General features: G+C 70.2%; 52 protein-coding genes (2 of these 52 running past the window's edge). 27 read left to right on the top strand and 25 right to left on the bottom strand.

Going from position 1 to position 57,671, the window contains the following annotated elements:
* The 7 genes in view from ABZT04_RS24310 to cobI are tightly spaced (at most 7 nt apart) and all read left to right on the top strand, a layout consistent with a single transcriptional unit that may run on beyond the window.
* On the top strand, positions 1-795 hold the 3' portion of the coding sequence (locus tag ABZT04_RS24310; RefSeq protein ID WP_356059069.1) for a cobalamin biosynthesis protein. Its footprint begins 147 nt before the window's first position; 795 of the gene's 942 nt are visible here — the last part of the coding sequence; the start codon falls outside the window, past its left edge; its stop codon occupies positions 793-795.
* Positions 792-2,303, top strand: coding sequence for a cobyric acid synthase (locus ABZT04_RS24305; protein WP_356059068.1), 1,512 nt, complete (start codon positions 792-794; stop codon positions 2,301-2,303). Before ABZT04_RS24310 ends, ABZT04_RS24305 begins: the two co-directional genes overlap by 4 nt.
* Positions 2,300-5,953 carry a cobaltochelatase subunit CobN gene (cobN, locus tag ABZT04_RS24300; protein WP_356059067.1) on the top strand — a complete coding sequence of 1,218 codons (3,654 nt, stop codon included), beginning with the start codon at positions 2,300-2,302 and terminating at the stop codon, positions 5,951-5,953. Before ABZT04_RS24305 ends, cobN begins: the two co-directional genes overlap by 4 nt.
* Positions 5,950-7,953, top strand: coding sequence for a putative cobaltochelatase (locus ABZT04_RS24295; protein WP_356059066.1), 2,004 nt, complete (start codon positions 5,950-5,952; stop codon positions 7,951-7,953). The genes cobN and ABZT04_RS24295 overlap by 4 nt, the downstream gene beginning before the upstream one ends.
* A complete protein-coding gene (cobO, locus tag ABZT04_RS24290; protein ID WP_030612453.1) occupies positions 7,953-8,552 on the top strand; it encodes a cob(I)yrinic acid a,c-diamide adenosyltransferase in 600 nt (199 codons plus the stop codon). Before ABZT04_RS24295 ends, cobO begins: the two co-directional genes overlap by 1 nt.
* A gap of 7 nt (positions 8,553-8,559) precedes the next feature.
* Positions 8,560-9,927, top strand: coding sequence for a cobyrinate a,c-diamide synthase (locus ABZT04_RS24285; RefSeq protein WP_356059065.1), 1,368 nt, complete (start codon positions 8,560-8,562; stop codon positions 9,925-9,927).
* Positions 9,912-10,658, top strand: coding sequence for a precorrin-2 C(20)-methyltransferase (gene cobI, locus ABZT04_RS24280; protein ID WP_356059064.1), 747 nt, complete (start codon positions 9,912-9,914; stop codon positions 10,656-10,658). Before ABZT04_RS24285 ends, cobI begins: the two co-directional genes overlap by 16 nt.
* A gap of 11 nt (positions 10,659-10,669) precedes the next feature.
* Here cobI and ABZT04_RS24275 read toward each other — a convergent pair whose 3' ends face one another.
* A complete protein-coding gene (locus tag ABZT04_RS24275; protein ID WP_356059063.1) occupies positions 10,670-11,398 on the bottom strand; it encodes a ZIP family metal transporter in 729 nt (242 codons plus the stop codon).
* 131 nt (positions 11,399-11,529) lie between these two features.
* On the opposite strand from ABZT04_RS24275, the gene cobM reads away from it, so the two are divergent.
* From cobM to cobC, 6 genes are read left to right on the top strand one after another with little or no spacing between them, the layout of a single operon-like run.
* On the top strand, positions 11,530-12,360 hold the full coding sequence (cobM, locus tag ABZT04_RS24270) for a precorrin-4 C(11)-methyltransferase (protein ID WP_356059062.1): 831 nt from the start codon (positions 11,530-11,532) through the stop codon (positions 12,358-12,360).
* Entirely contained in the window at positions 12,357-13,595 is a 1,239-nt protein-coding gene (cbiE, locus tag ABZT04_RS24265; RefSeq protein ID WP_356059061.1) for a precorrin-6y C5,15-methyltransferase (decarboxylating) subunit CbiE, read from the top strand. Before cobM ends, cbiE begins: the two co-directional genes overlap by 4 nt.
* Entirely contained in the window at positions 13,592-15,283 is a 1,692-nt protein-coding gene (gene cobJ / locus ABZT04_RS24260) for a precorrin-3B C(17)-methyltransferase (RefSeq protein WP_356059060.1), read from the top strand. Before cbiE ends, cobJ begins: the two co-directional genes overlap by 4 nt.
* The gene (locus tag ABZT04_RS24255) at positions 15,280-15,870 is read left to right on the top strand and encodes a precorrin-8X methylmutase (RefSeq protein ID WP_356059059.1); all 591 of its coding nucleotides are present in this window, start codon (positions 15,280-15,282) and stop codon (positions 15,868-15,870) included. Before cobJ ends, ABZT04_RS24255 begins: the two co-directional genes overlap by 4 nt.
* Positions 15,867-16,799: a sirohydrochlorin chelatase gene (locus tag ABZT04_RS24250; protein ID WP_356059058.1), complete on the top strand. Its 933-nt coding sequence runs from the start codon at positions 15,867-15,869 to the stop codon at positions 16,797-16,799. The genes ABZT04_RS24255 and ABZT04_RS24250 overlap by 4 nt, the downstream gene beginning before the upstream one ends.
* Positions 16,789-17,853: an Rv2231c family pyridoxal phosphate-dependent protein CobC gene (gene cobC, locus ABZT04_RS24245; protein WP_356059057.1), complete on the top strand. Its 1,065-nt coding sequence runs from the start codon at positions 16,789-16,791 to the stop codon at positions 17,851-17,853. Before ABZT04_RS24250 ends, cobC begins: the two co-directional genes overlap by 11 nt.
* 13 nt (positions 17,854-17,866) lie before the next feature.
* Here the strand turns inward: cobC and ABZT04_RS24240 are convergent, their stop codons facing one another.
* The 5 genes from ABZT04_RS24240 to ABZT04_RS24220 form a co-directional block, all read right to left on the bottom strand.
* Entirely contained in the window at positions 17,867-18,766 is a 900-nt protein-coding gene (locus tag ABZT04_RS24240; RefSeq protein WP_356059056.1) for an SCO1860 family LAETG-anchored protein, read from the bottom strand.
* A 131-nt stretch (positions 18,767-18,897) separates the two neighbouring features.
* On the bottom strand, positions 18,898-19,995 hold the full coding sequence (locus ABZT04_RS24235) for an amidohydrolase family protein (RefSeq protein WP_356059055.1): 1,098 nt from the start codon (positions 19,993-19,995) through the stop codon (positions 18,898-18,900).
* 10 nt (positions 19,996-20,005) lie between these two features.
* Complete coding sequence (locus tag ABZT04_RS24230) at positions 20,006-20,797, bottom strand: amino acid ABC transporter ATP-binding protein (protein WP_356059054.1); 792 nt, start codon at positions 20,795-20,797, stop codon at positions 20,006-20,008.
* Positions 20,794-21,621 carry an amino acid ABC transporter permease gene (locus ABZT04_RS24225; RefSeq protein ID WP_356059053.1) on the bottom strand — a complete coding sequence of 276 codons (828 nt, stop codon included), beginning with the start codon at positions 21,619-21,621 and terminating at the stop codon, positions 20,794-20,796. The genes ABZT04_RS24230 and ABZT04_RS24225 overlap by 4 nt, the downstream gene beginning before the upstream one ends.
* Positions 21,618-22,469, bottom strand: a complete 852-nt coding sequence (locus tag ABZT04_RS24220) for a transporter substrate-binding domain-containing protein (protein WP_356059052.1) — start codon at positions 22,467-22,469, stop codon at positions 21,618-21,620. Before ABZT04_RS24220 ends, ABZT04_RS24225 begins: the two co-directional genes overlap by 4 nt.
* A 205-nt stretch (positions 22,470-22,674) precedes the next feature.
* Here ABZT04_RS24220 and ABZT04_RS24215 point away from each other — a divergent pair, with 205 nt between their 5' ends.
* The 6 genes from ABZT04_RS24215 to thpD all read left to right on the top strand — a co-directional run bounded on the left by ABZT04_RS24215 (position 22,675) and on the right by thpD (position 27,732).
* Complete coding sequence (locus ABZT04_RS24215) at positions 22,675-23,775, top strand: aminotransferase class V-fold PLP-dependent enzyme (protein ID WP_356059051.1); 1,101 nt, start codon at positions 22,675-22,677, stop codon at positions 23,773-23,775.
* A gap of 38 nt (positions 23,776-23,813) precedes the next feature.
* Entirely contained in the window at positions 23,814-24,326 is a 513-nt protein-coding gene (locus ABZT04_RS24210) for a DinB family protein (protein WP_356059050.1), read from the top strand.
* Positions 24,327-24,569: 243 nt separating this feature from the next.
* Positions 24,570-25,076, top strand: a complete 507-nt coding sequence (gene ectA / locus ABZT04_RS24205) for a diaminobutyrate acetyltransferase (RefSeq protein ID WP_356059049.1) — start codon at positions 24,570-24,572, stop codon at positions 25,074-25,076.
* Between the two features lie 46 nt (positions 25,077-25,122).
* A complete protein-coding gene (ectB, locus tag ABZT04_RS24200) occupies positions 25,123-26,394 on the top strand; it encodes a diaminobutyrate--2-oxoglutarate transaminase (RefSeq protein ID WP_356059048.1) in 1,272 nt (423 codons plus the stop codon).
* A gap of 40 nt (positions 26,395-26,434) precedes the next feature.
* Entirely contained in the window at positions 26,435-26,839 is a 405-nt protein-coding gene (locus tag ABZT04_RS24195) for an ectoine synthase (RefSeq protein WP_356059047.1), read from the top strand.
* 5 nt (positions 26,840-26,844) lie between these two features.
* Entirely contained in the window at positions 26,845-27,732 is an 888-nt protein-coding gene (gene thpD, locus ABZT04_RS24190) for an ectoine hydroxylase (RefSeq protein WP_356059046.1), read from the top strand.
* 108 nt (positions 27,733-27,840) lie between these two features.
* Here thpD and ABZT04_RS24185 read toward each other — a convergent pair whose 3' ends face one another.
* The 3 genes from ABZT04_RS24185 to ABZT04_RS24175 form a co-directional block, all read right to left on the bottom strand.
* Positions 27,841-28,890, bottom strand: a complete 1,050-nt coding sequence (locus tag ABZT04_RS24185) for an aminotransferase class V-fold PLP-dependent enzyme (RefSeq protein WP_356059045.1) — start codon at positions 28,888-28,890, stop codon at positions 27,841-27,843.
* Positions 28,891-28,986: 96 nt separating this feature from the next.
* Positions 28,987-29,709 (bottom strand): DsbA family oxidoreductase, encoded by a 723-nt coding sequence (locus ABZT04_RS24180; protein WP_356059044.1) that lies wholly within the window; start codon positions 29,707-29,709, stop codon positions 28,987-28,989.
* 232 nt (positions 29,710-29,941) lie between these two features.
* Positions 29,942-30,937, bottom strand: coding sequence for a helix-turn-helix domain-containing protein (locus ABZT04_RS24175; RefSeq protein ID WP_356059043.1), 996 nt, complete (start codon positions 30,935-30,937; stop codon positions 29,942-29,944).
* Between the two features lie 70 nt (positions 30,938-31,007).
* Between ABZT04_RS24175 and ABZT04_RS24170 the strand changes: the two genes are divergently transcribed.
* Complete coding sequence (locus ABZT04_RS24170; protein WP_356059042.1) at positions 31,008-32,378, top strand: MFS transporter; 1,371 nt, start codon at positions 31,008-31,010, stop codon at positions 32,376-32,378.
* On the opposite strand, the gene ABZT04_RS24165 is transcribed toward ABZT04_RS24170, so the two are convergent.
* A complete protein-coding gene (locus ABZT04_RS24165) occupies positions 32,338-32,946 on the bottom strand; it encodes a DUF1349 domain-containing protein (RefSeq protein ID WP_356059041.1) in 609 nt (202 codons plus the stop codon). The two genes, ABZT04_RS24170 and ABZT04_RS24165, sit on opposite strands and share 41 nt — an antisense overlap.
* A 34-nt stretch (positions 32,947-32,980) precedes the next feature.
* Positions 32,981-34,510 carry an aldehyde dehydrogenase (NADP(+)) gene (locus ABZT04_RS24160; RefSeq protein WP_356059040.1) on the bottom strand — a complete coding sequence of 510 codons (1,530 nt, stop codon included), beginning with the start codon at positions 34,508-34,510 and terminating at the stop codon, positions 32,981-32,983.
* Positions 34,511-34,650: 140 nt separating this feature from the next.
* Between ABZT04_RS24160 and ABZT04_RS24155 the strand changes: the two genes are divergently transcribed.
* The 3 genes from ABZT04_RS24155 (at position 34,651) to ABZT04_RS24145 (ending at position 37,494) form a co-directional block, all read left to right on the top strand.
* The gene (locus ABZT04_RS24155; RefSeq protein WP_019067473.1) at positions 34,651-35,424 is read left to right on the top strand and encodes an IclR family transcriptional regulator; all 774 of its coding nucleotides are present in this window, start codon (positions 34,651-34,653) and stop codon (positions 35,422-35,424) included.
* A 3-nt stretch (positions 35,425-35,427) separates the two neighbouring features.
* A complete protein-coding gene (locus tag ABZT04_RS24150; protein WP_356059039.1) occupies positions 35,428-35,919 on the top strand; it encodes a GNAT family N-acetyltransferase in 492 nt (163 codons plus the stop codon).
* Positions 35,920-36,033: 114 nt separating this feature from the next.
* A complete protein-coding gene (locus tag ABZT04_RS24145) occupies positions 36,034-37,494 on the top strand; it encodes a penicillin-binding transpeptidase domain-containing protein (protein WP_356059038.1) in 1,461 nt (486 codons plus the stop codon).
* Positions 37,495-37,504: 10 nt separating this feature from the next.
* Here ABZT04_RS24145 and ABZT04_RS24140 read toward each other — a convergent pair whose 3' ends face one another.
* A complete protein-coding gene (locus tag ABZT04_RS24140; RefSeq protein ID WP_356059037.1) occupies positions 37,505-38,956 on the bottom strand; it encodes an NCS2 family permease in 1,452 nt (483 codons plus the stop codon).
* Between the two features lie 244 nt (positions 38,957-39,200).
* Here ABZT04_RS24140 and ABZT04_RS24135 point away from each other — a divergent pair, with 244 nt between their 5' ends.
* The 4 genes from ABZT04_RS24135 (at position 39,201) to ABZT04_RS24120 (ending at position 42,979) form a co-directional block, all read left to right on the top strand.
* Positions 39,201-39,767, top strand: a complete 567-nt coding sequence (locus tag ABZT04_RS24135; protein WP_355912744.1) for a SigE family RNA polymerase sigma factor — start codon at positions 39,201-39,203, stop codon at positions 39,765-39,767.
* Positions 39,764-40,621, top strand: coding sequence for a hypothetical protein (locus tag ABZT04_RS24130; RefSeq protein ID WP_356059036.1), 858 nt, complete (start codon positions 39,764-39,766; stop codon positions 40,619-40,621). Before ABZT04_RS24135 ends, ABZT04_RS24130 begins: the two co-directional genes overlap by 4 nt.
* 106 nt (positions 40,622-40,727) lie before the next feature.
* Positions 40,728-42,410 carry a rhamnogalacturonan lyase B N-terminal domain-containing protein gene (locus tag ABZT04_RS24125; RefSeq protein WP_356059035.1) on the top strand — a complete coding sequence of 561 codons (1,683 nt, stop codon included), beginning with the start codon at positions 40,728-40,730 and terminating at the stop codon, positions 42,408-42,410.
* 272 nt (positions 42,411-42,682) lie between these two features.
* Positions 42,683-42,979, top strand: a complete 297-nt coding sequence (locus ABZT04_RS24120) for a hypothetical protein (protein WP_356059034.1) — start codon at positions 42,683-42,685, stop codon at positions 42,977-42,979.
* Between the two features lie 143 nt (positions 42,980-43,122).
* Here the strand turns inward: ABZT04_RS24120 and ABZT04_RS24115 are convergent, their stop codons facing one another.
* From ABZT04_RS24115 to ABZT04_RS24055, 13 genes are all read right to left on the bottom strand, one after another.
* Complete coding sequence (locus tag ABZT04_RS24115) at positions 43,123-43,644, bottom strand: hypothetical protein (protein WP_356059033.1); 522 nt, start codon at positions 43,642-43,644, stop codon at positions 43,123-43,125.
* Between the two features lie 143 nt (positions 43,645-43,787).
* Positions 43,788-44,942 carry a right-handed parallel beta-helix repeat-containing protein gene (locus ABZT04_RS24110; protein WP_356059032.1) on the bottom strand — a complete coding sequence of 385 codons (1,155 nt, stop codon included), beginning with the start codon at positions 44,940-44,942 and terminating at the stop codon, positions 43,788-43,790.
* Positions 44,943-45,112: 170 nt separating this feature from the next.
* Positions 45,113-45,904 (bottom strand): HAD family acid phosphatase, encoded by a 792-nt coding sequence (locus ABZT04_RS24105; protein ID WP_356059031.1) that lies wholly within the window; start codon positions 45,902-45,904, stop codon positions 45,113-45,115.
* Positions 45,905-46,067: 163 nt separating this feature from the next.
* Positions 46,068-47,180 (bottom strand): chondroitinase-B domain-containing protein, encoded by a 1,113-nt coding sequence (locus tag ABZT04_RS24100; RefSeq protein ID WP_356059030.1) that lies wholly within the window; start codon positions 47,178-47,180, stop codon positions 46,068-46,070.
* Between the two features lie 52 nt (positions 47,181-47,232).
* Entirely contained in the window at positions 47,233-48,267 is a 1,035-nt protein-coding gene (locus tag ABZT04_RS24095) for a pectinesterase family protein (RefSeq protein WP_356059134.1), read from the bottom strand.
* Between the two features lie 7 nt (positions 48,268-48,274).
* Positions 48,275-49,453 carry a pectinesterase family protein gene (locus ABZT04_RS24090; RefSeq protein ID WP_356059029.1) on the bottom strand — a complete coding sequence of 393 codons (1,179 nt, stop codon included), beginning with the start codon at positions 49,451-49,453 and terminating at the stop codon, positions 48,275-48,277.
* An 87-nt stretch (positions 49,454-49,540) separates the two neighbouring features.
* Positions 49,541-50,815, bottom strand: coding sequence for a pectate lyase (locus ABZT04_RS24085; RefSeq protein ID WP_356059133.1), 1,275 nt, complete (start codon positions 50,813-50,815; stop codon positions 49,541-49,543).
* A gap of 53 nt (positions 50,816-50,868) precedes the next feature.
* The gene (locus ABZT04_RS24080) at positions 50,869-51,654 is read right to left on the bottom strand and encodes a rhamnogalacturonan acetylesterase (protein ID WP_356059028.1); all 786 of its coding nucleotides are present in this window, start codon (positions 51,652-51,654) and stop codon (positions 50,869-50,871) included.
* Between the two features lie 85 nt (positions 51,655-51,739).
* Entirely contained in the window at positions 51,740-53,077 is a 1,338-nt protein-coding gene (locus ABZT04_RS24075) for a sugar ABC transporter substrate-binding protein (protein WP_356059027.1), read from the bottom strand.
* Between the two features lie 117 nt (positions 53,078-53,194).
* On the bottom strand, positions 53,195-54,739 hold the full coding sequence (locus ABZT04_RS24070; protein ID WP_356059026.1) for a family 43 glycosylhydrolase: 1,545 nt from the start codon (positions 54,737-54,739) through the stop codon (positions 53,195-53,197).
* Positions 54,736-55,581, bottom strand: a complete 846-nt coding sequence (locus ABZT04_RS24065) for a PmoA family protein (protein ID WP_356059025.1) — start codon at positions 55,579-55,581, stop codon at positions 54,736-54,738. Before ABZT04_RS24065 ends, ABZT04_RS24070 begins: the two co-directional genes overlap by 4 nt.
* A complete protein-coding gene (locus ABZT04_RS24060; protein ID WP_356059132.1) occupies positions 55,581-56,717 on the bottom strand; it encodes a Gfo/Idh/MocA family oxidoreductase in 1,137 nt (378 codons plus the stop codon). The genes ABZT04_RS24065 and ABZT04_RS24060 overlap by 1 nt, the downstream gene beginning before the upstream one ends.
* Positions 56,718-56,847: 130 nt before the next feature.
* Positions 56,848-57,671, bottom strand: the 3' portion of a protein-coding gene (locus tag ABZT04_RS24055; RefSeq protein ID WP_355912783.1) for a carbohydrate ABC transporter permease. It continues 61 nt past the right edge of the window; the window shows 824 of its 885 coding nt (coding positions 62-885); its start codon lies off the right edge, out of view — the gene reads right to left on this strand; the stop codon is at positions 56,848-56,850.

Below are 57,671 nucleotides of genomic sequence, written 5' to 3'. Positions count from 1 at the left end.
GGGTGGGGCGCCCTGCACACCGCCGTGTGCGTCGGAGGCGCCGTCTCCCTGGCCGCCGCGGCCACTTCGGCCCTACGACCGTCCCGTACCGCCTCTGCCGCCCTCACTGCCGCCGCCACCTGGGCCGTGGTCGGCGGGACCTCGCTCGCCCGCGAGGCCGGGGCCATCGGGCGTGCACTGGAGGCCGGTGACATCGATGGTGCGCGGGCGCGCCTGCCGCACCTCTGCGGGCGGGACCCCCAGGCCCTCGACGCCGACGGGATCGCCCGGGCCGTCGTCGAGTCCGTCGCCGAGAACACCTCCGACGCGGTGGTGGGCGCCCTGGTGTGGGGCGCCGTGGGCGGGGTGCCGGGGCTCGTCGGGTTCCGGGCCGTGAACACCCTCGACGCCATGGTCGGCCACAAGTCCGCCAAGTACCGCCGCTACGGCTGGGCTTCGGCCCGCCTCGACGACGTCGTCGGCTGGCCGGGCGCCCGCCTCACCGCCGTCCTCGCGACCGTCGCGGGCGGCGACCGGCGCGGGGCTGCACGCGCCTGGCGCACCGACGCCCCCAAGCACCCGAGCCCCAACGCCGGCCCCGTGGAGGCCTCCTTCGCCGGTGCCCTCGGCGTGCGGCTGGGCGGCACGCTCTCCTACGGCGGCCGGGTCGAGCACCGGCCCGTGCTCAACGGCGCCGGGCGCGCCGTCGCCGTACCGGACATCGATCGGGCCGTACGGCTGTCCCGGCGCGTGAGTTGGCTCGCGCTCGGGGCCAGTGTCGCCGGGCGGCTGCTGCTGAAGGGACGCACGTCATGAGCGGCGGAGGACTGCTGGTCGCGGGGACCACCTCGGACGCCGGCAAGAGTGTCGTGACCGCCGGAATCTGCCGGTGGCTGGTACGGCAGGGCGTGAAGGTCGCGCCGTTCAAGGCGCAGAACATGTCCCTGAATTCGTTCGTCACCCGGGAGGGCGCCGAGATCGGGCGGGCGCAGGCCATGCAGGCCCAGGCCTGCCGCATCGAACCGACCGCACTGATGAACCCCGTGCTGCTGAAGCCGGGCGGCGACCAGAGCAGTCAGGTCGTGCTCATGGGGAAGCCGGTGGGCGAGATGAGCGCGCGCGGCTATCACGGGGGGCGGCAACAGCGGCTGCTCGGGACGGTGTTGGACTGTCTCGCGGAGTTGCGGGGCACGTATGACGCGGTGATCTGTGAGGGGGCGGGCAGCCCGGCCGAGATCAATCTGCGGCGGACCGACATCGTGAACATGGGCATCGCGCGGAACGCCGGACTGCCCGTGCTCGTCGTCGGTGACATCGACCGCGGTGGCGTCTTCGCCTCATTCTTCGGGACCGTCGCGCTGCTGTCGCCCGAGGACCAGGCACTCGTCGCCGGGTTCCTCGTCAACAAGTTCCGGGGCGATGTCAGCCTGCTGGAACCGGGGTTGGGGATGCTGCACGACCTCACCGGGCGGCGGACCTACGGCGTGCTGCCGTTCCAGCACGGGCTCGGGATCGACGAGGAGGACGGGCTGCGGATCTCGCTGCGCGGGACCGTCCGTGAGTCGAACACCGCGCCGCCGGTCGGCGAGGACGTGCTGCGGGTCGCCGTCTGCGCGATCCCGCTCATGTCCAACTTCACCGACGTGGACGCGTTGGCCGCCGAACCGGGCGTCGTGGTGCGGTTCGTGGACCGGCCCGAGGAGCTGGCCGACGCCGATCTCGTCGTCATCCCCGGGACCCGGGGCACGGTCAAGGCGCTGGAGTGGCTGCGGGAGCGGGGACTCGCGGACGCTCTGGTCCGCAGGGCGTCCGAGGAGCGCCCGATCCTCGGGATCTGCGGTGGCTTCCAGATCCTCGGCGAGCACATCGAGGACGAGGTCGAAAGCCGGCGCGGACATGTGGACGGGCTCGGAGTGCTGCCCCTGCGCGTGCGTTTCGTCGGCGAGAAGACCCTCACCCGGCCCGTCGGCGAAGCCCTCGGCGAGCGGGTCGAGGGATACGAGATCCACCACGGGGTCGCCCAACTGACCGGCGGAGAAGCCTTCTTGGACGGCTGCCGGGTCGGTCGGACCTGGGGTACGCACTGGCACGGCTCGCTGGAGTCGGACGGGTTCCGGCGGGCGTTCCTGCGCGAGGTGGCGGCCGCCGCGGGCCGCCGGTTCGTACCGGCCGCCGACACCTCGTTCGCCGCGCTGCGCGAGGAGCAGCTCGACCGGCTCGGCGACCTCATCGAACAGCACGCGGACACGGACGCGCTGTGGCGGCTCATCGAGTCCGGCGCGCCGCAAGGACTGCCTTTCATTCCACCGGGAGCGCCCGCATGAGCACAGTGTTGTTGTTGTCGACCGCCGACACGGATCTGCTGGCGGCGCGTGCCTCCGGCGCCGGGTACCGGATCGGCAACCCGAACCGGGTGGACGTCGCGGGCGAGTTGCCCGCGCTCGTCGCGGGCGCGGACATCGCCGTCGTACGACTGCTCGGCGGCAAGCGCGCCTGGGAGGACGGGCTCGCCGCGCTGAAGGCGTCCGGGATTCCGACCGTGCTGCTCGGCGGGGAGACCGTCCCCGACGCGGAGTTGATGGCCGAGTCGTCGGTACCGGCCGGTGTCGTCGCCGAGGCGCTCAGGTATCTCGTCGAGGGTGGCCCGGAGAACCTGGCCGAACTGTCCCGCTTCCTCTCCGACACGGTGCTGCTCACGGGTGAGGGCTTCGAAGCGCCGCAGAAGATGCCCGAGTACGGCGTCCACGGCGAACCCGAACTCGACACGGTCCGCCCGACGGTCGCCGTGCTCTTCTACCGCGCCCACGAACTGAGCGGCAACACCGCCTTCGTGGACACGCTGTGCACCGCGATCGAGGCGAAGGGCGCCAACGCCCTTGCCGTGTACTGCGGTTCACTGCGCGGCGCGGAATCAGGTGTGTACGAGCTCCTGTCCGGCGCGGACGCGCTGATCACCACCGTTCTCGCGGCCGGCGGCACGCATGCCTCGGAGGCATCCGCGGGCGGCGACGAGGACGCCTGGGACATCGAGGCGCTCAACATCCTCGACATCCCTGTCCTGCAAGGGCTCTGCCTCACCTCGTCGCAGGCGGCGTGGGGGGCGTCGGACGCCGCCCTCTCCCCCATGGACGCGGCGATGCAGGTAGCGATCCCCGAGTTCGACGGGCGGCTGATCACCGTCCCCTTCTCCTTCAAGGAGCAGGGTCCGGACGATGTCGCGGTCTACGTCGCCGACCCCGAGCGGGCCGCGCGGGTCGCCGGAATCGCCGTACGGCACGCGAAGTTGAGGCACAAGCCGAACGCCGAGAAGCGGCTCGCGCTCGTGTTCACCGCCTATCCGACCAAGCACTCGCGGGTCGGCAACGCGGTCGGGCTCGACACGCCCGCCTCGGCGGTACGGGTGCTGGACGCGCTGCGGGACGCCGGGTACGCGGTGGACGAACACCCGGACAACGGCGACGAGTTGATCCACCGGCTGATCGCGGCCGGTGGCCATGACGTCGAGTGGCTGACCGAGGACCAGTTGGCCGCCGCGCCCGCCCGCGTGCCGCTCGCCGACTATCAGACGTGGTTCGACAAGCTGGACCCCGAGCTGCGTCAAGGCATGCTCGACGCGTGGGGCGAGCCGCCGGGCAACCTGTACGTGGACGGCGACGACATCGTGCTCGCCTCCCTGCAGTTCGGGAACGTCGTGGTCATGATCCAGCCGCCGCGCGGCTTCGGCGAGAACCCGATCGCGATCTACCACGACCCCGACATGCCGCCGTCGCACCACTACATGGCCGCGTACCGGTGGCTGGACAACAGCTTCGGCGCCGACGCGATCGTCCATATGGGCAAGCACGGCACCATGGAATGGCTGCCGGGCAAGGGACTTGGGCTGAGCGGCGGCTGCGCGCCGGATGCCGTACTCGGTGAACTGCCCCTGATCTACCCGTTCATCGTCAACGACCCGGGCGAGGGCACCCAGGCCAAGCGGCGCGGGCACGCCACGGTCGTCGACCACCTGGTGCCGCCGATGGCGCGTGCCGACACCTACGGCGACCTGGCGAAACTGGAGCAACTCCTCGACGAGTACGCCCTCGTGTCCGACCTGGACCCGACGAAGGCACCGGCCGTGCGCGCGCAGATCTGGACGCTGGTGAAGGCGGCCGAGCTCCACCACGACCTGCATGTGGACGACCAGCCGGACGACGCGGCGTTCGACGAGTTCGTGATGCACATCGACGGCTATCTGTGCGAGATCAAGGACGTCCAGATCCGCGACGGTCTGCACATCCTCGGCGGCGGACCGGTCGGCGAGGCGCGGGTGAACCTCGTGCTGGCCGTGCTGCGCGCCTCGCAGGTGTGGGGAGGGCAGGCCAACGCGCTGCCGGGGCTGCGGGCCGCGCTGGCCGAGCATTTCGGGCTGGTCGAGAAGGAGTTGCTGGCCGAGCCGGGTGCGCCGGTGAAGGTGCCGGTGGAGCTGAGCGACCTGGTCGAGGGGCCCGCCCGTACGGCCGCCGACGCGATCGATCTGCTGGAGCAGCTCTGCCGCCGGTTCGCCGAGGGCATGGAGTCCCAGGAGTGGGAGGTCACCGCCGTCCCGGCGCTCGTGCGTGCCGTCATCGGCGCCGAACTCCCGGACGCCGTCGCGGTGTTGGAGTTCGCCTGCGAGGAGGTGGTGCCCCGGCTGGCCCGCACCACCGACGAGATCGACCACATCCTCAAGGCGCTGGACGGCGGTTACATCCCGGCGGGCCCGTCGGGCTCCCCGACCCGAGGCCTGGTCAACGTCCTGCCGACGGGCCGCAACTTCTACTCCGTCGACCCCAAGGCCATTCCGTCCAGGCTGAGTTGGGAGGTCGGGCAGTCGCTGGCGAACTCGCTGGTGCAGCGGTACCTCCAGGACAACGGCGAGTTCCCGAAGTCCGTCGGGCTCACGGTCTGGGGTACGTCGGCGATGCGCACCCAGGGCGACGACATCGCCGAGATCCTCGCGCTGCTGGGCTGCCGCCCGGTCTGGGACGACGCCTCGCGCCGGGTGACCGGCTTCGAGATCGTGCCCGTCACGGAGTTGGGCCGGCCGCGCATCGATGTCACGGTGCGCATCTCCGGCTTCTTCCGGGACGCGTTCCCGCACGTCGTCGGGCTGATCGACGACGCGGTGCGGGCGGTGGCCGAGTTGGTGGAGCCCCCCGAGTCCAACTACGTCCGCGCCCACGCCGACGAGGACACCGCCGAGCACGGCGACCGGCGCCGGGCCACGGCCCGCATCTTCGGCTCCAAGCCGGGGGCGTACGGCGCGGGTCTGCTGCCGCTGATCGACGCGCGCAACTGGCGCAGCGACGCGGATCTCGCCGAGGTGTACGCGGTGTGGGGCGGTTATGCGTATGGGCGTGGGTTGGACGGGCGGGCGGCGCGCGGGGACATGGAGACCGCGTTCAGGCGAATTGCCGTGGCCGCCAAGAACGTTGACACCCGCGAGCACGATCTCGTCGACGCCGACGACTACTTCCAGTACCACGGCGGCATGGTCGCCATGGTCCGCCACCTGACCGGCGCCTCTCCCGAGGCGTACGTCGGCGACTCCGCGACCCCCGACCAGGTCAAGACCCGCACACTCGGCGAGGAGACCCACCGTGTCTTCCGCGCCCGGGTGGTCAACCCCCGCTGGATGGCGGCGATGCGGCGCCACGGCTACAAGGGCGCCTTCGAGATGGCGGCGACCGTCGACTACCTCTTCGGCTACGACGCGACGGCCGGGGTCGTGGACGACTGGATGTACGAGAAGCTCAGCGCCGAGTACGTCTTCGACCCGGAGAACCGGGACTTCATGAAGAAGTCCAACCCGTGGGCGCTGCGCGGCATCACCGAACGGCTCCTCGAAGCCGCCGAGCGCGGCCTGTGGGCCGAGCCGGACGCGGACACGCTGGAGCGACTGCGGGCCACCTATCTGGAGCTCGAAGGCGACCTGGAGGGCGACGACCAGTGACAACTCCCTTTCCGTTCACGGCCGTTGTAGGCCAGGACGACCTGCGGCTCGCGCTGCTGCTGAACGCCGTGTCGCCGGCGGTCGGTGGTGTGCTGGTGCGCGGCGAGAAGGGCACCGCCAAGTCGACGGCCGTGCGCGCTCTTTCGGCGCTGTTGCCGGAGGTCGCCGTGGTGCCCGGGTGCCGTTTCTCCTGTGATCCCGCCGCGCCCGACCCGGCCTGCCCGGACGGGCCGCACGAGACTGGACCCGGGGCCGGGCGCCCCGCTCGTATGGTCGAGTTGCCGGTCGGCGCCTCGGAGGACCGGCTCGTCGGAGCGCTCGACATCGAGCGGGCGCTCGCCGAGGGCGTCAAGGCCTTCGAGCCGGGGCTGCTGGCCGACGCGCACCGGGGCATCCTCTACGTCGACGAGGTCAATCTTCTTCACGACCACCTCGTGGACCTCTTGTTGGACGCCGCCGCGATGGGCGCCTCCTACGTCGAACGCGAAGGCGTCTCCGTCCGGCACGCCGCCCGCTTCCTGCTCGTCGGCACCATGAACCCCGAAGAGGGCGAACTGCGACCGCAGTTGCTCGACCGGTTCGGGCTGACCGTGGAGGTCGCGGCCTCCCGGGAGCCCGACCAGCGGGTCGAGGTCGTGCGCCGACGGCTCGCCTACGACGACGATCCGGACGGTTTCACCACACGCTGGGCGGACGAGGAGTCCGCCGTACGGGCCCGGATCATCGCCGCGCGTGCGCTGTTGCCGTCCGTGCGGCTGGGCGACGGGGCGCTGCGGCAGATCGCCGCGACCTGCGCCGCCTTCGAGGTGGACGGCATGCGGGCCGACATCGTGATGGCCCGGACGGCGACCGCGCTCGCCGCGTGGGCCGGGCGGACCGACGTCCTCGCCGAGGACGTACGGCAGGCCGCGCTGCTCGCGCTGCCGCACCGCAGGCGCCGAAATCCCTTCGACGCGCCGGGACTTGACGAGAACAAACTCGACGAGACCCTGGAGGAGTTCGCGGAGCAGGAACAGGGGCCCGAGGACGACGATCCAGGGCCCGACGGTCCCGGTGGGGGTGGTGGTCAGCAGCCGCCCGAGTCGGATTCCGACGGGCCTCAGGGTGGGGACACCGGTGCGCGGCCCGAGGCCGGGGAGAGTGGCGAACCTCAGCCGTCAGGAGCCGGGGAGCAGCAACCCGTACGCGCCTCCGAGCCCTTCCGCGCCAAGGTGTTGAGCGTGCCGGGGATCGGCGAGGGTGCCGCCGGGCGGCGTTCGCGGGCGCGGACCGAGCATGGGCGGACCACCGGGGCCCGGCGTCCCCAAGGGGCGCTCACCAAGCTGCACTTGGCGGCGACCGTACAGGCGGCGGCGCCGCATCAGCGGGCCCGGGGTCGTTCCGGGCGTGGGCTGGTGGTGCGCCGGGACGATCTGCGGCAGGCGACGCGGGAAGGGCGTGAGGGCAACCTCGTGCTCTTCGTCGTGGACGCCTCCGGGTCGATGGCGGCCCGGCAGCGGATGAGCGCGGTGAAGGGGGCTGTGCTGTCGCTGCTGTTGGACGCCTATCAGCGGCGGGACAAGGTGGGGCTCGTGACGTTCCGGGGATCGGCCGCCGATGTGGCGCTGCCGCCCACCTCCTCCGTGGACGCCGCCGCCGTACGACTGGAGTCCTTGCCGACCGGTGGGCGGACGCCGCTCGCGGCCGGGCTGCTCAAGGCGCATGACGTGTTGCGGGTGGAGCGGATGCGGGATCCCGCGCGGCGGGCGCTGGTGGTCGTGGTGACCGACGGGCGGGCCACCGGTGGTCCCGAGCCGGTCGCGCTGGCCGGGCGGGCGGCGCGGTTGTTCGCGGCCGACGGGGTCGCCTCCGTGGTCGTGGACTGCGAGTCGGGGCCCGTCCGGCTGGGGTTGGCCGGACAGTTGGCCGGCGAGCTGGAGGGTACGGCGGTGACGCTGGACGAGTTGCGGGCCGACTCGATCGCCGGGCTGGTCAAGGACGTACAGAGGAGGGCCGCGTAGTGCCGCAGGGGCAGCCGAGTGTCGTACCGGACGACGGACTGACGACCCGTCAGCGTCGTAACCGGCCGTTGGTGGTCGTGCACACGGGCGTGGGCAAGGGCAAGTCCACCGCCGCCTTCGGGCTGGCGTTGCGGGCCTGGAACCAGGGGTGGCCGATCGGGGTGTTCCAGTTCGTCAAGTCGGCGAAGTGGAAGGTCGGGGAGGAGAACGCCCTTCGGGTGCTGGGGGCTTCGGGCGAGGGCGGGTCCGTCGACTGGCACAAGATGGGCGAGGGCTGGTCGTGGGTCCAGCGCGACTCCCAGATGGACAACGAGGAGAAGGCCCGCGAAGGGTGGGAGCAGGTCAAGCGGGACCTGGCCGCCGAGACGTACAAGCTGTATGTGCTCGACGAGTTCGCCTATCCGATGCACTGGGGGTGGGTGGATGTCGATGAGGTGGTGTCCGTGCTGCGGGATCGGCCGGGGACCCAGCATGTCGTGATCACCGGACGGAACGCGCCCGAGAAGCTCGTCGACTTCGCCGACCTCGTGACCGACATGTCGAAGGTCAAGCACCCGATGGACGCCGGTCAGAAGGGTCAGCGGGGTATCGAGTGGTGAAGCCGTCATGACCTCCTCGTGCTCCGTCCCCCGGCTGGTCATCGCCGCGCCGGCCTCCGGCAGCGGCAAGACCACCGTCGCCACCGGGTTGATGGCCGCGTTCGCCGCGCGGGGGCTCGCCGTGTCTCCGCACAAGGTCGGGCCGGACTACATCGACCCCGGGTATCACGCGCTCGCCACCGGGCGCGTGGGGCGGAACCTCGACGCGTATCTGTGCGGGCCGGAGTTGGTCGGTCCGCTGTTCGCGCATGGTGCGCGCGGGCGTGATCTCGCCGTCGTCGAGGGTGTGATGGGGATGTACGACGGGGCCGCGGGGGAAGGGGAGTTGGCGTCCACGGCCCATGTGGCGAAGTTGCTGCGGGCGCCGGTCGTGCTGGTCGTCGACGCGTCCTCGCAGTCACGGTCCGTCGCCGCGCTGGTGCACGGGTTCGCGTCCTGGGATCCGGAGGTCCGGGTCGGGGGCGTGATCCTCAACAAAGTGGCGTCCGATCGGCACGAGTCGCTGTTGCGGGAGGCGTTGGACGCTGCCGGGGTGCCGGTGCTCGGTGTGCTGCGGCGGGCGCCGCAGGTGGATACGCCGTCCCGGCATCTGGGGTTGGTGCCGGTTGCCGAGCGGCAGGTTGCGGCGGTGGAGGCTGTCGCGGCGATGGGTGCACAGGTCGACGCCGGGTGTGATCTTGAGGGGTTGCTTGCGCTGGCGCGCGGTGCGGGGGCGTTGTCGTGTGGGGCTTGGGATGCGGGTGAGGTCCTGGGGGTTGAGAACGCCGGGCCTCGTCCGATTGTCGCCATCGCCGGTGGCCCCGCCTTCACCTTCTCCTACGCCGAACACACCGAACTCCTCACCGCCGCCGGCGCCGAAGTCGTCGTGTTCGATCCGCTCCGTGATGAGCAACTGCCGGACAGGACAACGGGGTTGGTCATCGGGGGCGGGTTCCCGGAGGTGTACGCCGCCGAGTTGTCCGCAAACGAGCCACTACGCAAAGCCGTCGCGGCGCTCGCGGAGAGTGGCGCGCCCGTGGCCGCCGAGTGTGCCGGACTGCTGTATCTGTGCCGGGAGTTGGACGGGCGGCCGATGTGCGGGGTGCTGGATGCCACCGCGCGGATGAGTGAGCGGCTGACTCTGGGCTATCGGGATGCCGTCGCGCTGAGCGACAGTGTGCTGGCCGTGGCGGGGACGCGGATGCGTGGACACGAGTTTCATCGGACCGTCGTCGAGCCCGGCTCGGGGGCGGCTCCCGCCTGGGGGGTTCGCGCCCCTGACCGGCGGGTCGAAGGTTTCGTACAACAGGGTGTGCACGCGAGTTATCTGCACACGCACTGGGCGGCCGAGCCCGGTGTGGCCCGTCGGTTCGTGGAGAGGTGCCGGACGTCATGAGCAGCAGCAGGTTGATCGGAGTCGGGGTGGGTCCCGGGGATCCGGAGCTGGTGACCGTCAAGGGCGTCAACGCTCTTCGAGCCGCCGATGTCGTCGTCGTACCCGTGATGGACAGTGGTGAGCGGGGGCGGGCCGAGGCCACCGTGCTGCACTACGTGCCCGAGGAGAAGGTGCTGCGGGTCGTGTTTGCGCTGAACGAGCGGAGCGACCGGGCGCGGCGGGAGGCCGCCTGGGATGCCGCCGGGGCGAAGGTCGTCCAACTGCTCGGGAGTCATCGTGTCGTCGCCTTCGCGACCATCGGGGATCCGAACGTCTACTCCACCTTCACCTATCTCGCCCTGACCATCGGCGAGTTGGTGCCGGGGGTCGTCGTCGAGACGGTGCCCGGGATCACCGCGATGCAGGATCTCGCCGCGCGTTCCGGGGCCGTACTCACGGAGGGGACCGAGCCGTTGACGCTCGTGCCCGTGACCGCGGGGGCCGCGGTGCTCAAGGACGCGCTGGCCGGGCCGGGGACGGTCGTGGCGTACAAGTTCGGGCGGCAGGCGGCGGAGGTCGCCGAGGCGTTGCGGGAGACCGGGCGGATCGAGGACGCGGTGTGGGGGTCGGCGCTCGGGCTGGCCGAGGAGTCGATCCGGCCGGCCGCCGAGCTGGGCGGGGAGCCGTTGCCGTATCTGTCGACGCTGATCGCGCCCGCGCGGCGCGAGGGCGGGCGGGGCGGGAAACTGTGACGCCCGGAAAATCAGGCCGCGAGGCCGACCACCAGCCAGATGAACGCCGCTCCGGCGACCGTGCAGAGCAGGGTCGCGGGCGCGGGGTGTTCGTGGTGGGCCTCGGGGAGGATCTCGGCGGCGGCGAGGTAGAGGAGCACGCCTCCGAAGAAGCCGAGATAGCCGCCGAGCAGCGCCTCGGGGATGGTCAGGAACGCCGTCGATGCGGCGCCTGCCACCGGGGCCGCCGCGTCCGCGACCAGCATCGCGATGGCCTTGCGGCGGGCGTTGCCGTACAGGCTGGTGATCGTGTACGTGTTGAAGCCGTCCGCGAAGTCGTGGGCTACGACCGCGAGCGCGACCGCCGTGCCCATGCCGCCGCCCACCTGGAAGGCGGCGCCGATCGCCACGCCGTCCATGAAGCTGTGGCCGACCATCGCGGCGGCCGCCGTGAGGCCCACCTCGGGCGCCCGGCCGTTGCTCTCCTCGGCTCCGTGCGAGGCCTGGCGGGCGGCGAGCAGACGTTCGACCAGATGGGCCACGAGGAAACCGGCCACGAAGAGCAGCAGGGCGGCCGGTACGCCGAAGACCTCGCGGCCCGCCGCGCGCAGCGCCTCCGGCAGCAGGTCGAGGCCGACCACACCCAGCATCAGGCCGCCGGCCAGGCCCAGGACGAGATGGCGGCGGTCGGTCACGCGCTGTGCCGTCCAGCCGCCGGCCAGCGTCATCAGGAACGCGCCGAGCGCGACGAAGACCGCCATAGTCCCCTTGCTATCCGATCAACCCCTGTTCGCGCACATCCTGGCTCACTTCACCCCCATTCGCATTGACGTTCCCCACGTTCCCCAGTCTCCGCACGCTCCTTATGTTCTGTTCGAGAGGATCCGACCCCATGGCCGATACCGATGCCGACTCCCCCACCGGCAAGGTGACCTTCGTCGGTGCCGGCCCCGGCGCCGCCGACCTGCTGACGTTCCGGGCCGCGCGGGCGATCGCCGAAGCCGATGTCGTGATCTGGGCGGCCAGCCTGGTCCAGGCCGAGGTCCTCGACCACGCGCGCGAGGGCGCCGAGATCCTGGACTCGGCGACGATGTCCCTGGAGGACGTCGTCGCCGTGTACGAGCGGGCCCGGAGCGAGGGGCTGCGGGTGGCGCGCATCCACTCCGGCGATCCGGCGCTGTGGGGCGGCACCCAGGAGCAGCTGGACCGGTGTGCGGAGATCGGGATCGCGACCGAGATCGTGCCCGGTGTCTCCGCGTTCTCCGCCGTGGCCGCCCTCGCGCAGCGCGAGCTGACGATCCCCGAGGTCGCGCAGTCCGTCGTGCTGACCCGGCTCGGTGGCGGCAAGACCCCGATGCCGCCCGGGGAGGAGGTGCGGGAGTTCGCGCGCCACGGCACGACCATGGCGATCTTCCTGTCGGCCGCCCGCAGCGGGCAGTTGGTGCGGGAGCTGCTGGAGGGCGGCTATCCGACCGACACCCCGGTCGTCGTCGCCTACCAGGCGACCTGGCCGGAGGAGCTGATCGTGCGGTGCACGGTCGGCACGCTGGAGGAGACGGTCAAGGAGCACAAGCTCTGGAAGCACACCCTCTTCCTGGTCGGCCCGGCGCTCGACGCGCACGGCACCCGCTCGCACCTCTACCACCCGGGCCATTTCCACGGCTACCGCAAGGCCGACCCTCAGGCCCGGAGGGCGCTGCGGTCGCGGGGTGCGAGCACGTGATCACGGTCGTCGGTACGGGGACGGGCGCGCCGGTCGCGGACGACGTGCTCGCCGGTGCCCGCCTGGTCGTGGGCGGGCGGCGCCACCTGGCCGCCGTCGCGGTCCCGGAGGGCGCCGAGCAGGTCGTCCTCGGTCCGCTGGCGCCTGCCCTGGACACCATCGAGACGTACGTCGACAAAGGCGAGCCGGTCGTCGTGCTGGCCTCCGGGGATCCCGGGTTCTTCGGGATCGTACGGGTGCTGGCGGAACGGTTCGGCAGTGCCGCGCTCGCCGTCCGGCCCGGTGTCTCCTCCGTCGCGACCGCCTTCGCGCGGCTCGGGCTGACGTGGGACGACGCGGTCGTGGTCAGCGCGCACGGACGCGAGCTGCGTACGGCGGTCAACGTGTGCCGCGCGCATCCCAAGGTCGCCGTGCTGACCGGGCCGGGTGCCGGACCCGCCGAGCTGGGCGCCGCGCTCACCCACCGGACCGACGGGCGGGTCCTCGTCGTCGCGTCCGCGCTGGGCTCCGGGCAGGAACGCGTCGAGCGGGTCACGCCCGCCGAGGCCGTCGCCCGGGACTGGGGTACGGCGGTGAGCGTGGTCCTGTGTCTCGACGAGTCGCGGGGTCCGGGTGCCGTGCGTACGGTCGCCGGGGCCGCCGTAGGGCCCGGCCAATGGGCGTTGGACGAGCGGGAGTTCGAGCACCGGGACTCGATGATCACCAAGTTCGAGGTGCGGGCGCTGGCGCTGGCCCGGCTCGGTCCGCGCCTGGGCGAACTGGTCTGGGACGTCGGTTCGGGCTCCGGGTCCGTGGCCGTCGAGTGCGCCCGGCTCGGCGCCGCCGTCACCGCCGTCGAGAAGACCCGGGACGGCGTCGAGCGGATCCGTGCCAACGCCGAGGCGCACGGCGTCGATGTGCACACCGTGCACGGGGCGGCGCCGACCGTGCTGTCCGATCTCGACGACCCCGACGCCGTGTTCGTCGGCGGCGGCGGGAGCGAACTGCCCGCCATCGTCACCGCGTGCGCCCGGCGGGCCCGGCGGACCGTGGTGGTCGCGATGGCCGCGCTGGACCGGGTGCCGGCGGTCCGCGAGGCGCTCGGCGGTGCCGGGTTCGCGGTCGACGGGGTGCTGTTGCAGTCGTCCCGGCTCGCGCCGCTGCCGGGGGACGTGACCCGGCTGGCGGCGACCAATCCCGTTTTCCTGCTGTGGGGCGTCCGTCCCCCGGCATCTGCTGAAGGAGTTGCACAGTGATCGGCCTCATCTCCGCCACCGCGGCGGGAGCGACGGCGCGGGACCAACTGGCCGCCGCGTGGCCGGACCGTACGCGCGTGTACGAGGGCCCCGTGGCGGACGCCGTCCGCGCCGCGTTCGCGGAGTGCGAGCAGCTCGTGTGTTTCCTGGCCACGGGTGCCGTCGTACGGCTGATCGCCCCGCTGTTGGACGACAAGCGGACCGACCCGGGGGTCGTGTGCGTCGACGAGGGCGGCCGGTTCGCCGTGTCGCTGGTCGGCGGCCACGGCGGCGGGGCCAATGAACTCGCCGTGCAGGTGGGCGAGTTGCTCGCGGCCGAGCCGGTGGTGACCACGGCCACCGACGCGGTGGGGGTGCCCGGTCTCGACACGCTCGGGTTCCCCGTGGAGGGCGATGTCGCCGGGGTCTCGCGGGCCCTGCTGGACGGTGAACCGGTCGCCCTGGACGCCGAGTTGGCGTGGCCGCTGCCGCCGCTGAAGGTTTCGGACCGTGGCGCTTACGTCGTCCGGGTCACCGATCGCGCGGTCGAGGCCGCCGAGCGGGAGGTCGTGCTGCGGCCGCCGTCCCTCGTGGTCGGGGTGGGCGCGTCCAAGGGGGCGCCGGTGGACGAGGTGCTCGGGCTGATCGAGAGCGCGGTGCGGGACGCGGGGCTGTCGCTCGCCTCCGTCGCCGAACTCGCCACCGTCGACGCCAAGTCGGACGAGCCCGGCATCGTCGAGGCGGCGCGACGGCTCGGGGTGCCGCTACTCACGTACTCCGCCGAGGAGTTGGCGGCCGTGGAGGTGCCCAACCCGTCCGAGGCGCCCCTCGCGGCCGTGGGCACACCGTCCGTGGCGGAGGCCGCCGCGCTGGTGCGGGGCGGCGAACTCCTGGTCCCCAAGCGGAAGTCGGAGCGCGCTGACGGTCAGGCCGCCATGGCGACCTGCGCCGTCGTACGGCGGCTCGCGCGCGGGCGGCTCGCGGTGGTCGGGCTCGGACCCGGAGCCCGGGATCTGCTCACCCCGCGCGCCAAGGCCGAACTCCGGCGCGCCGCCGTGCTGGTGGGGCTCGACCAGTACGTCGACCAGATCCGCGATCTGCTGCGGCCCGGGACACTGGTCCTCGAGTCGGGGCTCGGCGCCGAGGAGGAGCGGGCCCGTACGGCGGTGGCCGAGGCGCGCAAGGGACAGGCCGTCGCGCTGATCGGCAGCGGTGACGCCGGGGTGTACGCGATGGCCTCGCCCGCGCTGGCGGAGGCCTCGGACGACATCGACGTGGTCGGAGTCCCGGGTGTGACGGCCGCGTTGGCCGCCGCCGCGATCCTCGGGGCGCCGCTCGGCCACGACCATGTGTCGATCAGCCTCTCCGATCTGCACACTCCGTGGGAGGTCATCGAACGGCGGGTGCGGGCCGCGGCCGAGGCGGACATCGTGGTGACGTTCTACAACCCGCGCAGCCGGGGCCGCGACTGGCAGCTCCCGAAGGCCCTGGCGATCCTCGCCGAGCACCGGGAGCCGACGACGCCGGTCGGTGTCGTACGGAACGCCTCGCGCCCGGACGGGTCCAGCCGGCTCACCAGCCTCGCCGCGCTCGACCCGGCGACGGTCGACATGATGACGGTCGTGACCGTGGGCAACACGGCGACCCGGGACATCGCCGGGCGCATGGTGACACCGCGCGGCTACCGCTGGCAGGAGGCCTCCGAGTGAACCGAGTCGTCCACCCGATCGAGGAGGAGTCCTACCGGCGGCTGCGCGCCCGCCTGGACACCTCCCACTTCCCGCCGCTGACCCGAGCGGTCGTGGAGCGGGTCATCCACTCGGCGGCGGATCTGGAGTACGCGACCGATCTCGTCCTGGACGAGGGCGAGTTGGTGAAGGCGCACGCCGCGCTGCATGCCGGGGCTCCGGTGGTCGTGGACGTGGAGATGGTGGGCGCCGGGATCACCCGGCGCGAGACCGTCTGCCGGCTCAGGGACGCCGAGTCCGGGCCGGGACTGACCCGTTCGGCACACGCCATCCGGCTCGCCTACGAGGAGGTCGGCCCCGGCGCCCTCTGGGTGATCGGCAACGCGCCGACCGCCCTGGAGGAGTTGCTGACGCTGGACGCCGCTCCCGCGCTCGTCATCGGGCTGCCCGTCGGCTTCGTCGGCGCGGTCGAGTCCAAGGCCGCGCTGCGCGCGAGCGGGCTGCCCGCCGTGAGCAACGTGTCCGAGAAGGGCGGTTCGGCGGTCGCTGCCGCCGCCCTCAACGCCCTGCTGTACCACCCCACTTCACCGTCCGAGGAGACATCGTGACCACCCCGCCGCCCGCCCTGCTCATCGCCGGACACGGCACCCGGGACGAGGCCGGAGCCGAGGCGTTCCGGTCCTTCGTACGGGAGTTGGGCCGCCGTCATCCCGAACTGCCCGTCGCGGGCGGCTTCATCGAGCTGTCGCCGCCGCCGCTGGGCGAGGCGGTGACCGAGCTGGTGGAGCGCGGGGTGCGCCGGTTCGCCGCCGTACCGCTGATGCTGGTGTCGGCCGGGCACGCCAAGGGGGACATCCCGGCGGCGCTGGCCCGGGAGAAGGAGCGGAACCCGGGGATCTCCTACACGTACGGGCGTCCGCTGGGCCCGCATCCGTCGCTGCTGAAGGTGCTGGAGCGGCGGCTGGACGAGGCGCTCGGCGAGTCGGCGCGGACACCCGCCGACCGGGCCGATGTGACCGTGCTCCTTGTGGGGCGTGGGTCGACGGACCCGGACGCCAACGCCGAGGTGCACAAGGCGGCGCGGTTGCTGTGGGAGGGACGCGGGTACGCGGGTGTGGAGCCGGCGTTCGTGTCGCTGGCGGCGCCGGACGTGCCGAGCGGTCTGGACCGGTGTGTGAAGCTGGGTGCGCGGCGGATCGTGGTGCTGCCGTACTTCCTGTTCACGGGCATCCTGCCGGAGCGGGTACGGCAGCAGACGGAGGACTGGGCGGCGGCACACCCGGAGACAGAGGTACGGTCGGCCGAAGTCATCGGTCCGGAGCCGGAGTTGCTCGACCTGGTGATGGAGCGTTACCGGGAGGCGGTCAAGGGTGATCTGCGGATGAACTGCGACTCGTGCGTGTACCGGATCGCGCTGCCCGGATTCGAGGACAAGGTGGGGATGCCGCAGCAGCCGCACTTCCACCCGGACGACGACGGCCACGACGGTCACCACCACGGGCATCACCATCACGGTGGGCACGCCCATGCACACTGACAGAGCCCACGACCTGCGGCACCACGGCGACGCCGAAGTCCGGGACGACGGCGCCCGGTTGACCGACCTCGCGGTGAACGTCCGCTCGGACACCCCGCCGGTCTGGTTGCGCGAGCGGATAGCCGCGTCGCTGACCGGCCTCGCCGCCTACCCGGACGGACGGGCGGCGCGGGCGGCGGTCGCGGCACGGCACGGGCTGCCGGTGGAGCGGGTCCTGCTGACGGCGGGCGCGGCCGAGGCCTTCGTGCTGCTGGCCCGGGCCCTGAAGGCCCGTCAGCCGGTGGTCGTGCACCCGCAGTTCACGGAGCCGGAGGCGGCGCTGCGGGACGCGGGGCACTCGGTGGAGCGGGTGCTGCTGCGGGAGGCGGACGGCTTCCGGCTGACCCCCGAGGCCGTACCCGAGGACGCCGACCTGGTGCTGATCGGCAACCCCACGAACCCGACGTCGGTCCTCCATCCCGCCGCGGCCATCGCCCGACTCGCCCGTCCCGGGCGGACGTTGGTGGTCGACGAGGCGTTCATGGACGCGGTGCCGGGCGAGCGCGAGGCCCTCGCGGGCCGCACCGACGTCCCCGGTCTCGTGGTCCTGCGCAGCCTCACCAAGACCTGGGGCCTGGCGGGGCTGCGGATCGGCTACGTCCTGGCCGACCCGGAGACGATCGGCGCACTGGAACGGGCCCAGCCCCTGTGGCCGGTGTCCACGCCCGCGCTCGCCGCGGCGGAGGCGTGCATGGAACCGCAGGCCCTCGCGGAGGCCGCCCATGCCGCCCACCGCATCGCCGCCGACCGCGCCCATCTCGTCGCCGGGCTCACCGAGTTCGCCCCCGACGGACTCCGGGTCATGGAGCCCGCCGAGGGCCCCTTCGTCCTCGTCCGCGTCCCCCATGCCCTCGCCGTCCGCCGCCATCTGCGCGACCTCGGCTTCGCCGTCCGGCGTGGGGACACGTTTCCGGGGCTGGACGAGGAGTGGCTGCGGCTGGCGGTCCGGGACCGGACGACGGTCAACCGGTTCTTGCAGGCGTTGGATCAGGCGGTGACGTTGGTGGGGCGCTGAGGAGACCCGGGCCTCAGCCCCGTCGGCGCGCCACCACGACCGCTCCCCCGCCGAGCACCAGCAACGCCACCGCCCCGCCCGCGATGTACGGGGTCATGGAGCCGCCTCCGGTCTCCGCCAGCCCCTCCTGTGCCGGGGCGCCCTGCGGCTTCACGTCGGCGGCGGGGTCGGCGGACGGCGGTGCCGAGGCGGCCTCGGGTGCCTCGCAGGTCGCCTGCGCGAGCGTGACCGTGCCCTCCACGTCGGCCACGTTCAGCTTCAACGGGTTGACGGAGACCTTGAGTTCGAGCGCGGTCGCGGCGGCCGTACGGGATGTGGTCGTGGTCTTGGAGAGGTCGAGGCGGACCGAACCGACCCCCGGTACGGCGACCTCCGTGGGACCAGTGGCGGTCACCGTGGTCCGCTTGCCGAGCACCGTCACGGCCCCCGGCAGATGCGACGTGGCGACCGGCGCCTTCCCCGCCTCGCAGGTCGCCGTCGAGGTGACCGCGTCGATCTCGATCAGCGAGAGCAGCGGCAAGCCGGGGACGTGCAGCCGGGCGTGGGCGAGGTTCGTGTAGCCCTCGGCCTTCGTGTCGGAGACGGTCGCCCTGGCCGTGGCGACGTCCGCGCCGAGCACACTGAAGGGCCGGCCGCCGTTCACGCCGTCCAACTGGGCGGTGAGCGCGGTCTTTTCGGCACTCTGCGGGGCCTGGACCTCGTTGAGGGAGACCGCGAGCGGGACGTCCACGCTCTTGTTGAGCAGGGACACGTCGAGCCCGGTGCGCAGGACGACGGCGCTCGCGCGACCCTGGTCGGTGGTCGCGTGGGCAGAGCCCGCGCCGGCCAGTGTCGCGGGTCCGGCGGCGAGGGCGGTGGCCGTGGCGACGGTGGCCCAACGGCGTGCGGGCATGCGGAAGTTGGTGCCGTTCAAGGTGTGGGACCCCCAGAAGAGACATGCTTGGGACCCGGTAAGAATTACCCACGAAGGGTGAACCGTCAGCGTTCCCGCGCCACTTCACCCCATCGTGGGTTTTCCGTGAACGTATTCGAATCGGTTGACGACTATTCGACCACCAGCCCGTTCAGCACCACCCGTCGCGGTGATGCCAGGACGCGTACATCGGCGCGCGGGTCCGTCTCGTACACGACGAAGTCCGCCGGTGCGCCCTCCTCCAGGCCGGGGCGCCCGAGCCACCGCCGCGCGCCCCACGAGGCGGCCGACAGCGCCTCCACGGCGGGGATGCCCGCGGTGACCAGTTCGGCGACCTCGGCCGCCACAAGACCGTGGGCCAGCGAACCCCCGGCGTCCGTGCCGACGTACACCGGGATGCCCGCGTCGTAGGCGGCGCGCACGGTGTCGTATCGCCGTTCGTGGAGCCGGAGCATATGGGCGGACCAGCTCGGGTACTTGGCCTCGCCACCGGCGGCGAGGGCCGGGAAGGTGGCGATGTTGACGAGCGTCGGGACGATCGCCACGCCCCGCGAGGCGAACAGCGGGATCAGGTCCTCCGTGAGACCGGTCGCGTGCTCGATGCAGTCGATGCCCGCCTCGACCAGGTCGCGCAGCGCGGCCTCGGCGAAGCAGTGCGCGGTGACGCGGGCGCCGAGCCGGTGGGCCTCGGCGATGGCCGCCTCCACCGCCTCGCGCGGCCAGCAGGCGGACAGGTCGCCGAGGTCGCGGTCGATCCAGTCGCCGACCAACTTGACCCAGCCGTCGCCGCGCCCGGCCTCCTGGCCGACGTACGCGACGAGTTCGTCGGGTTCGATCTCGTGGGCGAAGTTGCGGATGTAGCGGCGGGTGCGGGCGATGTGCCTGCCGGCCCGGACGATCTTCGGGAGGTCCTCGCGGTCGTCGATCCAGCGGGTGTCGGACGGCGAGCCCGCGTCGCGCAGCAGCAGGGCACCGGCGCCGCGGTCGGTGAGAGCCTGCTTCTCGGCCGTGTCCGCGTCGACCGGGCCGTGGGTGCCGAGGCCCACATGGCAGTGGGCGTCGACGAGGCCGGGCAGCGCCCAGCCCTCGACCGTACGGATGTCGCGTCCGAGGGTCGGGCGGTCGTAGGAGACGCGGCCGTCGATCACCCAGAGTTCGTCGCGGATCTCGTCCTCGGCCGGGCCGGCGAGGACCCGTCCCTTCATGTGCAGCACGGGCTGGTCACTCATGCACCGCACCTTAGTCAAGCCGCTCCGGGGGCTCTTCCTCCACCTCCGCCATCGCGGGGTCGAGAAGCCGGGAGAGGAAGTGGCGGGTGCGCTCGTGCTGCGGGTCGCCGATGACCCGGGCGGGGGTTCCGTCCTCGACGACGACACCGCCGTCCATGAAGACGACGCGGTCGGCGACCTCGCGCGCGAAGGTCATCTCGTGGGTGACGACCATCATGGTCATGCCCTCGTTCGCGAGCATCCGCATGACGGCGAGGACGTCCCCCACCAGCTCCGGGTCGAGTGCGGAGGTCGGTTCGTCGAAGAGCATCACGTCGGGGCCCATCGCCAACGCCCTGGCGATCGCGACGCGTTGCTGCTGTCCGCCGGAGAGGGAGGCGGGGTAGGCGTCGGCCTTCTCCGACAGGCCGACACGGCGCAGGTTCTCGGCGGCCACCTTCTCGGCCGCCGCCTTGTCCCGGCGTAGGACGCGGCGTTGGGGCAGCGTGAGGTTCTCGGTGACGGACAGGTGCGGGAAGAGGTTGAACTGCTGGAAGACCATGCCGATACGGCGGCGTACGGCGTCGATGTCGACATCGGGGTCGGTGACTTCGGTGCCACCGACGAACACCCGCCCCTCGGTGGGCACTTCGAGCAGGTTCACACAGCGCAGCAGGGTCGACTTGCCCGAGCCGGAGGGGCCGATGACGCACACGACCTCGCCCTGTCCGATCTCCAGGTCGATGCCGCGCAGCACCTCGTTGTCGCCGAACGACTTGTGCAGGCCGCGGACCTGGATCTCGGGCCGGGGGCTCGCGTTCATCGGACGGCCTCCCCCGTCTTCGTCTCCATGCGGCGCACCACGAAGCTCAGCGGGATCGTGACGAGGAGGTAGCACAGGCCCGCGACCAGGATCGGGGTGGAGTTGGCGGTCGTACTGGCCAGGTCCCGGCCGTATTTGGAGAGTTCGCGCTCCTCCAGGGTGACGCCGAGGAACAGGACCAGGGAGGAGTCCTTGAAGAGGAGGACGAGTTCGTTGGTCAGCGGCGGCAGGATGATCCGGAACGCCTGCGGGACGACGATCGACACCATGGCCCGGGACGGCGAGAAGCCGAGCGAACGGGCCGCCTCCATCTGTCCCTTGGGCACCGCCTGGATGCCGGCGCGGATCGTCTCCGCCATGTACGCGGCCGACACCAGGCCGAGGGCGAGGGCGACCTTGCCGTACGTACCGCCGATGATCTCCGTGCCGGGGAAGGCGAGGGGGACGGCGACGCCGACGAAGATGAAGATGAGCAGGGCGGGCAGGCCGCGGAAGATCTCGATGTAGATCCCGGCGAGCCAGCGGTACGGTCCGACGGACGAGAGCCGCATCAGCGCGACGACCATGCCGAGGACCAGCCCGAAGACGAAGCCGGACAGGGTGTAGAGCACGGTGTTCTTCAACGCCATGGTGATGACGTCCGGGAACATCTGCCGGGCGATGCTCCCCTGTGCGAACTGGTTCTTCAGGCGGCCCCAGTCGGCGGTGACCGCGAAGGCGATCACGGCGCCGAGAAACACGGCGTACTGAACTCCCCTGGACAGCCTGCGCCGTTGACGACGCGTCAGACCCTTTGCCTTCGGCTGGAGTTCCAGCTCGGTCATGAGGCGGAGGGCGAGGCGGCGGTGGCGTCGTACGGGCCGATCCACTTCTCGTACAGCTTCTTGTACGTGCCGTCGGCCTTCGCGTCCTTGATGGCCTTGTTGATGGCCGCGAGGAGTTTCGTGTTCCCCTTCTTGACCGTGAAGCCGTACTGCTCACCGGTGTTGAGGTTGTCGACGACCTTGAAGGCGTCGGCGTTGGCCTTGGTCTTCAACCACCCTTGTACGACGGGGTAGTCGATGATGACGGCCTGGACCTGGCCGGTGCGCAGGCCGTTGAGGACGGCGTCGGAGGACTCGAAGGAGACGGGGTCGAAGCCCTTGCTCTTCGCGTAGTCCTCGCCGGTGGTCTGCGCCTGGGCGCCGAGCTTCTTGCCCTTGGCCTTGACGTCGGCGAGCGAGGTCAGGCCGCTCTTCCTGTCGACGAGGACGGCCTGGGTGGCGTTGAAGTAGGGGTCGGAGAAGTCGACGTTCTTCTTGCGCTCGGCGGTGATGGTCATGCCTGCGGCGGCGAGGTCGCACTCGCCGGCGTTGAGGAAGGCGCCGGTCTTGAAGTTCTCGAACGGGGTGTCGAGGATCTGCTGCTTCACCCCGAGGTCCTTGGCGACGATGTCGATGAGGGAGACGTCGAAGCCCTGCACCTTGCCGTCGATCTCGGACTGGAAGGGCGGGTAGGGCAGGTGGGTGCAGGTGGTGAGCTGCCCCGCCTTGACGAGTTCGACGCCACCGGCGGCGGTCTTCGAACCGCTGCCGCCGCTGTCGCTCGACGTGCAGCCGGCCACGAGGACGAGTGCGGTCGTCGCGGTGGTGGCGGCCAGGGTGCGGGTGCGGCGGCCGAGGAGCGTGTTCACGGAGGCCTCCTGTGACGGAACTGTGGCTTCCGATTATTCGGAGGGGCGGGGCGACGCGCTCGTGGGGAGGTGTGGGGCAGGGGGCCGTACGGGCTAAGGAGTCGCCGGTCGGAGGGGTACGGAGGGCAGTGGGGGCCGCCGGTTACGCTCGTTCCCATCGGTTCCTGGGACACCTTCTTGCCCCCGCGAGTGAAAGAGCACCGCCGTGACGCACCCCTTCCTCGACCTGGCCCCGCTGAGCGCCGCGCACTTCGCCTCGATCGAGGACCGGGTGGCCCGGTTGCTCGGCACCGAGCAGGATGTCGTGATCATGCAGGGCGAGGCGCTGCTTCCGTTGGAGGGCGCGATCCGTTCGACGGCGGGGCCGGGGACGGTCGCCCTGAACGTCATCACCGGCCCCTACGGGCAGACCTTCGGGAACTGGCTGCGGGACTGCGGCGCCGAGGTGATCGATCTCGCCGTGCCCTTCCACACGGCGGTCACCGCGGACCAGATCCGGGAAGCCTTCACCGAGCGCCCGGACATCGACTTCGTGTCCCTGGTCCACGCGGAGGCGGCGACCGGCAACACCAACCCGGTCGCGGAGATCGGCGAGATGGTGCGCGCGCACGGCGCCCTCTTCTACCTCGACGCCGTGGCCTCCATCGGCGCGGAGCCGGTTCTGCCGGACGCGTGGGGTGTCGACCTGTGCGTGATCGGGGCGCAGAAGGCGATGGGCGGTCCGGCTGGTGTGTCAGCGGTGTCGGTGAGCGAGCGAGCGTGGTCGCGGATGGCCGCGAACCCCGGCGCTCCCCGCCGCTCCTACCTCTCCCTCCTCGACTGGAAGGCCCGCTGGACCGACGCGGGCCGCACGACCCTCCCGCATGCCCCGGCCCAACTGGAGATGCTGGCCCTGGAGGCCTGCCTCGAACGCATCGAGTCGGAGGGCCTGACCACAGTGATGCACCGCCACGCGACGGCCGCGGCGGCAACCCGGGCAGGCGCCCTGTCCCTGGGCGGCGGCCTCGAACCGTACGTCCACTCCGCGACCGAGGCCGCCCCCGTCGCCACGACCCTCAGGACCCCACCGGGCATCATCGCCTCGGACCTGGTGGCCACGGCCCTGAAGTCGAACCCCGCCCTGCCCCTGGCCGCGGGCGGCGGAGCCCTGGCCAAGGAGATGGTCCGGGTCAACCACTACGGGGTCGACGCGACGGCGGAAGCGGTACAGAACTCATTGGCCGCGCTGGGCACTGCGCTGGCCGAGCAGGGGGTGTCGGTGGACGGGGAAGGTGCGCGGCGGGCCGTAGAAGGAGCGTGGCGGTAACTCACGCCTGGCCGGCCGGGGCTGCCTACGCTGACCGCATGACTGCGACTCTCCCCGACGGCCGCCCCGCCCCCCTCATGACCGGCGCCGAGCGCCCCATGCTCGAAAGCTGGCTCGCCTTTCATCGCGCCACGCTGGAGATGAAGTGCGCCGGCCTGGATGACACACAGGTGCGGCGCGCGGCGGCCGAGCCCTCCTCGCTGACGCTACTCGGCCTGGTCCAGCACCTCGCCGCGGTCGAACGGAACTGGTTCCAGCGGGTGTTCGGGCTCGAACTGCCGCCGGTGTACGACACCGAGGACGGGTACGCCCTCGTCCCCGGGCGCGGCATCGAGGAGGCGTTGACCGTGTGGCGCCGAGAGATCGCACGCGGGCAGGAGCGCTGCGCCGGAATGGCGCTGGACGAGCTCGGGCGGATTCCGGTCGGGCCCATGGCCGGGGCCGAAGTCAGTCTGCGGTGGGTGCTTATTCACATGGTTGAGGAGTATGCGCGGCACAACGGTCACGCCGATATCTTGCGGGAGAATATCGACGGACTCACCGGGGCTTAATTCGGATGTAATTCCAAGTTTCTTCTGCCCGGTTTTCGCGCGCCTAAACGCAAATAATTCGCGTAGATCTCGTGAGGGTTACACCCCTGTGACCCGTTACACAGGGCACCCGATTTGCACCTTATTAGCCGCACAAACCAGTACATCTCTCACGCACACGCCCGCGTGATAACACAGCACTGCCGCAGACGTAACCCCATCCCTCCATGCAATTTTAAATTTCCCTCGGTAAATTCAATTCGCATGACTGCCACCCAAGCAGACCTGCAGATCGACCGCCCCACGGTGGCCGACGGCGCCGCGTTGTGGCGTATTGCCAAGGACTCGAACACCCTCGACCTGAACTCGTCGTACAGCTATCTGCTGTGGTGTCGGGACTTCGCCGGTACGTCCGCCGTCGTGCGGGACGAGCGCGGGGAACCGGTCGGGTTCGTCACGGGGTACGTGCCGCCGGACCGGCCCGGCACCCTGCTCGTGTGGCAGGTGGCCGTCGACGCCGCGCAGCGTGGGCGCGGGCTGGCCGCCCGGCTGCTCGACGGACTCACCGAGCGGGTCGCGGCCGAGTACGGGGTGACCGGGATCGAGACCACGATCACGCCCGGCAACACCGCCTCCGAGCGCCTCTTCACCTCGTACGCCGAACGCCACGGCGCCCCCGTCGAGCGCACGGTGCTGTTCGAGACCGGCGACTTCCCCGACGGGCCGCACGATCCCGAAGTGCTGTACCAGATCGGCCCGTTGAGTCTCTGAGACCCCGCCCGCTCTCCACCCCCCACACACCTAGGAGCGATTCCGCGTGACCATCACCCAGCCCGATCTCAGCGTCTTCGAGACCCTGGAGTCCGAGGTCCGCAGCTACTGCCGCGGCTGGCCCACCGTCTTCGACCGGGCCCGGGGCAGCCGTATGTACGACGAGGACGGCCACTCCTACCTCGACTTCTTCGCGGGTGCCGGCTCGCTCAACTACGGCCACAACAACCCTGTCCTGAAACGGGCGTTGATCGACTACCTGGAACGCGACGGCGTCACCCACGGGCTCGACATGTCGACCGGTGCGAAGCGCGCGTTCCTCCAGACCTTCCAGGACCTGGTGCTGCGGCCCCGCGATCTGCCCTACAAGGTGATGTTCCCGGGCCCGACCGGCACCAACGCCGTCGAGTCCGCGCTGAAGTTGGCGCGGAAGGTGAAGGGCCGCGAGTCGATCGTGTCGTTCACCAACGCCTTCCACGGAATGTCGCTGGGGTCGCTGGCCGTGACCGGCAACGCCTTCAAGCGGGCCGGTGCCGGTATCCCGCTGGTGCACGGCACGCCGATGCCCTTCGACAACTACTTCGACGGCAAGGTTCCCGACTTCCTCTGGTTCGAGCGGCTGCTGGAGGACCAGGGCTCCGGCCTCAACAAGCCCGCCGCGGTGATCGTCGAGTCCGTGCAGGGCGAGGGCGGCATCAACGTCGCCCGGCCCGAATGGCTGCGCGCGCTGGCCGAGTTGTGCGAGCGCCAGGACATGCTGCTGATCGTCGACGACATCCAGATGGGCTGCGGGCGCACCGGCGCGTTCTTCTCCTTCGAGGAGTCGGGGATCGTGCCGGACATCGTGACCGTGTCCAAGTCCATCAGCGGCTACGGCCTGCCGATGTCCCTGTGCCTGTTCAAGCCCGAGCTGGACATCTGGGAGCCGGGCGAGCACAACGGCACCTTCCGTGGCAACAACCCGGCGTTCGTCACCGCGACCGCCGCGTTGGAGACGTACTGGGCGGACGGGTCCGCGATGGAGAAGCAGACCCGGACGCGCGGCGAGCAGGTCGAGCAGGGGCTGATCTCCATCACCGAGGAGAACCTCGCCGACGTCAAGGAGTACCGGGGCCGCGGGCTGGTCTGGGGCCTCGAGTTCAAGGACCCGGAGCGCGCCGGCCGGATCTGCGCCCGCGCCTTCGAACTCGGCCTGCTCGTCGAGACGTCGGGCCCGCAGAGCGAGGTCGTGAAACTGCTGCCCGCGCTGACCATCACCCCCGAAGAGCTGGACGAGGGCCTCAGCATCCTCGCCCGAGCCGTACGCGAAACCGTCTGACCCCACAACTGACCCGACCTCAAGGAGGCGTCACAGCACCGTGATTGTCCGTTCGTTCAAGGAACTCGAAGGCACCGACCGGCATGTGAAGGCCGCGTCCGGTACCTGGGAGAGCAAGCGCATCGTCCTCGCCAAGGAGCGGGTCGGCTTCTCGCTCCACGAGACCGTGCTCTACGCGGGTACGGAGACGTCGATGTGGTACGCGAACCACATCGAGGCCGTCGTGTGCGTCGAGGGCGAGGCCGAACTGACCGACAACGAGACCGGGCGGACGTACACGATCACGCCCGGGACCATGTACCTGCTCGACGGACACGAGCGGCACACGATGCGGATCAAGGAGGACTTCCGCTGCATCTGTGTCTTCAACCCGCCCGTCACCGGACGGGAGGACCACGACGAGAACGGCGTCTACCCGCTGCTCACCGAGCCCGAGGAGGTGTGACGAGCATGACCACCGTCACCGATCTGTACCCCAGCCGCGGCACCACCGAGGTGTCCGTCCCGCGCCAGGACCCCGTCGTCTGGGGCTCCCCCAGCACCCCCGGCCCGATCCCGGCCGGTGACCTCCAGGCCTTCGAGCGCGACGGCTTCCTCGCCATGCAGGATCTGCTCGGGGACGACGAAGTCGACGTCTACCGGCGGGAGTTGGAGCGCCTTGTCACCGATCCGACGATCCGGGCGGACGAGCGGTCGATCGTCGAGCCGAAGTCCAAGGAGATCCGGTCGGTCTTCGAGGTGCACCGGATCAGCGAGGTGTTCGCCCGGCTGGTGCGCGACGAGCGGGTCGTCGGGCGGGCCCGGCAGATCCTCGGCTCGGACGTGTACGTCCACCAGTCCCGGATCAATGTGAAGCCGGGCTTCGGGGCGAGCGGCTTCTACTGGCACTCGGACTTCGAGACCTGGCACGCGGAGGACGGTCTGCCGAACATGCGGACCGTGTCCGTGTCGATCGCGCTCACCGAGAATTACGACACCAACGGCGGGCTCATGATCATGCCGGGCTCGCACCGGACGTTCCTCGGCTGCGCGGGCGCGACGCCCGAGGACAACTACCGCCAGTCGCTCCAGATGCAGGACGCGGGCACCCCGTCCGACGAGGCGCTGACCTCCATGGCCTCGCAGTACGGCATCAAGTTGTTCACGGGCCGGGCCGGTTCGGCGACCTGGTTCGACTGCAACTGCATGCACGGCTCCGGGGACAACATCACGCCGTTCCCGCGCAGCAACGTCTTCATCGTGTTCAACAGCGTGGAGAACAAGGCCGTCGAGCCGTTCGCCGCGCCGATACGGCGGCCCGAGTTCATCGGGGCGCGGGACTTCACGCCGGTGAAGTGAGGGACGCGGGCGGCGAGGGGGTCAGAGCCAGGCCAGGGCCGCGGCCTGCTCCAGTACGTTCCGTACGGCCCCTTCGTCGCCCGTCGCCCCGCGCGGTACCGCTTCAGGTCAGCCCCCCAGGACCTCCAGCAGGCGGTCGACGTCCTGGGGGGTGTTGTAGAGGTGGAAGGCGGCGCGCAGGTTCCCGGCGCGGTCGGAGACCGCGACTCCGGCCGTGCTCAACTCGCCCTGGCGGTGGCCGAGTCCGGGGACGGAGACGATCGGTGCGCCGGGCGACGGGACGGGTTCGTGGCCGAGGTCGGCGAGGCCGGTGCGGAAGCGGTCGGCGAGGGCCAGGTCGTGGGCGCGTACGGCGGGCAGGCCCAACTCCTCCAGCAGGGCGAGGGAGTGGCGGGCTCCGGCGTAGGAGAAGAGAGCCGGGCTCTCGTCGAACCGGCGGGCGGAGTGGGCGAGTTCCTCGACCGGGCCGTAGCAACTGTCCCAGGGCTCCTCTCCCGCGACCCAGCCCGCGAAGATCGGGTTGAGTCCGCCGAGGTCCGCCGGAGTCACCAGGAAGGCCACTCCTCGGGGGCAGACAAGCCACTTGAAGCCGACGGAGGCGACGTAGTCGTAGGCGCCCGCGTCGAGGTCGAACCAGCCGGCGGCCTGGGACGCGTCGATATACGTACGCGTGCCGTGTTCGGCCGCCGCCGCCCGGAGTGCGGGCAGATCGGCGATACGGCCGTCCGCGGACTGGGCGGCGCTGACCGCGACGAGCGCCGTGCCGGGGCGTACCGACTCGGCGATGCGCTCCAGCGGGACGCTGCGCACCTTGAGGTCGGCGCGCATGTGGAAGGGGTTCACGACGGAGCTGAAGTCGGCCTCGGCGGTGAGGACTTCGGCGCCGGGCGGCAGCGCGGCGGCGATCAGTCCGCTGTAGACCGCGACCGAGGCCCCGGCCGCCACCCGGTCGACCGGCACCCGCACCAGGCGCGCGAAGGCGGCGCGGGACGCCTCGACATCGTCGAACATGTCGGTCGGCGTGCCGATCGCGGCCGCCTCGATGGCGGTACGCATGGCGGTGACGGTACGGGTCGGGAGAAGGCCGCTGCTCGCGGTGTTGAGGTAGGTGTTCTTCGGGGCGAACTCGGCGCGGACGAGGCTCTCGAAGGTCTCCATGGCACCACTCTGCGGGCCGGTGCGCCCCCCGTCCATTGCGATTTCTTGCCGGAATCCTCTAAGGAACACTTATGGGTCGGCGCTGACCTGCGGTTTTCAGGACTGCGGAACCGCGCAGCCGTCGGGACCGCAGGCCTCCGCGCCGCCGTCGCTGTCGGCATCGATCAGCTTGAGGGGCGCGTGCTCGCCCCAGGCCTGGGTCAGTGCCTGGGCGAAGACCTCGGCGGGCTGGGCGCCGGAGACGCCGTACTTGCGGTCGAGGACGAAGAAGGGGACGCCGTTCGCGCCCAGTTCGGCGGCCTCGCGCTCGTCGGCGCGGACGTCGTCGGCGTACGCGGTCGGGTCGGCCAGTACCTTGCGCGCGGCGTCCGCGTCGAGGCCCACGCCGGCCGCCAGGTCGACGAGGCGCTCGTCGTCGGCGAAGACGGAGCGCTCCTCGGCGAAGTTCGCCTTGTACAGCGCCTGGATCAGCTCGTCCTGGCGGCCCTGCTCCTTGGCGAAGTGGAGGAGGCGGTGCATGTCGAAGGTGTTGCCGTGGTCCCGGTCGTGGGTGCGGTAGTCGAGGCCCTCGGCGGCTGCCTGGGCGCCCAGGTTGTCCTCACCGGCCTGCGCCTGCGCCTCGCTCATGCCGTACTTCTTGGTGAGCATCTTGAGCACGGGCTGGACGTCGCCCTTGGGGCGGTTCGGGTCCAGCTCGAAGGACCGGTGGACGACCTCGACGCCGTCGCGGTGCGGGAAGGCGTCCAGGGCCTTCTCGAAGCGGGCCTTGCCCACGTAGCACCAGGGACAGGCGATGTCCGACCAGATCTCGACGCGCATTCTTCGGCTCTTTCCAGGACGGGGGGCGAGGAGGATGAAACGGAGACTGCCTCCGTCTCCCCCGTGAACGTTCAAGCAGCGCGCTTCATTCCCCGGCCAGGAGCAGCCGCATCCCCAGAGTGCCGAGGCCGAGCGCCACCGGTCGGCGCCGACGTGGAACCGGAACAGCTTGACCGTTTCCGCGGGGCCGCCCTCCGGCGCACGGGGAAGGCGGCGATGCCACGGTCATTGATCATGCAGGCAATGACGTGGTGGCCGTCGCTTCGGTTGCGAGGCGGGTGAACTGGGCCCGGTAGGCGCTGGGGGTGAGGCCGGTGCGGCGGACCAGGTGGGCGCGGAGGGAGTCGGCCGTGCCCAGGCCGCAGGCATGGGCGACCTGGTCCATGGGGAGGGCGGTGGTCTCCAGGAGTTCCTTGGCGCGCTCGATGCGCTGGTGGAGCAGCCACTGGAGGGGGCTCACTCCGCTCTCCGCGTGGAAGCGGCGGGTGAGGGTGCGGACGCTGACGCCCGCGTGCCGGGCCAGGTCGGTGAGGGTGAGCGGCTTGTCGAGGTTGCGCATGGCCCAGCCCCGGGTGTCGGCGCAGGCGGTGCCGCGCTCGGGCGGCAGCGGGGTCTGGGTGAACTGGGTCTGGCCGCCCGGCCGTACGGGTGCGACGAGGGCGAGGCGGGCGACCTCGTTGGCGACGGCGGCGCCGTGGTCGGTGCGGATGATGTGCAGGCAGAGGTCGATACCGGCGGCGTATCCGGAGGAGGTCAGGACCTGTCCGTCCTGGACGTAGAGGACGTCGCCGGTGAGGTCGACCCGCGGATAGCGGCTGCGCAGTTCCGCCGCCTGGTTCCAGTACGTCGTGGCCCGGCGGCCGTCCAGCAGTCCCGCCTCGGCCAGGGCGAACGCGCCGCTGCAGATGGAGGCGATGCGCTTGCCCTCGGCGGCGGCCTCGCGGAGGGCGGCCACCGTGCGCGGGTCGGGTGTGTACCGGTGGCCGGTGCCGACGACGAGGACCATGTCCGCGTCGCGCACGACGTCGAGGCCGTGCCGGACATGCAGGTCGAGGCCGCCCGTGGTGGGGACGGGCCCCGGCTCCGGGGCGCAGATGACCGTGTCGTAGCCCGGCTCCCCGTCGATCTCGACCCGGTCGAACAGCAGCTCGGGGATGGCCAGGTTGAACATCGAGACGGGGGTCGCCGCGACGACGGCGACCCTGCGAGGACGACTGGACCGGGTCATGGCCAGAACCTCCGGATGTATGGCGTTCGGGCCGCTACTGTACGCCGTCGCGATTGCGCAGCATGGGGGCATGACGACGACCACCACTCAACTCGGGCCCCGTACCGGCGGTTTGACCCCCTCCTCCCCCGTCCTCACGCTCACCGCCGCCCTCCTCGGCTTCGCGCTCATCACCCTCGACGCGTCCGTGGTGAACGTGGCGCTGCCGTCGATCGGAACCGCGCTCGGCGGCGGGATGTCGGGGCTCCAGTGGGTGGTCGACGCGTACACGCTGTCCTTCGCCGCCCTGATGCTGTCCACCGGCGCCTTCGCCGACCGGGTCGGGGCAAGCCGGGCGTACGCGATCGGCATCGCGGTCTTCACCCTCGCCTCGGCGGCCTGCGGCCTGGCCCCGGACCTGCCGACGCTGATCGGCGCGCGCGTGCTTCAGGGCGTGGCCGCGGCGGTCGTCCTCCCCGCCTCGCTGTCCCTCGTACGGCAGGCCTACGCCGAACCGGTACGGCGGGCGCGGGCGGTGGCGACCTGGGCGGCCGGCGGCTCGGTGGCGGTGGCCCTGGGTCCGGTGGCCGGGGGTGCGCTGACCACGGTCTGGGACTGGCGGGGCATCTTCTTCATCAATCTGCCGTTGGGCGCGGTGGCGCTGGTGCTGCTGGTCCGGGCGCCTCGTTCGGAGCGCCGTCGGGCGCCGCTGGATCTGCCGGGTCAGTTGACGGCGGTGGTGGCGCTGACGGCGGTGACGTTCGCGGTGATCGAGGGCGGGGTGACCGGGATGGTGGCGCTGCTGGTCGCGGTCGTCGCGGGCGCGGCCTTCGTCCGGATCGAGCTGCGCCAGGCCCACCCGGTGGTGCCGCTCGGTCTGTTCCGCAGTCGTGCGGTGTCCGTGGCGGTCGCGGCGGGTGCGGCGTGCAGTGTCTCCTTCTACGGCGTGGTCTTCCTCTTCTCCCTCTTCTTCCAGCAGGTGCAGGGCCGTTCGGCGTTGTACGCCGGGCTGATGTTCCTGCCGATGACGGGGGTGATCCCGGTGACGAACATCGTGGCGGGCCGACTGTCGGCGCGGTACGGGGCAAAGCTGCCGATGCTGGCCGGGCAGGTGCTGGCCGCCGTGGGCGCCCTCGTCCTGCTGTACGTCGACGCGAGCACGCCCCCGCTTCTGGTGGGCGTGCTCCTCGTGCCGCTGGCCCTCGGCTGCGCGCTGACGGTCCCGCCGCTGACCGCCGTGATGATGGACGCGGTACCGGCCGAGCGGGCGGGCCTCGCGGCCGGTGTGCTCAACGCCGCGCGGCAGGTGTCGGGGGGCCTCGGGATCGCCGTGTTCGGGGCGCTGGTCTCCGACGGGTTCACCGCGGGCCTGCGGGAGAGCCTCGGGACCGGTGCGGCCCTCTTCGCCGTGACGGCCCTGCTCAGTTTCCGTCTCTCAGGTCGTCCGGCCAACTCGGCCTGAACTCAAGGTGGTCGTATGTCACGACGCACCCCTGGCCCATCGGCGACTGGGTCATGAAGCCGACCAGGGCCGCGTCCGTCTCCTTCTCGTCGCCGAGGGTGAAGAGGCGGACGAAGGTCCAGCGGTCGCCGTCGAGGGAGGCGTGGAAGGCGAAGGCGCGGCCGGTGCGGCTGATCCGGAGCCACACCGAACTCCCTTCCACAGTGAAGGAGTTGGCGTCGTCGGAGTGTCCCCGGGTGACCACCGTGCAGACGGTCGGCACATCCGGGGAGTACTCCAGGCACAGCTTGGCCCAGGCCCGCTCACCGACATGGACGTAGAGCACCCCGGCGTCGAACGAGCCCGCGAACCCGACGGTGACGCGCGCTATGAGCTGGAAGTCGCCGTGCGGCGCCCCGAGCAGCCGGGGTGCGTCGGAGGCGGGGTCGAGCGCCTCGCCGGTGGGCGGGACGAACCGGTCCTGGCGGGGACCGGCCCATCCGGTGAGCACACCGTCCTCGTACGACCAGTGCCCGTCGGGCCCGTACGTACGGAGGGGGAAGGGCAGTTGGGAGATCTCCAAGTCCATTCACCCACTATCCCAGGCCCGGAGATCTCCGGGCCTACCGCTCCAGTCGCCCGTCGTAACGCCGGGGCAGACCCAGCGGGTTGTCGTCCCGCAGCTCCAACGGCAGCAGCGCTTCAGGGGTGTTCTGGTAGGCGACCGGCCGCAGCCAGCGCTCGATCGCCGTACCGCCCACGGACGTGGAGGTCGAGGTCGTCGCCGGGTAGGGGCCGCCGTGGTGCTGGGCCGGTGCGACGGCGACACCCGTGGGCCACGCGTTCACCAGCACCCGCCCGGCCAGCGGGGTGAGTTCGGCCAGGATCTCCGCCCCGCGCCCTTCACCGGCCGCTTCCTCCGCCGACAGGTGGACCGTCGCCGTGAGGTTGCCCGGCAGTCGCGACAGCACCGCGTTCGCCTGGGTGTCGTCGTCGTAGCGGGCCACCACGGTGACCGGCCCGAAGCACTCCTCCAGGAGCAGGTCGTAGGACCCCTCGGCGGTGAGCTTCTCGGCCGGCACGGTCAGGAATCCGGGGCTCACGGTGTGCTCGCCGCCCGCGCCGGGCGTCACCGGCGAGTCCACGTCGGGGAGTTGGGCGCGCTCGGTGACTCCGGCGAGGAAGTTGTCGCGCATCCGGTGGTCGAGGAGGACCCCGGAGTCGGTGTTGCTGACCGCGTCGGTGAGGGACTTGAGCAGGCCGTCGCCGGCGGAGCCGGACGGGACCAGGACCAGGCCGGGCTTCACGCAGAACTGGCCGACGCCCAGCGTCATCGAGCCGGCGAGCCCGGTGCCGATCGCCTCGGCCCGCTCGGCCGCCGCCGCCTCGGTGATCACCACGGGGTTGAGGGAGCCCAGTTCGCCGTGGAAGGGGATCGGGACCGGTCGGGCCGACGCCGCGTCGAAGAGGGCGCGGCCGCCCCGAACGGAACCGGTGAAACCGGCCGCCGAGACCAGCGGGTGCTTGACCAGCTCCACACCCGCCTCGAAGCCGTGCACCAGACCGAGGACGCCGTCCGGGATGCCCTGCTCGGCGGCGGCCCGGCGCAGTACCTTCGCGACCAGCTCGGACAGGCCCGGGTGGTCCGGGTGGGCCTTGACGACGACCGGGCAGCCGGCCGCCAGCGCGCTCGCGGTGTCACCGCCGGGGACCGAGAAGGCGAAGGGGAAGTTGGAGGCCGAGTAGACCGCGACCACGCCCAGCGGCACCTTGTAGCGGCGCAGGTCCGGGATCGGCGGGGTGGCCGTGTCGTCGGGGTGGTTGATGACGACGTCCAGGAAGGCGCCCTCGTCGACGATGTCCGCGAACGCGCGCAACTGGTAGCAGGTGCGGGCCAGTTCACCGGACAGCCGGACCGGGCCGAGCGCGGTCTCCGCGTCGGCGACCTCGACGAGGTGCTCCTTGGACGCTTCGAGCTGGTCGGCGGCGCCGCGCAGGAAGGCCGCGCGGACCGTACGGTCGGCGAGGGAAGCGCGTGCCGCGTGGGCGGCGCGAACGGTGGCGTCCACCTCCTGGGCTGTGGCCTCCACCGCAACCTGTTCCCGCTGCTTCCCGGTTCGGGGGTCGACACTCCAGACTGGTGCTGCTGCCACCGCGGGTCCCTCCACATGTCATGCCGCAGATCTGGGTCATTCACCAGGGTCGTTCGATATGCTGAACGCTGTCTCTGATGATGAATATGCTCTCCGAGACTATATCTTCTGGTTCTCGTCGAACGAAGGGGTCAACGGCGATGTCGGCAGGCGAGACAGGCGGCGGGGCACAGGTCAAGTCCGCGGTGCGGACGGTGGAGCTGCTCGAATACTTCGCCGGCCGGCCCGGTATGCACTCCCTCGCGGCGGTGCAGGAGGCCGTCGGCTATCCCAAGTCCAGCCTCTACATGCTGCTGCGCACCCTGGTGGAGCTGGGCTGGGTGGAGACGGACGCCACGGGCACGCGGTACGGGATCGGGGTACGGGCGCTGCTGGTGGGCACCTCGTACATCGACGGCGACGAGGTGGTCGCGGCGGCCCGACCGACGCTGGACCGGCTCTCCGACGACACCACGGAGACCATCCACCTCGCCCGGCTCGACGGCACCAACGTGGTCTATCTGGCCACCCGGCAGTCGCAGCACTATCTGCGCCCCTTCACCCGGGTCGGCCGCCGGCTCCCCGCGCACTCGACCTCGCTGGGCAAGGCGCTGCTGAGCACCTACTCGGACGAACAGGTGCGCAAGATGCTCCCGGAGACGCTGCCCGCGCTCACGGAGCACACGATCACCGACCGGGAGAAGCTCATCGAGGAGCTGCACCAGGTCCGCGAGCAGGGCTTCGCCGTGGACCGCGAGGAGAACACGCTGGGGCTGCGCTGCTTCGGGGTCGCTATCCCGTACCGCACTCCGGCCCGGGACGCGATCAGTTGCTCGGTGCCGGTGGCCCGGCTGACCCCCGCACACGAGCAGATGGTGAAGGACGCCCTGTTCGACGCCCGCGACCGGCTGACCCTCGCCACCCGGAGGCTCTGACTCATGCAGGTCGCGCTCCGCCCGATCCACGACAGTGATCTGCCGGTCTTCTTCCGGCACACGAACGACCCCGAGTCCGTCCGGATGGCCGCCTTCACCCACCAGGACCCGGCCGACCGCGACGCCTTCGACGCGCACTGGAAGCGCATCCGCGCCTCGGCCGACGTGGTGCCGCGCACGATCCTGGTGGACGGCGACGTCGTGGGCAACGCGGCGGTGTACGGCGAGCCCGGCGAGCGCGAGGTGACGTACTGGATCGACCGCGCCTACTGGGGCAAGGGCATCGCGACGGCCGCGCTGCGCGACCTGCTGGCCGAGGTGCCCGAACGCCCGCTCTACGCGCGCGTGGCGGCCGACAACGCGGGCTCCCGGCGGGTGTTGGAGAAGTGCGGGTTCCGGGTCAGCGGGCAGGACCGGGGGTTCGCGAACGCGCGGGGCGAGGAGATCGACGAGCTGGTGCTGACGCTGGGTTCGCGAACGGCCGACGACTCGTGAACGAGCGCTGATGTCACGAACGCCGATTTCACAAGCGCTCGTTTTCATGAGCGCTCAATGAGAAAAGCGCCGTAAGGGAACGATTCGTTCCCGCCCGGTCGTCTTCAGAGCGGGATGAACAAGACGATCAGGCGCGCCTCCGTTTTCGCACTGCTCCTCGTGCTGGCTCTCCTCGTGAGAGCGACCTGGGTGCAGTTCTACGACGCCAAGGCGCTCGCGGACGACACGGACAACCGGCGCAACGCGATCGAGACGTACGCGGACCCGCTCGGCAACATCATCGTGGCCGGGAACGCGATCACCGGCTCGGCGCGGACGGGGAGCAGCAGCGACCTCGCGTACAAGCGCACCTACACGGACGGCAAGCTCTACGCGGCGGTGACGGGCTATGCCTCGCAGAGTTATGCGCCGACGCAGTTGGAGGGGATCTACGCGAATCTCCTCGACGGCACGGACAGCGGTCTGAAGACCGTCATGGACACGGTCACCGGCGAGCGGGCCGCCCCGGGCAACGTGGTCACGACGATCGACCCGGCCGTGCAGAAGGCCGCCTACAGCGCGCTCGGTGACAAGAAGGGTGCCGCCGTCGCGATCGATCCGACGACCGGCAAGATCCTCGCCGTCGTCTCGACCCCGTCCTACGACCCCTCGTCGCTGACCGACGCGAACACCGCCGGCTCGGCCTGGAAGACGCTCAACGCGGACGCCGACAAGCCGCTGACCAACCGTGCGCTGCGCCAGCCGCTGCCGCCGGGCTCCACGTTCAAGCTCGTGGTGGCGGCGGCCGCCCTGGAGGACGGGCTCTACTCCTCGGTGGACCAGAAGACGACCAGCCCCTCGCCGTACACCCTGCCGGGCACGGTCACGCCGCTGAGGAACGAGAGTTCGTCCGCTCCCTGCACGAACGCGTCGATCCGGGTCGCGCTCCAGTACTCGTGCAACACCGTGTTCGCGAAGATGGCCGTCGACCTGGGGCAGGACAAGGTCAGGGCGATGGCCGAGAAGTTCGGCTTCAACGACGACAAGCTGGACATCCCGGTCCGGGCGTACCCGAGCGTGTACCCGTCGAACATGGACCGGTCGTCCACGGCGCTGACCGGTATCGGCCAGTACGACGTGACGGCCACCCCGCTCCAGATGGCCATGGTGTCCGCCGCTATAGCCAACGGCGGCAAGCTGGTCTCGCCGCACATGGTGTCGGAGACCACCGACAGCGGCGGCGATGTACTGAAGAACTACGACGACAGTACGACGACGAAGCAGATCGTCAGCTCCGGCACCGCCCAGCAGCTCCAGTCCGCGATGCAGACGGTCATCACCAAGGGCACCGGCACGAACGCCCAGATCTCCGGGGTCACCGTGGGCGGCAAGACGGGCACGGCCCAGCACGGCGTCAACAACGACCAGTCGCCGTACGCCTGGTTCACCGCCTACGGCAAGTCCGACTCGACGAACCAGCAGGTCGCGGTGGCGGTGGTCGTGGAACAGTCGGACGCGGCGCGGTCGGAGATCAGCGGCAACGGCCTGGCCGCCCCCGTGGCCAAGGCCATGATGGAGGCGGCCCTCAAGAACTGAGACCGACCGGCTACTTCACACCGAGGATCTGCTCCACGGGGTCGATCGCGAAGTACACCAGGAACAGCGCCGAGACGCCCCACAGCAGCCAGTTGACCTCCTTGGCCTTGCCGAGCACCGCCTTGATCACGACGTACGAGATGAACCCGGCTCCGATGCCGTCGGTGATCGAGTACGTGAACGGCATGGCGGCGATGGTGAGGAACGCCGGGATGGCGATCTCGTACCTGTCCCAGTCGATGTGCTTGACGTGGGTCATCATCAGGAAGCCGACCGCGATCAGCGCGGGCGCCGCCGCCTGCAGCGGGACGATCGTCAGCAGCGGGGTCAGGAACAGCGCGAGGCCGAAGAGACCACCGGTGATCAGGTTGGAGAAGCCGGTGCGGGAGCCCTCGCCGACGCCGGACGCGGACTCGATGTAGGCGGTGTTGGAGGAGGCGGAGCCGATGCCGCCGGCGACCGCGGCGGCGCCGTCGATGAACAGGACCCGGCCGATGTTGGGCACCTGCCCCTCCTCGTCGAGGAGACCGGCCTCGGCGCTGATGCCGACGATCGTGCCCATGGCGTCGAAGAAGTCCGACAGGATCAGCGTGAAGATCAGCAGGATCACGGTGATCGCGCTGGTCTCGCCGAAGGCCCCGAACAGGCTGAAGTGACCGATGAGCCCGAAGTCGGGCGCGGCCACGATCTTGTCCGGCACCTTGGGGGTCATCAGGCCCCAACTCTTGATGTCGGCGGCCGAGTTGATGATGATCGCGACGACGGTCATGGTGACGATGCTGATCAGGATCGCGCCCTTCACCTTGCGGGCGAACAGCGCGATGGTCAGCAGCACCCCGAGACAGAAGACGAGCACGGGCCAGCCGGTCAGATGACCTACGGCGCCGAGCTGCACGGGCACCGTCGTCTCGGCGGCGTCCGGTATACGACTGACGAACCCGGCGTCGACGAAGCCGATGAACGCGATGAACAGGCCGATGCCGACGCCGATGGCCTGCTTGAGCTGCTGCGGGATCGCGTTCATGATCGCCTCGCGCAGTCCGGTGAGGACCAGGACGCAGATCAGGACGCCCTCGATGACGACGAGGCCCATCGCGTCGGGCCAGCTCATCAGCGGGGCCAACTGGAAGGCGACGACGGCGTTCAGGCCGAGGCCCGCGGCGATGGCGAGCGGCAGATTGCCGCCGACACCCATGATGACGGTCATCACACAGGCCACCAGGGCGGTGGCGGTGACCAGCTGGCCGGTGTCGAGCGTGTGCCCGAACTTGTCCTTGGCGCTGCCCAGGATGATCGGGTTCAGGACAAGGATGTAAGCCATCGTGAAGAACGTGGCGAAGCCGCCGCGTATCTCACGGCCGAAGGTGGATCCCCGTTCGGAGATCTTGAAGAACCGGTCGACACCGTTCGTCGCCGGTGGTTCGGCACTTGGCCGCTCGGCCACCTTCTGGGACTCGGACATGCGGGTACTCCTCGTTGCCTCAATGATCTGTGCGCGGATGCTGGCTGGATTGTTCCCGCGTTGAACCTGTTTCAGGTTTTCCCCGTGTTACGGAATCGGGGTCGGTCGGTCAGACGATGTTCGAAGGCCTGTACCAACCCACCCAGTTGATCACTGCTACGCTCCGGAACTCGTCGGGCTCACCCCCGGATGATCACGTGTCAACCACACGGCACACACAAACCGCAGCGAGGAGAGGTCCACCGTGGGCACAGTCGTCGACGACGCCGCCTCCGTGGAGTTCCATGCCTTCTTCGAACGCCACTACGCCGAACTGTCCAGGTTCGCCCATCTGTTGACGGGCGAGGCGGACGCCGCCGACGATCTCGCGGCCGACGCGCTGCTCGCGCTCTGGCACCGCTGGGACCGGGTGCGCGCCGCCGACCATCCGGCGGCCTACGCCCGCGGGGTGGTCGCCAATCTGGCCCGCACCCGGATCCGCAGCGCGGTGCGCGAGCGGCGGCGGGTCGCCCTGTTCTGGTCGCAGCGCGAGGAGAAGACCGAGAACCCGGACGTGGCCGGCGCGGTCGACGTCCAGGAGGCCCTGCGCAGACTGCCGTTCCGCAAGCGGGCCTGTGTGGTGCTGCGGCACGCCTTCGATCTCTCGGAGAAGGACACCGCGCTCGCCCTCGGCATATCCGTCGGTACGGTTAAGAGCCAGACCTCGAAGGGCATGGCGGAGTTGCAGCGGTTGCTCGGACCGCAGAGCCCTCCGCTGCGGATGCACGCGGCGATGGCACGCGGCGGCGAGACCGGAGGGAGGAACCGATGAGACACCAGGACGTGCACGAGGAGCTGAGCGCCAGGCTGCACGAAGCGGCCGAGAGGCACGAACCCGACCGGGCGCGCATCCTGGCGCGGCTCGAACGCGGCATGGCCGCGCAGTCCCGCCCCGATCACCGGGCCACCCGGCCGCCCGTGTACGGCTGGGTGCGGGTCGTCAGCGCCACGGCCGCGGTGGCGAGCGTCCTCGCGATCGGCGGCTACGCGGTGGCGTCCGCGGTGAAGAGCGACTCCCCCGCCCAGCAGACGGTGTCCGTCTCCCCGACGCCCACACAGTCGCCGGCCGCGACGAGCCAGGCCCCGGTCAAACCGGTCGCCCCGAAGCCCAGTTCGGACTCCGGCGCCCCCTCGCACAGCTCTCCGAAGGCGAGCGTCTCCCCGACCCGTTCCGCGACCGCCACGCCGTCCACTCCGGTGCTGCCGACCGCTTCCGGCACCGAGGACGGCCCGCTGTGGTCGGACGGCTCGATCGACCCGGGCAGCAATGACTTCTGGGCGCAGAGCGATGTCACCCTGAAGACGACCAAGCAACTCACCGCGCTCACCGTCCAGTTGAAGATCAAGCAGACCGGCGGGGTCACCTCGACGGGCTCCTGGCGCTCACTGCCGGAGGACGACTTCACGCTGACCGTGGCCGAGCAGGACGGGTTCCTGGTCTACACCTGGGTGCTCAATGAGGGCCGTACGGTCGCGGCCGGCGAGTGGGTCTTCGCCGGGCAGTACGACCATGAGCGCGGCGGCCGGGACGCGAAGGACGACAGCTACTCGGCGGCGGGTACGACGGGTGCGGCGGGTGGCCAACAGCTCGCGGTGAAGGGCGACTTCGCGGCGCAGAAGTCGTAGCCGGCGGTCGTGGAAAAAACTTCTCGCGGGCGGCAACCCTTTCCCGGCCGGTGACGACCAGGAGGCGCAAGGTTCCTCTCGCACGGAGTCACACGGAGCAAGTCGCTTGAGCACGCACAAGAAACACCTCACCCGCAGGCGGGTGCTCGGGGCCTCCGCGATCGGTGTCGCCGCCACCGGCGCGGCCGTCGCGGGCGGCACCGGCCTCCTCACTTCCGCCTCCGCAGCCGCCTTCGGATACACCGACGACGGCTCCAACTACGTGATCACCACAGGCGCTTCACTCGTCGTCAAAATCTCCAAGTCGACCGGCGACATCACGTCCCTCACCTACAAGGGCAAGGAGTACGAGGGCTACGGCGGCAAGCACTCGCACGTCGAGTCCGGCCTCGGCGCCTCCACGGTCACAATCAAGCAGTCGGGGTCTACGATCCTCGTGAAGGTCGTGCACGGGGCGATCACCCAGTGGTACGCGGCCCGCAGCGGCGAGAACAACGTCTACCTGTGGACGAACAAGGCGGACGCCTCCTTCACCGCGACCCGCTACATCGTGCGGGTGAAGCCGGGGATGTTCCCCAACTCCGGCTCGGACGCGTGGGATTCGACCACCGACACGATCATCGAGGCCGGTGACGTCTGGAAGCACCCCGACGGCACGACCCGCTCCAAGCACTACTCGGGCAAGCGGACCATCGACTACGACCACGTCGGCTTCACCACCGGCTCGGTCGGCCTCTGGCTGATCCGTTCCAACCACGAGAAGGCGTCCGGCGGCCCCTTCTACCGATCCCTGCTGCGCCACTCGAACGAAGGCGGCGCCGGGCTGTACGAGATCCTGCACTACAACGAGGCCCAGACGGAGCCCGAACGCTTCGGCCTGCAGGGCCCGTTCGTGGTGGCCTTCACGGATGGCGCAGCCCCCTCGTCCTCACTCTCCGCAGCAAACCTCGACACCTCTTGGGCGGACTCGCTCGGCATCACCGGCTGGGTCGGCAAGGCGGGCCGCGGCAAGGTGGCGGGAGTGGGCCTGAAGGGCATGGATGCCAACTACCCCTACACGGTGGGGTTCTCCAACGCGGACGCGCAGTACTGGACGAAGGCCGCGGCCGGCACCGGCGCGTTCTCCTGCAAGGGGATGCTGCCCGGGACGTACACGTTGACCGTCTTCAAGGGCGAACTCGCCGTGTACACCGGGTCGGTGACGGTGACGGCGGGCGGTACGACCTCCCTGCACACCTTGAGCATCACCGGCGACCCCTCCAACGCCTCGGCGGTCTGGCGGCTCGGGGACTGGGACGGCACGCCCGGCGAGTTCAAGAACGCCGAGCTGATGACGTACGCGCACCCCTCCGACGCCCGGGCGGCGAAGTGGACGGGGAACGTGACGATCGGGAGCGGGACGGAGGCGGCATCCTTCCCCGCGTACCTGTGGAAGGACGTGAACGACGGCGTCCTCGTCTACTTCAAGCTGACCGCTGCGCAGGCCGCCGTGGCACACACGCTGCGCGTCGGGGCGACGACGGCGTACATCAACGCCCGCCCCCAAGTCACCGTGAACGACTGGGTCTCGGCGATCCCCACCCCACCCACACAGCCCGCCACGCGCGATCTCACCACGGGTTCCTACCGCGGAAACAACCACACGTTCGTTTTCAACGTCCCTTCCAGTGCGTGGAGTTCGGATGTCTCGAAGTACAACGTCCTGAAGCTCAACGTAGTCAGTGGTTCGACAGGCTCGGCGTACCTCAGCCCGGGCACGTCGTTCGACTGCATAGACCTGCTGACCTGAGCCCCCCTCGGTCAGCAGAGCGACGCCCCTGCCGGTGACGATCGGTGGGGGTGTCGTGTTGTGGAGGGCAGCGGTCGGTGGCCAGGTTCTGGTAATAGTCGGCCGTGGCAGGAGACCTGTGGACCCCAGTGATTTCGATGGCCGGTGTGGCTGTAGGTGGTGCGTTGACGCATCTGACTCAGCGCACGACGCAGCGGGCATCTGACCGGGCTGACGAACAGAGGCGGGCCGCGGCGCGGGCGGAGGAGCGACGTGCCGAGCAGATCAGGACCGTGCTGGAGTTCATCCGGTGCGCGCTGGAGGCTGAGGGTGTTGCGCATGCGCGGCCACCACATTGGGAAGTCGGTGATGACTGGTATGTGACGGCCAGGCCCGCGATGGACGGTCTCCGAATAGCCGAGAAGAGCATCGAGTTGCTGTGTGCGACTGGCCTTCACTCACCGGCGGCCGCCTACGCCCGCGCCCTTAATCAAGCGGTCTGGCAGGAGCGTGACGAGGGGAGCCTGGCCGAGCACCTGGAGCCGTTCAAGGCGGATTTTCTCGCTGCAGCACGCCGCGGCCTGACCTGACGTCAGAGGTCATAGCCACTCGTTGACGGCAGCGATCAGTACCTCGTGGCCACGGCTCGGTGCCTCTTGAGGCGATGGATGCCACGGCTCGCGAGACAGCCGGTATTGCTTGGTCGTCCAGGCCGGGTATCGAGAGTGGATCTCTACACCTGACGCTCGGCTCGCCGTGCGGCTTCGATGAACGAGTCGACCGAGGCCAGATAGTCGTCAACGGCCTGTCGGAAACCCTCGGCCTCGTGGATCTCCTCCTCGGCGGCTATGAGGCGGACGTACGCCCTTCCGGAGGCTGTATGGACAGCGTTCGCCGCCGCTATCGGCTCGGGGCGGCATTCCAGGGAGACGACAGCCAGTGAACGCATGAACGGTCCGTAGGCATCACGCAGTTGATCCCGAAGCTCTGAGAGAGACGCACGGCGCGCCTCTTCGTCCTCCACCCTCAAATACCTGGGGATCCGACGGTACAAGATCCCCATGTCGTTGGCTTGCTGGATGAAACCGAGATGTGTCGCTCTGCGTGCCTCGCGCTTCCGGGCGACTTCCGCGGCTTCAGCAGCCGCCTGCGCCTGCACACGAGCGGCTTGGGCGTTACCTTTGCTGGTCACCCAACTGGCCACCACTGCTGTGGCCGCAGTCAACAAGGCCACCCACAGAGCGCCATCGTCCATGAGGCACAGTGTGAGTCACACTGACCAACTTGCCCACGGTTCCTACGCAAGAGGGCTCGTCTCGTGGCGACGCGGTGGTCGTTGCGCCGCGTCCATGCTGGAGTGAGGCCCTGGTCGCCCAGGGACCGGGGCCTCCTCGCACATCAGTTCATCGTCGCGCCGATGGTCGTCGACCCCGTCGTCAGGAACGTCGTCGTCGGCAGCGCCCCACTCGCCGACCGCGCCCCATACGCCGTCGTCGCGTCCGTCGACTTGAAGGCCGGGGTGGCCACGCCGCTGTCCCAGTTGTTGGCCGCGGAGACCGTCGACGAACCGAGCTTGTCCAGGCCGCCCGCGTTGCTGACGGCGAGGTTGCGGGCGAGGCGGGCCTTGCTGGTGGCGAAGTAGAAGCCGGCCGAGGCGTTGGAGTAGGCGGTGTTGCGGTTGAGGACGATCGCGCCGGTGTTGGAGTTCTCGGTGAAGCCGTTGAGGGTGTTGTCCCAGGCCGCGTTGTCGTTGACGACGTGGGCGACCGAGACGCCTCCGCCGCCGAGCTTGAAGCCGTTGCCGTTGCCCTCGAAGGCGGAGTCGTTCCAGCGGTTCTTGCCGTTGCCGAACGACCAGGAGTGCTCGATGGTGACCGGCGAGGAGAACTGCCACAGGTCCAGGCCGTCGTCCGAGTTGTTGTACAGGCGGGCGCCCGTGACCTTGTTGCCGGTGCCGGAGCCGAACTTGATGGCGATGCCGTCGGCGTTCTGGCCGTGTCCGGCGGCGTCGTAGTTGCCGTAACTGTCCAGGTTCTGCACGAGGTTGTTCGTGGTGCCGTCGCCGCGCAGGGTGAACCCGGAGTCGCCGTTGTTCGCGGTCACCAGGTTCTTGAAGATCCCGCCGACCGAGGAGGTGGCGACGAAGCCCTGGGCCGGGGAGTTCTGGAAGGTGAGGTTCTGGACGGTCCAGTAGTCGCCGTAGATCCCGGCCAGCCACTGTCCTGCGGGCAGCTTGGAGCCGTCGATCTTCACCTTCTCGGTGCCGTACGCCTCCAACGTGATGCGGGCCGAACTGGTGCCGTCCGCCGTGGACTTGAGGGTCGCGGCCGGGGTGTAGGTGCCCGCGCGGACCTGGATGACCGTGCCGGCGGTGGCGTTCGCGACGGCCGTCTCCAGTTGGGCGGTGGTGGAGACCGTGACCGTCGACGAAGCGGCCTGGGCACCGCCGTTGTTGAGGCCTAGGTAGACGCCGCCCGCCCCTGCGGCGACGGCCACCGCGGCGGCGATCGAGAGGGTGCGGGTCCTGCGGTGGCGTCCGGTGCTGGTGCGCACGGCGTTGGTTCCTTTCCTGGATGAACACGTGGACTGCTTCGCTCACGAAACGGGCCGGAGGGGCCGCCCCGGCCCGTTTCTGAGTCCTTGTCGCCGCCACGACCGGAAAGGGTTGCCGTGGCGGCGGAGGAAGGGAGAAAAAAGATCACGCGACCGATCAAGCGGACGGATCAGCTCACGAAGTACGTCGGGTTCGGGATCTTGTACGTCTTGTCGGCGTAGCCCCCGTCGAGGTCCGAGTACTGGTCACCGAAGTTGGCGATGATGTCGTACCCGAGGGACTCGATGTGCTTCCTGGTGCCGGACTTGTACTGCACGGTGGTGCAGGTCCAGGTGCCGACGGTGGCGCAACCGCTCAGGTACGACGGCGGGTTGTCCGCGTCCTTGAGGAACATGTGGTCGGCGTCGAGGTTGACGTCGGCGCCGACCTTCTTCAGGTTGTCGACCGCGTAGGTGCGCTGCGACTCCTTCAGACCCGAGTTGTAGAAGACCGTCACGCCCTTGGACGCGGCGTACTTGACCAGCTCGGGGGTGCCGAAGACCTCCGGGCGGTTGGCCTGGGCGACATACGCGGCCCAAGTGGCCGAGCTGTAGCCGTAGTTGTTCTTCTTCTCGTAGTCGAGGCTGAGCAGCAGCGTGTCGTCGATGTCGAAGACGACCGCGGGCTTGACGCCCTTGTGGTGCTTGCGGACGGCCGCGTCGATGTACTTCTTGGCGGACGCGTCGATACGCGCCAGGTCCTTGGCGTAGGGGCTGGTCGCCGAGGCCTGGTACACGCCGTTGCTGTCGAGCGTGGTGCCGTAGTAGGTGTCGATGTCCTTCGTCAACAGGCCTATGTTGTACGGCTCGTGGGTCGAGTTGGCCGTCGACTGACCGGCCGTGGCGACGCCCGTTCCGTACAGGGCGGCACCGGCTACGACGCAGGCGGCGCCGACGGCGGCCGCTCTGAGGGACTTCCGCATGGAATCTCCGGATCTGGGGATCTGCTTGATGAGTGATGCGCCAGGTCAGGGATCATCTACGCGCATCACGCACCCAACGCGCGAGCGCCGTTACCGGATTGGTATCGGATTCATGGGAAGCCCCTCTTCCACTTGAGTGGCGAACAGGTGAGGTCGACTCGGGTCAGTTCATCGTCGCGCCGATCGTCGTGCTCCCTGTCGTCAGGAACGTCGTCGCGGGCAGCGTTCCGCTCGACGAACGGGCGTTGTACGTCGTCGACGCGTCCGTGGAGATGAAGGACGGGGTGGAGATGCCGGAGTCCCAGTTGTTGCCGGCCGAGGTGACCGCGGAACCCTTGGTGACCGAGCCGCTGCCGTTGCTCACCGCGAGGTTCTTGCCGAGCTTGGCGGAGCTGGTGGCGAAGTAGTAGCCCCAGTTGCCGTTGGCGTACGCGGTGGTGCGGTTGATGTAGAGGGCGCCGGTGTTGGAGTTCTCGGTGAAGCCGTTGCCCGCGTTGCCCCAGGCGGCCGAGTTGTTGACGACGTGCGCGACGACCTCGCCGTCACCGCCCAGTTTGTAGCCGTTACCGTCGCCCGCGAACGCCGAGTCGGACCAGCGGTTGACGCCGTTGCCGAAGGACCAGGTGTGCTCGACGGTGACCGGCGTGGAGAAGGACCAGAAGTCGATGCCGTCGTCGGAGTTGTTGTACAGGCGCGCGCCGGTGACGAGGTTGCCGCTGCCGGAGCCGAACTTGATGGCGACGCCGTCCGCGTTCTCACCGTGCGTCGCGGCGTCGTAATTGCCGTACGAGTCAAGGTTCTTGACCGTGTTGTTGACGGTGCCGTCGCCGGTGAGCGTGAAGCCGGAGTCGCCGCCGTTGATGGTCTTGACGTTGCTCCAGTTGGTGCCGGTGCAGGACTGGCAGACGACCGCGCTGTCCGGGGAGTTCTGGAAGGTGAGGTTGGAGACGTTCCAGTAGTCGGCGGTCAGCTTGAAGATCCAGGAGCCCGCCGCCATCGACGAGCCGTCGATCTTGACCGTCTCCGAGCCGTACGCGGTGAGCGTGATCGGCGCGGAGGAGGTGCCGTTGGCCGTCGACTGGAGGGTGGCGGTCGGGTAGTAGGTGCCGCCGCGGACCTGGATGACCGTGCCGGCGGTGGCGTTCTTGATGGCGTTGGACAGGTCGGTGGAGTTGCTGACCACCACGGTCGCGGCGTGCGCCGGGGTGGCGATCACGGCGAGTCCGAGGGATGCCGTGGTCACGGCGAGTGCGGTGAAGGTGCTGATACGACGCATGACGTGCGGGTCCTTTCGTCGATCAGGGCTGAGCCGACCAGGGTTGGGTCGGTCAGGTTGAGCGGAGGGGTCGCCAGTCACCGAGGTAGGTCGCGGGGGTGTGCAACCCGGCCTCGGCCGGCGTGAGTTGGGGCCGGTTCTCCGGGACGGTGATCACGGAGCCCGGGCCCGTGTTGCGGTACTCGTTGAAGCGCATCGACTGCCAGGGGTAGGCGTCGCGCATGTTGACGTAGGGCGCGACCGGGTCGATGCCGGGCCCGATCCGGGTGTCCCGTACGACGAGGGACGGCCAGGCCGTCGTCTCGTACGACGGGACCCACGGGCGGGCCAGCTTGTAGGCGGCGTCCTCGGCGCCGGAGGTGATCCGGGAGCGGACCGCGAGGATGCCGCGCGGGTTGGCGCGGGCGGTGGACGGGGCGAAGACCATGCCCTTGGGGGTGAAGGTCACGTCCCGCTGGAGGGTGTGGAAGTGGCAGTCCGCGAAGACCGCGGTGGCCCGCCCGAAGACGAAGTCGACGTCCCCCTCGATGTAGCAGTGGGTGAAGTACTGCCGGTCGAAGGCGTCGAGTGCCGTCGTGTCCACGAAGAGGGTGTCCTGGTGGGCCAGCAGCCGGACGTTCGAGAACAGCGAACGGTCGCCGGTCACATACGCGGCCACCGCCTGCGTCCCGGTGATCTCCGGGTGGTCGGCGCGCAGCCAGTCGTTGGCGAGTGTGAGGTCGCGGACGGTCAGCCCGGACGCCGCCGAGGTGAAGGTCGCGGAGCCCGCCGTACCGTAGGTGCCGGAACCGTCCGGTTTCTGCGTCCCGTTGGCGTTGTCGAAGACGATGACGGTGTCGCGCGGATCGCGCGTTGCGCCACGCAAGGTCAGCTCACCGGCGCTCGCAGGTACGTTGACGACTTCGCGGTACGTCCCCGGGTGCACGACGATCGTCCAGTCGGCGCCCTCGACGGCGTCCACGGCCGCCTGCACCGAGTCACCCGGCCGCACGTGCAGCGCACGGCGACGGTCCAGCGCTACGGCGGGCCCGGCACCGGCGGCCACCAGTCCCCCGGCGATCCCGGTCAGGAGCGTGCGTCTGCGCAGAGCCATCTCAGTGCCTCCGCCCCGGTGTCCAGTCGCCGAGATAGGTCGCGCGGGTCGCCGACTCGGCTTGTGCGGTGGTGAGTTGGGGGCGGTTTTCCGGAACGCTGATCACGGCGCCGGGGCCGGTGTTCCGGTACTCGGCGAAGCGCTGGCTCTGCCAGGGATAGGCGTCCGACATGTTGGTGTACGGCGCCACCGCGTCGATCCCGGCACCCAGCACCGTGTCCCGCACGGTGAGCATCGGGTGGGCGGTGGTGTCCGAGCCGGGCACCCAGGGGCGGGCCAACTTGTAGTAGCCGTCAGGGGCTTGACTGCTCACCCGGCTGTGCGTCACCAGGTAGCCCTTAGGGTTCGCTACCGCCGTCGAGGGCGCGAAGACGAAGCCGTACGGTGCCGTCGCCAGGTCGGTGCGGTTCAGGGTGCGGAAGTGACAGTGGTCGTAGACGGCCGTCGCCCGCCCGAAGACGAAGTCGACGTCTCCCTCGATGTAGCAGCGCGCGTAGTACTGGCGGGCGAAGACCCCGAGGGCGAGCGAGTCGGCGTACAGCGTGTCCTGGTGGCCCAGGAAGTGGCAGTCGAAGAAGGCCGAGCGGTCCCCCTGCACCTTGATCGCGACGGCCTGCGTGCCGGTGATGTCGGGGTGGTCGGCGCGCAGCCAGTCGTTGGCGAAGGTGATCCGGCGGGCGGTGAAACCGTCGGTGCGGATGAGGGTGGTGGCCGAGCCGGAGGTGCCGTAGGTGCCCGAACCGTCGGGTTTCTGGGTGCCGTTGGCGTTGTCGTACACCACGACGACATCGCGTGGGTTCTCGCTTGCGCCGATCCAGGTCATCTCGGAGGCTGCCGTGCCCAGTTGGCCGGTCGCCGGGCCGGTGACTCCGGCGGTGACCGTCTCGCGGTAGACGCCGGGGGCGATGACCAGGGTGTATCCGGCGCCGGTCGCGGCGGTGACGGCGGCCTGGACGGTGGTGAAGTCGCCCCGGCCGCGCTGGTCGACGTACAGGGTGAGCGGGGTGAGGCGGACGGCCGGTGAACCGTAGCGGCCGAACGGGCGCGGCCTGCTCGTCGCCACGGCCGGGATCGCGGCGAGACCGAGCGCGGCGCCCGCGCCTGCGCCCGCCGTGAGGAATCCCCTTCTGGACAAAGGCAGTTGAGACAGAGGGAGTTGCAGGGAGTGGTGCGAGGGCATGCGGATGCTCCTTCGCGTGCGGCTCGTGAGGTGTGCGCCGGCGCCGGGCCGGTCGGGAGGAACCGGCCCGGTTTCGGTGTGGCGGTGTCAGCGCAGGCGGCCGGAGCCCGCGCCGCGGTCGACGAGGAAGGGCACGGCCTTCGCGGGGTCGATCTTGGTGCGCAGGGTCGGGGTCCAGCCCGCGCCGGACTGGAGGATCTCGCTGGGCACACCGGCGTTGTGGACGGCGATCAGATCGGTGAGCTCGCCGTTGACGTAGTTGTCGTCGGCGGTGAGCGGCGCCTCGGACCACTTCTTGACGATGGTGGCCTCGGAGATGCCGGCCGGGACCGTGAACGCGTTGTGTTCCGCGACGAGTTGGGACTCCAGGCCGATGCCGTAGCTGTAGCTGTATCCGGGCTCGGCGACGAAGTGGTTGTTGTAGGAGTCCACTTGGCCGAAGCGGACGCGGGGTGCGCGCTCGACCAGGTTGGAGAACAGGTTGTGATGGAGCGTCACCTTCAGGTGGCCCCGGTCGACGGCGGCGGTGGAGGCGCTGTCGCTGTTGCCGATGAGGATCGTCTTGTCGTGGTCGGTGAAGACGTTCCAGGAGGCGGTGACGTAGTCGGCGCCCTTCACGATGTCGAGTTCGCCGTCGTGTTGTTCGAAGATCCGCCCGAAGTATGTGGGCAGGGTGCTGTCCGGGTGGTCCCCGTCGGTGAAGGTGTTGTGGTCCAGCCACACATGGGTGGAGCCGTAGATGACGGCGCTGTCGTACTCGGAGTTCCAGTTGCCCGTGTCACCGTCGGTCGGGTCCCACTGCGGGAAGCAGTCGAGCGGGCTCTCGAAGGCCAGGTTGCGGACGATGACGTTGTCGACCGCCGTGATCTGGAGGCTGGCGCCCTTGAAGCCGGCGCCCTTGCCGATGCCGATGATGGTGGTGTTGGCGGGGACGGACGCCTTGATGGCGGTGTTCTGGTTGGCGGCCGACACTCTGCGCAGGCCCTCCTGGCTGTCGGCGGGTTCGTTGTCCAGGTTCTGGTCGTAGCCCCAGACGGCGGGGTCGTAGGTGGCGAGGTACTGGGCGAAGTCATAGCCGGGCGCGGCGAAGGAGTCGCAGCCTTCGGCGTTGGCCTCGATCGTGCCCTTGACTCTGATGATCTTCGGTGCGGTACCGCCGGCGGCGAGGGCGGCCTTGAAGTCGGTCCAGGTGGAGACGGTGTAGACGTGGTCGGGGATGGCGGCAGCGCCGCCGCTGGTGCCGGTGCCGTAGGAGGCCCACCCGTCACTGGCGCCGAGGGTCTCGCGGGCGAGGCTGTGCGGATGGGCCGAGGCGGTGGTCGTGGTGGCGGTGAGGGCCAGGGCGGTGCAGCCGACCAGCATTGCTATGACGCGTGCATGACATATCTGTGTGCGCACTGTGCGGGTCTCCTTGCTCAGAGCTCCGAGGCGTCCGTCGCCTCGGACCAGGTAATCCAGGACGTGGGGATGTCGTCGCGCAGCCGGACGACGTCTCGCGGCGCGAGCACCCGGGTACGGAGCAACTCCCGCGCCACGAGCCGCGCCACGGCGATCGCGCCGGGCGGATTGAAGTGCGTGTTGTCCTGCTCGGTGTCGGTCCAGTTGAAGTAGACCTTCGTCTCCTCGACCCCGAGCCGCTGCCACAACGCCAGCGACAGCGCCTCGATGTCGAGCAGCGCGACCCGCTCCTGCTGGGCGAGCGCGCGCATCGCCGCCGGGTAGTCGCCGTGCGTCGGCACGGCGTTGCCGTCGACGTCGAACCTGCGGCGCTCGACGGGGGTGGCGAGCACGGGTCGGGCGCCATGGGCCCGGGCCCCTTCGATGTAGAGCCGCAGATAGTCCTGGTACGTGGTCCAGGGCTCGGTGTAGCGGGTGGGATCGGCGGTCTTCTCGTCGTTGTGCGCGAACTGGACGAGGAGGAGATCGCCGGGCCGGATCGTCGCGAGGATGGCGTCCAGCCGCCCCTCGTCGACGAAGCTCTTCGAACTCCGGCCGTTCACGGCCTGGTTGGAGACCTTCACGTCTTTCCGGAGGAAGAAGGGAAGGGCCATTCCCCATCCCGTTTCCGGGGCTTCGGTGGAGTATTTCTGGGCGGCGGTGGAATCACCGGCGATATGGAGAGTCCGCCGTCGAACACCGGCGCCCCGTAAGGGAACGGCGGCGAGGGCACCCAACGCGACTTGCCTACGGGTGAGGGACACGATTGGTTCACCTTCCGACCTCTGGGGGGTGCGGGGAACTGCGCGCGACCGGCCCGCAGTTCCCCGCGATCCGAAACCACCGAACTCAGTGGTTCTGCTTCCAATCCGCCTGCGCCTTGTTCAACTGGTCGGCCAATGTGTCCAGAAACTGCTTCGCCGTCATCTTCCCCAGCAGCAGCTTCTGGAAGTTCGGCTCGTTGTCGGCCTTGGAGATGGTGTTCCAGTCCGGCAGGTAGTACGGCAGTTGCACGATCTTCGTGTCGGCCCCGTTGAGCGCCTCCGCCGCCAACTTCGTGGGCTCGGACTTCTGGATCCACGCGGCGTCCGCGGCATCCGTATTCGCCGGAACCTGACCGGCCGACTCGTTGTACTTCGAGTTCTCCTCGGCGGAGGCGGCGAACTCGATGAACTTCCAGGCCGCTTCCTTGTTCTTGCTGGACTTGAACAGGCTCAGCCCGTCCACCGGGTTGGAGATCTGCACCCGGGTGCCGTCGTCCAGCGTCGGATTGGGAATGCCCTTGAACTTGTCCGCGCCCAGCGCCTTCAGGTGGTCCTGGTAGGAGCCGAGGTTGTGGCTCAGCATGCCGATCGTGCCGCTGTCCCACTGCGCGACCATCTTGGTGAAGTCGTTGTTGAGGTCGGCGGACGGGGTGTCCTTCTTGTACAGGGCGATGTACTTCTCCAACGCGGCAACGTTCTTGGGGTCGTTGACCGTCGTCTTGTCGCCGTTCCAGAACGAGGTGATGCCGGTCTGCCCGTACACCGCGTCGAGGGCCGGCGCGATGGAGCCCTCTCCGCCCCGGATGGTGAAGCCGAACTTGTTCTTGGCCTTGTCGGTGAGCTTGTCGGCGGCGGCGTAGAACTTCGCCCAGGTGGTCGGCGCGTCCAGACCGGCCGTCTGGAACAGGTCGGTGCGGTACCAGAGCGTGCCGTTGTTGGCCGAGGTCGGGATCTGGTACAGGGTGTCCCCGCCGCCCGCGCTCTTGCTGACGTCGAGCAGGTTCTGGCTCAACTTGCCGTTCAGGGAACTGGACTTGAGCCGGCTGTCCAAGGGCTCCAGCGCCCCCTGCACCGCGACCTCGGCGAGCACCGCGGTACCCACCCCGCCGACGTCGGGCAGCCCGCCGCCCTGGATGGCGGTGTCGTACTTGGACTGGGCGCTGGCCGCCGGTATGCCGACGTACTTGACCTTGATGTCGGGGTTCTTCTTCTCGAAGTCCGCGATGATCTGCTTCCAGATGTCGGTACGGACGCCGCCGTTGTTGTCCCAGAAGGTGATCGTGCCCTTGCCGGACCCCTCGTCGCCCTTGTCCCCCGCGCCGCCGCTGCCGTCGTCGCCGCAGGCGGTGGCGGTCAGCGCGAGCACGGAGCCCAGGGCGACGGCCATCGCGGCACGCCGGCTTCTGCGGATGCTGGTCTTCATAGGTCGGCTCTCTTCTTGTGGGTCCAACGGGGTGATGACGTCATGGGGGGCTACTGGCAAGCGCTTGCTACGGAGGTGCGTCATGGCGACTCCCAACAGGCGTACGGGCAGGGCGAGTCAGTGGAGCGGGCTGATCCGGAACCGCGTGAACGTGGCCGCGCCGGCATGTCCCGTGCCGGCGGGCGCGAGCGCGAAGAGCCCGAGCAGGGCACCGACCCAGCGCCAGGGGGTGGCCGCGAAGACCTGACCGGTCGGGCGCGGCCCGCCCCCGACGTCGTAGAAGAGGCGGCAGCGTGCTCCGGCGCCGATCTCGATGCGGAGTTGGACCCGCTCCTCGGGTGCGGGGCAGGACTCCCCCGCGTCGCGTTCCCTCCCCCACTGCCCGAAAGGCGTGGGAGGTGCCCCCACGGCCACGGGCTCGGCGAACCGGTGCACGAAGCGCACCGCTCCGTCCGCGCCGCGCTGGAGTCCGATCCAGGTGTACGCGTCCCCGAGCACGGCCAGTCCGGCGCGTGCTCCCAACTCCGCGCTGTGCAGCCGCAGTTCGACCTCGACCGCGACGGGTGTGCCGGGGAGCCGCTGAGTGAGGAGGTGCGGGAGCCTGCGCAGGTCGTGTGCGTCGGGCGAGCGGACGCAGGTCAGGCGCAGGCCGTCGCCCGAGTGGTGGGTGGCCCAGCCGTCCCGGGGGTTCGCCGTCCACTGCCACTGGCGGCCGTAGCGTCCGCCGGGGAAGTCGTCGTCGGTGGCGGGCGCTGCGGGCGGCTGCGGCGGCAGGTCGGGTTTCCGGTGTACGGCCACGGGGGCGCCCTCGTCGCCGATGACCGGCCAGCCTTCTTCACCCCAGCGCATCGGCTGGAGATGGACGACGCGGCCGTAGGCGCCGCGCTGCTGGAAGTGCAGGAACCAGTCCTCGCCGGTCGGGGTGCGCACCCAGGCGCCCTGGTGGGGGCCGTTGACGTCGGTGTCCCCTTGTTCCAGGACGACCTTCTCCTCGTACGGCCCGAAGAAGCCGCGGGAGCGGAAGGCGCCCTGCCAGCCGGTCTCGACTCCCCCGGCGGGGGCGAAGATCCAGAACCAGCCGTCGTGCCGGTGGACCTTGGGGCCCTCCAGGGTGAACCAGCCGGGGAGGCGGTCCGCGTCGACGATCACCTTGCCGTCGTCGAGCAGGGATGTGCCGTCGGGGTGCATACGGTGGCCGGTGAGGCGGTTCTTGATGCCGGAGCGGGACCTGGCCCAGGCGTGGACGAGGTAGGCCTCGTCGTTCTCGTCGTCCCATAGGGGGCACGGGTCGATCAGGCCCTTGCCCTCCTTGAGGAGGTGGGGGCGGGTCCAAGGGCCTCGTATTTCAGGGGCGCTGATCTGGAAGATGCCCTGGTCGGGGTCGCCCCAGAAGATCCAGAAGCGTTCGTCGTGGTGTCTCAACGCCGGTGCCCAGACGCCGCAGTCGTGGCGCGGGGTCCTGAACTCGGCCTTCGGCTCCAGGTGTTGGAGGGCGTGGCCGACCAGGGTCCAGTTGACCAGGTCGCGGGAGTGCAGCAGCGGCAGGCCCGGTGCGCGGCCGAAGCTGGACGCGGTGAGGTAGAAGTCGTCGCCGACGCGGACGACGTCCGGGTCGGACCAGTCGGCGTTCAGGACGGGGTTGGTGTACGTCTCCTGCGTCACTGGCCGACCGCCTTCCGCACCAGCACCGCCGCCTCGGCCGGGTCGAGCAGGCCGTCGGCGACGACGGTGACGATCCGTCGTACGACCGTGTCGCCGGGCGGGACCGGCAGCCGCTCGGCCGGGGCCAACGACGAGCCCACGCCCGGGTATTCGGCGGTGCGGACGAACCACGGGTCCTGGCGGGTGCGGTCCGTGGCCCCGGCGAAGACCAGGGTCCAGCCGGTGCCGGCGAGGGCGAGCCAGTCGGCGCGGGTGCCGTGGACCTCGGGTTCGCCCTCGCGGTCGGCGGTGAAGACGCTCGGGGTCTCGGCCTCCTTGCGGGCCCGCCAGAAGAAGCCGCCGTACGCGGCTCCGGGGCGGCCGTTGGTGGCGGGGCTGCCGATCGACAGGGGGTCGGACGTCACGTTGGTGAGCGAGAAGGTGAAGTCCAACGCCCAGGCGGTGTCGGTGAGTTCGGTGGCCGCGACCGTACGGCGTTCACGCAGCAGCTCGGCGCCGGAGGCCACCCAGCGCAGTTCCTCGACGAAGCCGTCGGGATCGCGGAGCTGGTAGGCGGAGTGCCGTTGGGCGCCGTGGTTGTCCAGCTCGACCGGTCCTTGGTCGCGGACGTAGGTGCGGCCGCCCCAGAAGTTGTGCCCCTCGACGTCGGGAACGGCGACACCGACGCCGAGGTGGTGGGCGTGGTCGACGGGACTCAGTTCGGTGACCGCGGTCCCGGCCAGGGTGGTGACGGGGTGCAGATACGGGCGCGGGGAGAGCCGGGCGGGCAGCTCGGGCCGGGTGACGTACCGGGCGACCGGGCGGCCCGCGACGCGCAGCACCGGCGTGTCGTGGGTGATCATCAGGTGCTCACCTCTTTCGGTGGGGCCCAGGGGGCGCCCAGCTCTGAGTAGAGGGCGAGGGTGTCGGCCGCCGCCGTGACCAGTGCGTCGATGCCGGGGACCACCCGGCGGTTCTCGGTGGGGATCAAGTGCCAGGCGTTGGCGGGCAGTTGGGCCGGGTCGGGGGCCTCGCGAATCGCTTCGACCACTTTCATGAAGGCGCCCGTCGAGTCCGGTTCGACCAACAGCTCGTCGCCGTCGACGAGATGGGCGACCAGGTTCTCCAGCAGATCGGTGCTGCCGTACTCGAACTCCTCCGGACCGTGGCCCGCGCGCTGGAGCAGGGCGCGGTCCTGCTTGTACCAGTAGGTGATCCGGCCCTGGCTGCCGTGCACCAGGACGTAGGGCTCGCCGGGGTGTTCGGCGCACAGGGTCACGGCGACGGTGACCGGGCGGCCCTGGACGGTGGTGACGCGGACGCAGGAGGTGTCGTCGGACTCGATGTCGTTGGCGCGCGCGAGTTCGGTCTCGATCCGGGTCACGTCCTCGGCGCGGGTCGTGCCGTTGAGGGCGAGGGCGGTGGCGACGGCGTGTGCGAGGGGGTTGGTGAGCGCGCCGTCGATCACGTCGACACCGTTCAGGCGCCGCTTGCCGGCCCAGGGGGCGCGCCGGTAGTACGCCTCGTCGCGCGCCCAGGCGCCGGCCCCGCCGACCCCGGTCAGGCTGCCGATGGCGCCCTCTTCGATCAGTGCGCGGATCGCGGGCACGGCGTGCGAGCCGAGCGACTGGAACCCGATCTGGCAGACCACTCCGGCTGCGGCGACTCCGTCGGCCATCCGGCGGAACTCGGCGTACGACGGCGCGGGCGGCTTCTCAAGGAGCAGGTGCACGCCTCGCTCGGCGGCGGCCAGGGCGAGGTCCGTGTGGGTCGGGATCGGGGTGCAGATGACCGCGACCCGGGCGCCGGTGGAGTCGAGGAGTGCGCCGAAGTCCGGTGACTGGGCAGGGAGTTCGCCCCCGAACTCCTCCTCGGTCAGCGGGGTCAGCTCGCAGATTCCGGCGAGGCGCACGAGGCCCTTGTCCTGGAGCCGACGGATGTTCTCGACGTGCCAGCGGCCGTGGCCGCGGGCGCCCGCGAGGACGACCGGGACGGGCATGGAGACGGGCGCCGCGGTGGCGGGCGCGGCGGCCGGTGCGGTGAGGGTCGTAGGACCGGTCTTGGGTGTCACGCGTGTCATGGGATTCTCCCTGCTTCGACGATCTTCGCCAGCAGGGTAAGCGGTTGCCTCATCCCTTCACCGCCCCCGCGCTGAAGCCGGTGATCAGCCACTTCTGGATGAAGGCGAACACGATCACCACGGGTACGGCCGCGACGATTCCGCCGGCCGCGAGCGCGCCCAGGTCGACGCTGTCCGCGCTCATCAGGGTGTTGAGGCCGACCGGGATGGTCTGCTTGCTCTGGTCGGACAGGAACATCAGCGCGAACAGGAAGTGGTTCCAGGCGTGCACGAAGGCGAAGGAGCCGACGGCGATCAGCCCGGGCCGCAGCAGCGGGAGGACGACGATGCGGAACGCGGTGAGGCGGTTGCAGCCGTCGACCCAGGCGGCCTCTTCCAGGGACTGCGGGACGTTCCGGATGAAGCCGCTGATCAGGATCATCGACAGCGGCAGTTGGAAGACGGTCTCCGCGATGATGACACTGCCGAGCGAGTTGATCATCTGGAGCTTGGCGAAGATCTGGAAGAGCGGGACCAACAGCAGCGCGCCCGGCACGAATTGGGAGCAGAGCAGGGCCAGCATGAAGGTGCGCTTGATCCTGAACTCGAAGCGCGCGAGCGCGTAGCCGCCGGCCAGCGCGACGAGCGTGGTGAGAATCAGGGTGGCCACGCCGACGTAGACGCTGTTCTGGAAGTAGACCCCGAAGCTTCGCTCGGTCCAGACCTTCTGGAAGTGGTCGAAGGTCATCGGCCAGGGCACCAGGGAGGTCGAGCCGGCCGGGCGGAGGGCGAAGAGCAGGATCCAGTAGAAGGGGATCAGGGTGAAGAGGAGGTAGATCCCCAGGGGGAGGTAGATCTGCCAGCGCGGTACCTCGTCCCAGGCGCGGCGGGCCT

Origin of the sequence: Streptomyces sp. NPDC005492, from assembly GCF_040605995.1 — a bacterium.
In the GTDB taxonomy this organism is placed as follows: Bacteria; Actinomycetota; Actinomycetes; order Streptomycetales; family Streptomycetaceae; genus Streptomyces.
The sequence above is the reverse complement of the archived record's forward strand: the minus strand, read 5'-3'. Positions and strand labels throughout refer to the sequence as shown.

Coding starts and splice junctions, on each gene's coding strand:
- ABZT04_RS24235 (WP_356059055.1), bottom strand. CDS start 19,995: ATGAGTGACCAGCCCGTGCTGCACATGAAGGGACGGGTCCTCGCCGGC.
- cobN (WP_356059067.1), top strand. CDS start 2,300: ATGAGCACAGTGTTGTTGTTGTCGACCGCCGACACGGATCTGCTGGCG.
- ABZT04_RS24130 (WP_356059036.1), top strand. CDS start 39,764: ATGAGACACCAGGACGTGCACGAGGAGCTGAGCGCCAGGCTGCACGAA.
- ABZT04_RS24100 (WP_356059030.1), bottom strand. CDS start 47,180: ATGCGTCGTATCAGCACCTTCACCGCACTCGCCGTGACCACGGCATCC.
- ABZT04_RS24210 (WP_356059050.1), top strand. CDS start 23,814: ATGACTGCGACTCTCCCCGACGGCCGCCCCGCCCCCCTCATGACCGGC.
- ABZT04_RS24105 (WP_356059031.1), bottom strand. CDS start 45,904: ATGCGGAAGTCCCTCAGAGCGGCCGCCGTCGGCGCCGCCTGCGTCGTA.
- ABZT04_RS24065 (WP_356059025.1), bottom strand. CDS start 55,581: ATGATCACCCACGACACGCCGGTGCTGCGCGTCGCGGGCCGCCCGGTC.
- ABZT04_RS24285 (WP_356059065.1), top strand. CDS start 8,560: ATGACCTCCTCGTGCTCCGTCCCCCGGCTGGTCATCGCCGCGCCGGCC.
- ABZT04_RS24060 (WP_356059132.1), bottom strand. CDS start 56,717: ATGCCCGTCCCGGTCGTCCTCGCGGGCGCCCGCGGCCACGGCCGCTGG.
- ABZT04_RS24180 (WP_356059044.1), bottom strand. CDS start 29,709: ATGCGCGTCGAGATCTGGTCGGACATCGCCTGTCCCTGGTGCTACGTG.
- cobC (WP_356059057.1), top strand. CDS start 16,789: ATGCACACTGACAGAGCCCACGACCTGCGGCACCACGGCGACGCCGAA.
- ABZT04_RS24175 (WP_356059043.1), bottom strand. CDS start 30,937: ATGACCCGGTCCAGTCGTCCTCGCAGGGTCGCCGTCGTCGCGGCGACC.
- ABZT04_RS24075 (WP_356059027.1), bottom strand. CDS start 53,077: ATGAAGACCAGCATCCGCAGAAGCCGGCGTGCCGCGATGGCCGTCGCC.
- ABZT04_RS24185 (WP_356059045.1), bottom strand. CDS start 28,890: ATGGAGACCTTCGAGAGCCTCGTCCGCGCCGAGTTCGCCCCGAAGAAC.
- ABZT04_RS24305 (WP_356059068.1), top strand. CDS start 792: ATGAGCGGCGGAGGACTGCTGGTCGCGGGGACCACCTCGGACGCCGGC.
- ABZT04_RS24230 (WP_356059054.1), bottom strand. CDS start 20,797: ATGAACGCGAGCCCCCGGCCCGAGATCCAGGTCCGCGGCCTGCACAAG.
- ABZT04_RS24150 (WP_356059039.1), top strand. CDS start 35,428: ATGCAGGTCGCGCTCCGCCCGATCCACGACAGTGATCTGCCGGTCTTC.
- ABZT04_RS24115 (WP_356059033.1), bottom strand. CDS start 43,644: ATGGACGATGGCGCTCTGTGGGTGGCCTTGTTGACTGCGGCCACAGCA.
- ABZT04_RS24165 (WP_356059041.1), bottom strand. CDS start 32,946: ATGGACTTGGAGATCTCCCAACTGCCCTTCCCCCTCCGTACGTACGGG.
- thpD (WP_356059046.1), top strand. CDS start 26,845: ATGACCACCGTCACCGATCTGTACCCCAGCCGCGGCACCACCGAGGTG.
- ABZT04_RS24170 (WP_356059042.1), top strand. CDS start 31,008: ATGACGACGACCACCACTCAACTCGGGCCCCGTACCGGCGGTTTGACC.
- ABZT04_RS24140 (WP_356059037.1), bottom strand. CDS start 38,956: ATGTCCGAGTCCCAGAAGGTGGCCGAGCGGCCAAGTGCCGAACCACCG.
- ABZT04_RS24085 (WP_356059133.1), bottom strand. CDS start 50,815: ATGCTGGTCGGCTGCACCGCCCTGGCCCTCACCGCCACCACGACCACC.
- ABZT04_RS24155 (WP_019067473.1), top strand. CDS start 34,651: ATGTCGGCAGGCGAGACAGGCGGCGGGGCACAGGTCAAGTCCGCGGTG.
- ABZT04_RS24090 (WP_356059029.1), bottom strand. CDS start 49,453: ATGCCCTCGCACCACTCCCTGCAACTCCCTCTGTCTCAACTGCCTTTG.
- ABZT04_RS24275 (WP_356059063.1), bottom strand. CDS start 11,398: ATGGCGGTCTTCGTCGCGCTCGGCGCGTTCCTGATGACGCTGGCCGGC.
- ectA (WP_356059049.1), top strand. CDS start 24,570: ATGACTGCCACCCAAGCAGACCTGCAGATCGACCGCCCCACGGTGGCC.
- cobM (WP_356059062.1), top strand. CDS start 11,530: ATGGCCGATACCGATGCCGACTCCCCCACCGGCAAGGTGACCTTCGTC.
- ABZT04_RS24145 (WP_356059038.1), top strand. CDS start 36,034: ATGAACAAGACGATCAGGCGCGCCTCCGTTTTCGCACTGCTCCTCGTG.
- ABZT04_RS24225 (WP_356059053.1), bottom strand. CDS start 21,621: ATGACCGAGCTGGAACTCCAGCCGAAGGCAAAGGGTCTGACGCGTCGT.